General features: G+C 56.3%; 56 protein-coding genes (1 of these 56 cut by a window edge). 27 read left to right on the forward strand and 29 right to left on the reverse strand.

All coding sequences use genetic code 11. The features are described 5' to 3' along the window. The 4 genes from AB2B48_RS01115 to AB2B48_RS01130 form a co-directional block, all read right to left on the reverse strand. Window positions 1-696: the 5' portion of a DUF1479 domain-containing protein gene (locus tag AB2B48_RS01115; protein WP_368300571.1), read on the reverse strand. It extends 570 nt beyond the left edge of the window; the window shows 696 of its 1,266 coding nt (coding positions 1-696); its start codon is at window positions 694-696; its stop codon lies off the left edge, out of view. Between the two features lie 217 nt (window positions 697-913). Beyond that, a complete protein-coding gene (locus AB2B48_RS01120; protein WP_368300572.1) occupies window positions 914-1,729 on the reverse strand; it encodes a Cof-type HAD-IIB family hydrolase in 816 nt (271 codons plus the stop codon). A 222-nt stretch (window positions 1,730-1,951) separates the two neighbouring features. After that, entirely contained in the window at window positions 1,952-4,384 is a 2,433-nt protein-coding gene (locus AB2B48_RS01125; RefSeq protein WP_368300573.1) for a formate C-acetyltransferase/glycerol dehydratase family glycyl radical enzyme, read from the reverse strand. 4 nt (window positions 4,385-4,388) lie between these two features. Next, window positions 4,389-5,291, reverse strand: coding sequence for a glycyl-radical enzyme activating protein (locus AB2B48_RS01130; RefSeq protein ID WP_368300574.1), 903 nt, complete (start codon window positions 5,289-5,291; stop codon window positions 4,389-4,391). Window positions 5,292-5,571: 280 nt separating this feature from the next. Here AB2B48_RS01130 and fsa point away from each other — a divergent pair, with 280 nt between their 5' ends. Next, on the forward strand, window positions 5,572-6,234 hold the full coding sequence (gene fsa / locus AB2B48_RS01135) for a fructose-6-phosphate aldolase (protein ID WP_368300575.1): 663 nt from the start codon (window positions 5,572-5,574) through the stop codon (window positions 6,232-6,234). A 108-nt stretch (window positions 6,235-6,342) separates the two neighbouring features. Here the strand turns inward: fsa and AB2B48_RS01140 are convergent, their stop codons facing one another. From AB2B48_RS01140 to moeA, 3 genes are all read right to left on the reverse strand, one after another. Next, window positions 6,343-7,323 (reverse strand): IS110 family transposase, encoded by a 981-nt coding sequence (locus AB2B48_RS01140; RefSeq protein WP_368301891.1) that lies wholly within the window; start codon window positions 7,321-7,323, stop codon window positions 6,343-6,345. Window positions 7,324-7,613: 290 nt separating this feature from the next. Next, on the reverse strand, window positions 7,614-8,363 hold the full coding sequence (moeB, locus tag AB2B48_RS01145; protein WP_185666669.1) for a molybdopterin-synthase adenylyltransferase MoeB: 750 nt from the start codon (window positions 8,361-8,363) through the stop codon (window positions 7,614-7,616). Beyond that, entirely contained in the window at window positions 8,363-9,598 is a 1,236-nt protein-coding gene (gene moeA / locus AB2B48_RS01150; RefSeq protein ID WP_368300576.1) for a molybdopterin molybdotransferase MoeA, read from the reverse strand. Before moeA ends, moeB begins: the two co-directional genes overlap by 1 nt. Before the next feature lie 178 nt (window positions 9,599-9,776). Here moeA and iaaA point away from each other — a divergent pair, with 178 nt between their 5' ends. From iaaA to gsiD, 5 genes are read left to right on the forward strand one after another with little or no spacing between them, the layout of a single operon-like run. Continuing rightward, entirely contained in the window at window positions 9,777-10,718 is a 942-nt protein-coding gene (iaaA, locus tag AB2B48_RS01155) for a beta-aspartyl-peptidase (RefSeq protein ID WP_368300577.1), read from the forward strand. 11 nt (window positions 10,719-10,729) lie between these two features. Then, window positions 10,730-12,589 carry a glutathione ABC transporter ATP-binding protein GsiA gene (gsiA, locus tag AB2B48_RS01160; protein WP_368300578.1) on the forward strand — a complete coding sequence of 620 codons (1,860 nt, stop codon included), beginning with the start codon at window positions 10,730-10,732 and terminating at the stop codon, window positions 12,587-12,589. Window positions 12,590-12,612: 23 nt separating this feature from the next. Then, window positions 12,613-14,151 carry a glutathione ABC transporter substrate-binding protein GsiB gene (gene gsiB, locus AB2B48_RS01165; protein ID WP_333012060.1) on the forward strand — a complete coding sequence of 513 codons (1,539 nt, stop codon included), beginning with the start codon at window positions 12,613-12,615 and terminating at the stop codon, window positions 14,149-14,151. A gap of 52 nt (window positions 14,152-14,203) precedes the next feature. Next, on the forward strand, window positions 14,204-15,124 hold the full coding sequence (gene gsiC / locus AB2B48_RS01170) for a glutathione ABC transporter permease GsiC (protein WP_368300579.1): 921 nt from the start codon (window positions 14,204-14,206) through the stop codon (window positions 15,122-15,124). A 1-nt stretch (window position 15,125) separates the two neighbouring features. After that, window positions 15,126-16,037: a glutathione ABC transporter permease GsiD gene (gsiD, locus tag AB2B48_RS01175; RefSeq protein WP_185666663.1), complete on the forward strand. Its 912-nt coding sequence runs from the start codon at window positions 15,126-15,128 to the stop codon at window positions 16,035-16,037. A 48-nt stretch (window positions 16,038-16,085) separates the two neighbouring features. Here the strand turns inward: gsiD and AB2B48_RS01180 are convergent, their stop codons facing one another. Then, window positions 16,086-16,415: a helix-turn-helix domain-containing protein gene (locus tag AB2B48_RS01180; RefSeq protein ID WP_185666662.1), complete on the reverse strand. Its 330-nt coding sequence runs from the start codon at window positions 16,413-16,415 to the stop codon at window positions 16,086-16,088. Then, a complete protein-coding gene (locus AB2B48_RS01185) occupies window positions 16,412-16,792 on the reverse strand; it encodes a type II toxin-antitoxin system RelE/ParE family toxin (protein ID WP_368300580.1) in 381 nt (126 codons plus the stop codon). Before AB2B48_RS01185 ends, AB2B48_RS01180 begins: the two co-directional genes overlap by 4 nt. Window positions 16,793-17,076: 284 nt before the next feature. Here AB2B48_RS01185 and AB2B48_RS01190 point away from each other — a divergent pair, with 284 nt between their 5' ends. Further along, window positions 17,077-17,460, forward strand: coding sequence for a biofilm formation regulator BssR (locus AB2B48_RS01190; protein WP_185666660.1), 384 nt, complete (start codon window positions 17,077-17,079; stop codon window positions 17,458-17,460). A 41-nt stretch (window positions 17,461-17,501) separates the two neighbouring features. On the opposite strand, the gene AB2B48_RS01195 is transcribed toward AB2B48_RS01190, so the two are convergent. Beyond that, on the reverse strand, window positions 17,502-18,788 hold the full coding sequence (locus tag AB2B48_RS01195; RefSeq protein ID WP_368300581.1) for an ABC transporter substrate-binding protein: 1,287 nt from the start codon (window positions 18,786-18,788) through the stop codon (window positions 17,502-17,504). Window positions 18,789-18,812: 24 nt separating this feature from the next. Beyond that, a complete protein-coding gene (locus tag AB2B48_RS01200) occupies window positions 18,813-19,892 on the reverse strand; it encodes a cellulase family glycosylhydrolase (protein WP_185666658.1) in 1,080 nt (359 codons plus the stop codon). A gap of 143 nt (window positions 19,893-20,035) precedes the next feature. Between AB2B48_RS01200 and AB2B48_RS01205 the strand changes: the two genes are divergently transcribed. After that, the gene (locus AB2B48_RS01205) at window positions 20,036-21,046 is read left to right on the forward strand and encodes a LacI family DNA-binding transcriptional regulator (protein WP_368300582.1); all 1,011 of its coding nucleotides are present in this window, start codon (window positions 20,036-20,038) and stop codon (window positions 21,044-21,046) included. A 5-nt stretch (window positions 21,047-21,051) separates the two neighbouring features. On the opposite strand, the gene AB2B48_RS01210 is transcribed toward AB2B48_RS01205, so the two are convergent. Next, window positions 21,052-21,672 carry a glutathione S-transferase family protein gene (locus AB2B48_RS01210; protein ID WP_368300583.1) on the reverse strand — a complete coding sequence of 207 codons (621 nt, stop codon included), beginning with the start codon at window positions 21,670-21,672 and terminating at the stop codon, window positions 21,052-21,054. A gap of 232 nt (window positions 21,673-21,904) precedes the next feature. On the opposite strand from AB2B48_RS01210, the gene dacC reads away from it, so the two are divergent. Then, on the forward strand, window positions 21,905-23,107 hold the full coding sequence (dacC, locus tag AB2B48_RS01215) for a serine-type D-Ala-D-Ala carboxypeptidase (RefSeq protein WP_220441043.1): 1,203 nt from the start codon (window positions 21,905-21,907) through the stop codon (window positions 23,105-23,107). A gap of 7 nt (window positions 23,108-23,114) precedes the next feature. Here the strand turns inward: dacC and deoR are convergent, their stop codons facing one another. Then, a complete protein-coding gene (gene deoR, locus AB2B48_RS01220) occupies window positions 23,115-23,873 on the reverse strand; it encodes a DNA-binding transcriptional repressor DeoR (RefSeq protein WP_368300584.1) in 759 nt (252 codons plus the stop codon). 70 nt (window positions 23,874-23,943) lie between these two features. Beyond that, window positions 23,944-24,552: an undecaprenyl-diphosphate phosphatase gene (gene ybjG, locus AB2B48_RS01225; RefSeq protein ID WP_368300585.1), complete on the reverse strand. Its 609-nt coding sequence runs from the start codon at window positions 24,550-24,552 to the stop codon at window positions 23,944-23,946. 272 nt (window positions 24,553-24,824) lie between these two features. On the opposite strand from ybjG, the gene AB2B48_RS01230 reads away from it, so the two are divergent. Then, the gene (locus AB2B48_RS01230) at window positions 24,825-26,060 is read left to right on the forward strand and encodes an MFS transporter (protein ID WP_185666641.1); all 1,236 of its coding nucleotides are present in this window, start codon (window positions 24,825-24,827) and stop codon (window positions 26,058-26,060) included. An 86-nt stretch (window positions 26,061-26,146) separates the two neighbouring features. Here AB2B48_RS01230 and AB2B48_RS01235 read toward each other — a convergent pair whose 3' ends face one another. Both AB2B48_RS01235 and AB2B48_RS01240 read right to left on the reverse strand, forming a co-directional pair. Then, on the reverse strand, window positions 26,147-26,959 hold the full coding sequence (locus AB2B48_RS01235; protein WP_368300586.1) for a Cof-type HAD-IIB family hydrolase: 813 nt from the start codon (window positions 26,957-26,959) through the stop codon (window positions 26,147-26,149). After that, window positions 26,959-28,161 carry an MFS transporter gene (locus tag AB2B48_RS01240; protein ID WP_185666639.1) on the reverse strand — a complete coding sequence of 401 codons (1,203 nt, stop codon included), beginning with the start codon at window positions 28,159-28,161 and terminating at the stop codon, window positions 26,959-26,961. Before AB2B48_RS01240 ends, AB2B48_RS01235 begins: the two co-directional genes overlap by 1 nt. 81 nt (window positions 28,162-28,242) lie before the next feature. On the opposite strand from AB2B48_RS01240, the gene AB2B48_RS01245 reads away from it, so the two are divergent. Next, window positions 28,243-28,791, forward strand: a complete 549-nt coding sequence (locus tag AB2B48_RS01245; protein WP_368300587.1) for a TetR/AcrR family transcriptional regulator — start codon at window positions 28,243-28,245, stop codon at window positions 28,789-28,791. Window positions 28,792-28,834: 43 nt separating this feature from the next. Further along, window positions 28,835-29,227, forward strand: coding sequence for a GFA family protein (locus AB2B48_RS01250; protein ID WP_368300588.1), 393 nt, complete (start codon window positions 28,835-28,837; stop codon window positions 29,225-29,227). On the opposite strand, the gene AB2B48_RS01255 is transcribed toward AB2B48_RS01250, so the two are convergent. Together AB2B48_RS01255 and AB2B48_RS01260 are read right to left on the reverse strand one after the other, a co-directional pair. Continuing rightward, window positions 29,224-30,021, reverse strand: a complete 798-nt coding sequence (locus tag AB2B48_RS01255) for an SDR family NAD(P)-dependent oxidoreductase (RefSeq protein ID WP_368300589.1) — start codon at window positions 30,019-30,021, stop codon at window positions 29,224-29,226. The two genes, AB2B48_RS01250 and AB2B48_RS01255, sit on opposite strands and share 4 nt — an antisense overlap. A gap of 297 nt (window positions 30,022-30,318) precedes the next feature. Then, on the reverse strand, window positions 30,319-32,007 hold the full coding sequence (locus tag AB2B48_RS01260) for an aspartate:alanine antiporter (RefSeq protein WP_368300590.1): 1,689 nt from the start codon (window positions 32,005-32,007) through the stop codon (window positions 30,319-30,321). A 384-nt stretch (window positions 32,008-32,391) separates the two neighbouring features. On the opposite strand from AB2B48_RS01260, the gene AB2B48_RS01265 reads away from it, so the two are divergent. Beyond that, a complete protein-coding gene (locus AB2B48_RS01265) occupies window positions 32,392-32,778 on the forward strand; it encodes an inner membrane protein YbjM (protein ID WP_220441037.1) in 387 nt (128 codons plus the stop codon). Window positions 32,779-32,799: 21 nt separating this feature from the next. Here the strand turns inward: AB2B48_RS01265 and AB2B48_RS01270 are convergent, their stop codons facing one another. Further along, window positions 32,800-33,063: a GrxA family glutaredoxin gene (locus AB2B48_RS01270; protein WP_035894505.1), complete on the reverse strand. Its 264-nt coding sequence runs from the start codon at window positions 33,061-33,063 to the stop codon at window positions 32,800-32,802. 210 nt (window positions 33,064-33,273) lie between these two features. Between AB2B48_RS01270 and AB2B48_RS01275 the strand changes: the two genes are divergently transcribed. The 10 genes from AB2B48_RS01275 to rlmC all read left to right on the forward strand — a co-directional run bounded on the left by AB2B48_RS01275 (window position 33,274) and on the right by rlmC (window position 42,182). After that, window positions 33,274-33,552, forward strand: a complete 279-nt coding sequence (locus tag AB2B48_RS01275) for a YbjC family protein (RefSeq protein ID WP_368300591.1) — start codon at window positions 33,274-33,276, stop codon at window positions 33,550-33,552. After that, complete coding sequence (gene nfsA / locus AB2B48_RS01280; protein ID WP_368300592.1) at window positions 33,536-34,258, forward strand: oxygen-insensitive NADPH nitroreductase; 723 nt, start codon at window positions 33,536-33,538, stop codon at window positions 34,256-34,258. The genes AB2B48_RS01275 and nfsA overlap by 17 nt, the downstream gene beginning before the upstream one ends. 95 nt (window positions 34,259-34,353) lie before the next feature. Further along, the gene (gene rimK / locus AB2B48_RS01285; protein ID WP_185666632.1) at window positions 34,354-35,256 is read left to right on the forward strand and encodes a 30S ribosomal protein S6--L-glutamate ligase; all 903 of its coding nucleotides are present in this window, start codon (window positions 34,354-34,356) and stop codon (window positions 35,254-35,256) included. A 128-nt stretch (window positions 35,257-35,384) separates the two neighbouring features. Beyond that, the gene (locus tag AB2B48_RS01290; protein ID WP_185666630.1) at window positions 35,385-35,864 is read left to right on the forward strand and encodes a YbjN domain-containing protein; all 480 of its coding nucleotides are present in this window, start codon (window positions 35,385-35,387) and stop codon (window positions 35,862-35,864) included. 405 nt (window positions 35,865-36,269) lie between these two features. Continuing rightward, window positions 36,270-37,382, forward strand: a complete 1,113-nt coding sequence (potF, locus tag AB2B48_RS01295; protein ID WP_368300593.1) for a spermidine/putrescine ABC transporter substrate-binding protein PotF — start codon at window positions 36,270-36,272, stop codon at window positions 37,380-37,382. A gap of 141 nt (window positions 37,383-37,523) precedes the next feature. Further along, entirely contained in the window at window positions 37,524-38,657 is a 1,134-nt protein-coding gene (gene potG / locus AB2B48_RS01300; protein WP_220441034.1) for a putrescine ABC transporter ATP-binding subunit PotG, read from the forward strand. A 9-nt stretch (window positions 38,658-38,666) separates the two neighbouring features. After that, on the forward strand, window positions 38,667-39,620 hold the full coding sequence (gene potH / locus AB2B48_RS01305) for a putrescine ABC transporter permease PotH (protein WP_185666625.1): 954 nt from the start codon (window positions 38,667-38,669) through the stop codon (window positions 39,618-39,620). Continuing rightward, window positions 39,617-40,462, forward strand: coding sequence for a putrescine ABC transporter permease PotI (gene potI / locus AB2B48_RS01310; RefSeq protein ID WP_185666623.1), 846 nt, complete (start codon window positions 39,617-39,619; stop codon window positions 40,460-40,462). Before potH ends, potI begins: the two co-directional genes overlap by 4 nt. 40 nt (window positions 40,463-40,502) lie before the next feature. Continuing rightward, complete coding sequence (locus AB2B48_RS01315) at window positions 40,503-41,012, forward strand: YbjO family protein (RefSeq protein WP_185666756.1); 510 nt, start codon at window positions 40,503-40,505, stop codon at window positions 41,010-41,012. A gap of 42 nt (window positions 41,013-41,054) precedes the next feature. Next, a complete protein-coding gene (rlmC, locus tag AB2B48_RS01320; protein ID WP_333012030.1) occupies window positions 41,055-42,182 on the forward strand; it encodes a 23S rRNA (uracil(747)-C(5))-methyltransferase RlmC in 1,128 nt (375 codons plus the stop codon). Window positions 42,183-42,261: 79 nt separating this feature from the next. On the opposite strand, the gene artJ is transcribed toward rlmC, so the two are convergent. From artJ to AB2B48_RS01350, 6 genes are all read right to left on the reverse strand, one after another. Then, window positions 42,262-42,993, reverse strand: coding sequence for an arginine ABC transporter substrate-binding protein ArtJ (artJ, locus tag AB2B48_RS01325; protein WP_123651343.1), 732 nt, complete (start codon window positions 42,991-42,993; stop codon window positions 42,262-42,264). Window positions 42,994-43,167: 174 nt separating this feature from the next. Then, the gene (artM, locus tag AB2B48_RS01330) at window positions 43,168-43,836 is read right to left on the reverse strand and encodes an arginine ABC transporter permease ArtM (protein ID WP_333495823.1); all 669 of its coding nucleotides are present in this window, start codon (window positions 43,834-43,836) and stop codon (window positions 43,168-43,170) included. Continuing rightward, entirely contained in the window at window positions 43,836-44,552 is a 717-nt protein-coding gene (gene artQ / locus AB2B48_RS01335) for an arginine ABC transporter permease ArtQ (protein WP_185666617.1), read from the reverse strand. Before artQ ends, artM begins: the two co-directional genes overlap by 1 nt. Before the next feature lie 6 nt (window positions 44,553-44,558). Then, the gene (gene artI / locus AB2B48_RS01340) at window positions 44,559-45,290 is read right to left on the reverse strand and encodes an arginine ABC transporter substrate-binding protein ArtI (RefSeq protein WP_220441031.1); all 732 of its coding nucleotides are present in this window, start codon (window positions 45,288-45,290) and stop codon (window positions 44,559-44,561) included. A gap of 17 nt (window positions 45,291-45,307) precedes the next feature. Further along, window positions 45,308-46,036, reverse strand: a complete 729-nt coding sequence (gene artP, locus AB2B48_RS01345) for an arginine ABC transporter ATP-binding protein ArtP (protein ID WP_185666614.1) — start codon at window positions 46,034-46,036, stop codon at window positions 45,308-45,310. Between the two features lie 311 nt (window positions 46,037-46,347). Further along, on the reverse strand, window positions 46,348-46,863 hold the full coding sequence (locus tag AB2B48_RS01350) for a lipoprotein (RefSeq protein ID WP_368300594.1): 516 nt from the start codon (window positions 46,861-46,863) through the stop codon (window positions 46,348-46,350). 229 nt (window positions 46,864-47,092) lie between these two features. On the opposite strand from AB2B48_RS01350, the gene AB2B48_RS01355 reads away from it, so the two are divergent. Together AB2B48_RS01355 and AB2B48_RS01360 are read left to right on the forward strand one after the other, a co-directional pair. Continuing rightward, window positions 47,093-47,416, forward strand: coding sequence for a heavy metal-binding domain-containing protein (locus AB2B48_RS01355; protein WP_185666610.1), 324 nt, complete (start codon window positions 47,093-47,095; stop codon window positions 47,414-47,416). Further along, entirely contained in the window at window positions 47,413-48,249 is an 837-nt protein-coding gene (locus tag AB2B48_RS01360; protein WP_368300595.1) for an N-acetylmuramoyl-L-alanine amidase, read from the forward strand. The genes AB2B48_RS01355 and AB2B48_RS01360 overlap by 4 nt, the downstream gene beginning before the upstream one ends. Before the next feature lie 3 nt (window positions 48,250-48,252). Here AB2B48_RS01360 and AB2B48_RS01365 read toward each other — a convergent pair whose 3' ends face one another. From AB2B48_RS01365 to poxB, 4 genes are all read right to left on the reverse strand, one after another. Beyond that, window positions 48,253-49,266 (reverse strand): NAD-dependent epimerase/dehydratase family protein, encoded by a 1,014-nt coding sequence (locus AB2B48_RS01365; protein WP_185666607.1) that lies wholly within the window; start codon window positions 49,264-49,266, stop codon window positions 48,253-48,255. Window positions 49,267-49,353: 87 nt separating this feature from the next. Further along, the gene (locus AB2B48_RS01370; protein ID WP_220441029.1) at window positions 49,354-50,796 is read right to left on the reverse strand and encodes an SDR family oxidoreductase; all 1,443 of its coding nucleotides are present in this window, start codon (window positions 50,794-50,796) and stop codon (window positions 49,354-49,356) included. Window positions 50,797-50,806: 10 nt separating this feature from the next. Then, entirely contained in the window at window positions 50,807-51,808 is a 1,002-nt protein-coding gene (gene ltaE / locus AB2B48_RS01375) for a low-specificity L-threonine aldolase (protein WP_220441028.1), read from the reverse strand. Window positions 51,809-51,844: 36 nt separating this feature from the next. After that, complete coding sequence (poxB, locus tag AB2B48_RS01380) at window positions 51,845-53,563, reverse strand: ubiquinone-dependent pyruvate dehydrogenase (protein WP_368300596.1); 1,719 nt, start codon at window positions 53,561-53,563, stop codon at window positions 51,845-51,847. Window positions 53,564-53,715: 152 nt separating this feature from the next. Here poxB and AB2B48_RS01385 point away from each other — a divergent pair, with 152 nt between their 5' ends. Further along, window positions 53,716-54,150, forward strand: coding sequence for a DoxX family protein (locus AB2B48_RS01385; protein WP_185666602.1), 435 nt, complete (start codon window positions 53,716-53,718; stop codon window positions 54,148-54,150). A gap of 277 nt (window positions 54,151-54,427) precedes the next feature. Then, window positions 54,428-55,768: an ISNCY family transposase gene (locus tag AB2B48_RS01390; protein WP_368300597.1), complete on the forward strand. Its 1,341-nt coding sequence runs from the start codon at window positions 54,428-54,430 to the stop codon at window positions 55,766-55,768. Window positions 55,769-55,871 lie beyond the last annotated feature (103 nt).

Genomic DNA, 55,871 nt, shown 5'->3' on the forward strand with positions numbered 1-55,871 from the left:
GTACTGTTCAATATTGCCGTTAAACACGTTGGCAAACACCTGCTGGTAGGCCGGTAGCAGCCAGCGCTCCAGCGCGCCGGAGTCGGTATGCGCCCCCAGACCTTTGGAGGTGGTGCCCGGCGGGCGGCGGCGAATACGATCCGGGTAGATAACGCTGATATCCGGGTTAAACCACTGCTTACCGTCGCTTTCCACCTGCCACAAACGGTTCAGGAATGACTGCGCTTGCGCCATTTCCGGGCTCTGGCGGGCCTGCATCTGCGCCTGTGACCAGTAGATGGGGTAAATCTCCGGGCGTGAGGCATCAAGCGAACCGAAGAAGGTGTCTCCGGGACCTTTGTAGACATCGTCAAAGCGGTTGAAGTCGAGGTAGTCGAGCATCGAACGATCCCAGGCCAGCGCCTGTTCGCGAGGGAAATGACCTTTGATCACCGCACAGCCGCGACGCTTCACCTCAGCGCGGGTGGCTTCCGTTATCTTTCCGGCCGCGAGTTCGGCATACGGGATCTCCGGCCATACCGGTTGACCCTCAGCCTTCAGCGCGTTAATTTCCGCCACGCGGGCTTCAATGGTGGCGCTCAGGCGGTCGAACACCGCCTGCACATCGCCAATCTGGGCGCGCAGCGCCTGCTTCATCTGGCGAATCGCCGCTTTCGGGTCGGCGGGCAGCGTTTCGTGGGTAAAGGACATCGTCATATCAACCTCGCAATCTTTCGTTCGAAAGTAAAATGCATTACAAGTGACACTTTAAGTTAAAATAAAGTTAATGCAAGTTTAAATTTTTGCGTTCGATCACGAAGGGGAAAAGTAGCGATAAGTAGCCCGGCCGAGCGCAGCGACGCCGGGAAGGCGCAAGACTTAGATGTCGGGAGAATTCCCGGAGTCGGCGCTCTGCGCCTCGTCCGGGCTACCTTCAGGAAGAGAAAGGTGCGGTGCCGTCGAGCACGGCCTGAATCACATTCAGCGCGCCGTCGTGGTTGTTATCGTCGGTCTGATAGTCGGCGATGGCTTTAATGCTCTCGCCCGCGTTGCCCATTGCGAAGGCGTACTTCACAAGCTTAAGCATTTCGGCATCGTTGCCGCTGTCGCCAATCGCCACGCACTGCTGCGGCGAAAGCTGCCAGCGTTTCAGCAATCGACTGATACCGTTGGCTTTGTGCAGACCAGGGATGATGAGATCGACAAAGCCGAAACCGCTGGTAACGGGCTTCATAATGCCGTCAAGGGAGACGTGCAGCTTATCAATTAGATCGGGAATGTCGCTATCCGGCAGGTTCAGCGAGAATTTGAACATCTTGTCATCGACGTCGTGGAAGTTCGCCACGCGCTTTAAGCGGTAGTAGTGTTTGGACATCAGCTCGACCAGCGCATCTGGCGCGCTCTCGCTGATATAAGCGCTTTCCAGACCACAGGCGACGAAGTACATCTGCGGGTCTTTCAGCAGCTCACCAATCACCACCTGGTACTCATGCTTCGTCAGCTCACCGTGGAAAAGGTGCTGCCCGTGTTCGTAAACCAGCGCGCCATTTTCAGCGACAAAAGAGAGGCGATCGCGAATTTCAGGGAAGAAGGTAATCAGTTGGTAGTACTGGTTGCCGCTGGCAACGACGAATTCAATGCCACGCTGTTGAAGCTGTTCAAACTGCGCCAGAAACCGCGAACGGTCGTAGGTCTTGGCGTCATTAAGAAAAGTTCCGTCCATATCAGTGACGATAACTTTAACGGTCATGCGGGATGCTCCTGGAGTAACTTCGGCCAGAAACAATTTAATTACAATGTGAGCTAAAGCACAAATTTATTTCATTCGAAAGAGAAGTGACGGGGGGTTGTGCGTGCTGGACCCTCACCCCGGCCCTCTCCCTGGAAGGGAGAGGGGGAATTCACCAACGGCACCGATCGGTTCCCTCTCCCCTAGGGGGAGAGGGTTAGGGTGAGGGGGAAATGCACCGACCTACAGCGTATGTTCCGTACGCGCAATAATATCGTCCTGCGCATCCGGCGATAGCGCGGTAAAGAACGCCGAATACCCTGCCACGCGCACCACCAGGTCACGATACTGATCCGGATGTTTCTTCGCTTCCAGCAGCGTTTCGCGCGACACGATGTTGTACTGGATATGCCAACCTTTATGCACTTCGAAGAAGGTGCGCAGCAGCGCCATCAGCTTCTGCTTATCACTCTCGTTCTCAAGGGTTGCTGGGTTCAGCTTCTGGTTCAACAGCACACCGCCAAGAATCGCCGAGGTTGGCAACTTCCCAACCGAGCTAATCACCGCCGTTGGCCCAAGATGGTCGGTGCCGGAAGCCGGGCTGGCACCTTCGGCAAGCGGGGTTTTGGCCTTACGGCCGTCCGGCGTTGCCATGGTCTGCGCGCCAAACGGTACGTTCGCAGAGATAGAGGACGTGCCAGCATAGTAGTTGCCGCCAATCGGGCCACGACCGTAGCGCGGGTTGTGATACTGCTTCAGCTCGTCGATATAGGTCTGGTAGGCGCGAGCCAGCAGGGTGTCGACGCTATCATCATCGTTGCCGTACTTCGGCGCGCCGTTGATCAACCGCTGGCGCAGTTGCTCGTGAGTCAGGCCGTCGTAGTCTTCCGCCAGCGCTTTTGCCAGCTCCTGCTGACCAATCAGCCCCTGATCGAAGACCAGCTTTTTCACTGCCGCCAGGCTGTTGCCGAGGTTGGCGATACCGACCTGCAGGCCGGAAACCCAGTCATACTTCGCGCCACCCTGTTTGATACTTTTCGCCCGCTCGATGCAGTCGTCAACCAGCGCCGAGCACAGAATATCATGCACGTTCTCTTCCAGCATGGTGTCGACCACGTACTCAATCTCAATCGATTTGCGGGTGTAGTAGCGAATCTGGGTATCCCAGTCGGCCAGCATTTGATCGAAGTTGGCGAAGTTGCCCTGCGACAGCGCGTGCTCTTGCGGCAAGAATACCTTGCCGCTGGTGGCATCGCGGCCGCCTTCCATCGCCGCGAGCATTACGCGGGCAAAGTTGATAAAGCTCATGCCAGTGCAGCGGTAACCCCACTTGCCGCCGACGGCGGTTTCGATGCAGCCGATGGCCGCATAGTCGTAGGCATCTTCCGGCTCAACGCCGAGCTTAATAAATTCCGGGATAACGATTTCATCGTTGTTGAACGCCGGCATGCCGAAGCCGCAGCGAATTACCTGCACGCAGGCGTCGAGGAAGTCGTTGCTCATGCCCGCGTGGTAGCGCACGCTCAGGTTAGGTTGAGTGGAACGCAAACGGCCGCAGGATTCGAGAATCGCGTAAGAGAGCGGGTTCACCGCGTCCAGCGCTTCACCGTTCACCAGTTTCTGACCGCCGATGGTGACGTTCTGATACAGCGGGCTACCGGCGGACGCTTTAGAGTGCGAGCCGGAGCGAATCTTGTTCACTTCCAGCAGCTTCAGCCAACAGCTGTGCAACAGCTCGATGGCGTGTTCGCGATCCAGCGTCTGTTCCAGCTCAACGTCGCGGCGGTAGTACGGGTAGAGATACTGGTCCATGCGGGCAAACGACACCGAGTGGCCGTTGGACTCAATTTGCAGAATCAGCTGGATGAAGTAGCACAGCTGCAGCGCCTGCCAGAAGGTTTTTGGCGGCTCGTGGGCAATCACATCGCAGTTTTCGGCCATCGCCAGCAGTTCGTCGCGGCGGCTTTCGCGAATCTCTTCGGCGGCCATCCTGCGCGCCAGTTCGGCGAAACGTTCAATATGCAGGCTCACCGCGTCCAGTACGATATCAATCGCTTTCAGGAACTGCTCGCCGTGCAGGTCTTCCAGCACGGTCAGGTTAATGCGGGTGCGGCGCTCGGCTACCTTAGCGCGCATACCGTCGAGGCCTTTTTCCAGCAGCAGCGGGAAGTTCACCGCCAGGTGGGCATCGCCGGAGGTCATGTTGCCTTCGGCTTTGATGATGCCGGTCGCCAGCAGCGCTTTTTGCTCGTCGGTGAACATGCCGTAGCAGCGGTCCTGTACGGTCTGGCCGCGCCACCATGGGCACACTTCGTGCAGCACGCGCTTGTTCTCTTCGCTGACCGCAAAGCCAGCGCCTGGACGATCGGCCAGGTCATCGATCTCTTTTTCAATCCAACTGACGGTGTATTCCGGGAAGATAGGCGCGGCGCGCACTTCGCTTGCCTGGTTGCCGATGATCAGCTCGTCGTGCTTGATCCAGATAGTGCGTTCTGCTAGGTGATGGGCCAGCGCCAGCGCACGGCGTACCGGAATCGGTTTGTCGAGATGCTGCTGATAGGCTTCGGTATAGTGCCGCGCACGTTCGGTGCACACCGGCGGCTTCACGATATGCACCAGCGCGTTTTTATGGGCCTGAATGCGGTCGGTCAGTTTATCGAGTTTCAGAATGGTCATCGTTTTATCCTCGTAGTGTCGCTGTTAACCCTTTTTCACCGGCATACTGTTGAGCAAAATCCAGCAGCTCAGGGTCATTCAGCGGCTTATCGGGTGCGAAGTAGGGAAGGCCGAGCAGGGCATATTTATTGATGCCGAGCGTGTGGTAAGGCAGAAAATGAATCTCGCGCACGCCGGGCATTTCGTCGGCGGCAAAATCGGTAATCGCTTTAATCGAGATTTCGTCGGCGTTAAAGCCTTGAATCAGTGGCACGCGCAGCGTGACCTGTTTACCGGCGGCTGACAGCCGTTTCAGGTTATCCAGCACGCGCTTCGCCGAGCCGTCGGTCCACTGCTTGAAGCGTGCTTCATCGACATGCTTAAGGTCTGCCAGGAACAGGTCGATATAGGGCAGCGCGGGTTCAAGGTAGCGCCACGGCACGTGCAGGCAGGTCTCAACGGCGGTGTGAATTCCCTGGTCGTGCGCGCTTTTTAACAGCGTAAGCGCCAGTTCCGGGTTCATAAACGGCTCGCCACCGGAGAGGGTCATGCCGCCACCGCTGCGGTCATAAAACGGTTTGTCGCGCAGCACGGTGGCCATGATTTCGTCAGCGCTTTTTGCTTCCCCGCAGACGGTTAACGCCTGCGTCGGGCAGCAGGTGGTCAGTGTGGCAAGATGGCTGTCATCCAGCTTTTCCCTATGGATAACCAGCCCGTTCAGCGCACGTTCAATTACCGACGGCGCGGCTTTCTGGCACAGGTCGCAGCCATCCAGGCACAGGCGCGGGTCGAACAGCAAATCCTGCTCGCGGGAGCGGCTTTCGGGGTTCTGGCACCAACGGCAACCGAGCGAACATCCTTTCAGGAAGACGACGGTGCGAATGCCTGGGCCATCGTGGGTGGAATAGCGCTGAATGTTGAAAATCATATGCTGCCCTCTTCTTTCGTATAAAGATTAAAATACTTTCGAATGAAAGTTATCTTGACGTGAGTCAACTTAAGCAGAGGTTTTGCTGTGGTAATGTTATTCCATGCTCAGGGCCTATCCCATTAGGCTATTTTATTCGCCATTTTGGCGCCGGGCAGTGCTCGAAATCCTCACGTACTACGTGTACGTTCCGGTTTCTGCGCGCTGTCCGACGCCAAACTGGCTTCAACAATTACGCCTACTGGGATAGGCCCTAAATATCACGGTTTAAGGACACATCATGGAACTCTATCTCGACACCTCCGACGTCGCAGCAGTGAAGAAGCTGGCGCGTATTTTCCCGCTGGCTGGCGTGACCACTAACCCAAGTATCGTGGCGGCAGGTAAGACGCCGCTGGACGCACTGCTGCCGGAACTGCTGGATGCCATGGGCGGTAAAGGCCGCCTGTTTGCCCAGGTGATGGCGACCACGGCGGATGGCATGGTGGCGGACGCGCGCAAGCTGCGGGCGATTATTCCCGATCTGGTGGTGAAAGTGCCGGTGACGGCGGAAGGTCTGGCGGCGATTAAGCTGCTGAAAGCGGAAGGTATCCCAACGCTCGGTACCGCGGTTTACGGCGCGGCGCAGGGGTTGCTGTCGGCGCTGGCGGGGGCCGATTACGTCGCGCCCTACGTCAACCGCGTAGATGCCCAGGGGGGCAACGGTATTCAGACGGTGTGTGAATTACAGGATCTGCTGACCCTGCATGCGCCGCAGGCAAAAGTGCTGGCCGCAAGCTTTAAAACACCGCGTCAGGCGCTGGACTGCCTGCTGGCGGGTTGCCAGTCAATCACGCTGCCGCTCGATGTGGCGCAGCAGCTGATTAGCTACCCGGCGGTTGATGCGGCGGTGGCGAAGTTTGAACAGGACTGGCAGACGGCGTTCGGACGTACGTCGCTGTAGCGCGTAGATACTGTGAGCGGCAGCAACTCCTTTTCACCGTTGCTTCCCGGATTGCAGGCATAACTTTAACAGCGCCTTCTGGCGCTGTTATCACTTCCCCGTCCGCCTTTATACTACAGGCATCCCATGCTGCAACGCATCGAACGTTTTTCCTGACTTTAATACCCCATAGGCCACCTGCGCCAGCTTACGCATCATTGCACCTATTATCACTTTCGGTCGCTTCCCGTTACCTTCCAGCCTTTCCCTGAACGCTTTTCCCCATGCCGTGTGATACAACGCTGACATCGCCGGCATATATAACGCTCCGCGCAGATGAACCGGTCCTGCTTTGCTCATCCTGCTTGTTCGCATCACGCTGCTCCCCGACTCATGCTGCTTCGGCGTCAGTCCTGCATACGCTGCGAACTGCCGCGCAGTGGCGAACCTCAGCTTCAGTCCCGTGTACGCCAGCAGCACCGCGGCGGTTTTCTCTCCTATCCCCGGGATACTGCTCAGCAGCTTCCGCCGTTGTTTCATATCCGGGTCGTTGTCCGTCAGGTCTTTTATCTGTTTTTCAATGCGCCTCAGCTCTGCTCCCAGACACTGCAGGAGAACATCAATGCTCTCCAGCTGTACTTCCGGTGCAGTTTCCTGGCGGTTTTTCTCCTGAGTCTGCATCTCTGTCAGCGACTGATGTCGTAGCACCAGCGCTTTCAGGGCCCGCTCTGTCGGGTGCGGCGCTTCCCATGCTGGCGGCTTTTTCTCCCGGCAGAAGTGAGCCAGCATACGAGCGTCCACTTTGTCGGTTTTGTTGCGCAGCCCTTCACTGCGGGCAAAGGCAGCGCTCAGGGAAGGGTTGATGATGGAGACGGTATACCCGGCATCGCTCAGATGGGCGGCAGCGTCTTCCATGTAGGTGCTGGTAGACTCCATGCAGACATGAGCATGGCTCACCTCATGGCTACGAAGCCAGCGGACCAGGTCCTCATAGCCCGGGGGAGTATTGGCAAACTTTTTACAGAGATGGCGGCCATCAGGGCGAAGGATATCAACATCAAGTTTAGTTTTAGCGACATCAATGCCGATGAAGTACAGTTCATATTCCATAGTGAAACCCACCTTGCGAATGCGGATTACCGGTAAAAACCGGTCCATGATACTGTCCGGTTTGTCACATGAGAAAGAACGGCGGACCGGTGCAGAATATCTACGGTACAGGCGTGAAAGCCTAAGCCCGGGCACGGCATCCGGACCGCCATCAGAGAGAACTGGCCGGTTCTTTCTGACGAGGTAATCATACAAGCCCGGGCGAGGCATTTATGCCGACCCCGGGGCGGCTCGGAGTTGATTCCCGGCGTCGCATTCGCTCGGCCGGGCTACGATGGATTCGCCGAAGCCTACCCGCACACCTCACACGTCGGGCTACGCATCAGCTTCATCTCTCTGAACTGACAACGCATCGCGTCGTACATCACGATTTTCCCCGCTGCGGGCACCCCGTAATGGGTCAGCACCTTAATCGCTTCCATCGCCTGCATTGCGCCAATCACGCCAACCAGCGGGGACATCACCCCGGCTTCCACGCAGGTTAACGCGTTCTCGCCGAACAGGCGGCTCAGGCAGCGGTAGCACGGCTCGTCCTCCTGGTACGTAAAGACGCTGATCTGACCTTCCATACGAATCGCCGCCCCGGAAACCAGCGGTATTTTGTGCTGGAAACAGCCCGCGTTGAGCTGATTGCGAATGGTCACGTTGTCGGTACAGTCGAGCACCAGGTCGTGTTCGGCAATCTGCGCCCACAGCGCCGCTTCTTCCAGCATCGCATTTAGCGTATTCAGCCTAACGTGCGGGTTAATGCGCGCCAGCGCCTCGCGCGCAGAGTCCACCTTCGGCTGACCGATGGTGGCATCGCTGTGCAGCGTCTGGCGCTGTAGGTTGGAGAGCGAAACGGTATCGAAGTCGAGCAGCGTCAGCTCGCCGACACCTGCGGCCGCCAGATACTGCGTGGCCGCGCAGCCCAGCCCGCCGAGGCCGACGACCAGCACGCGGGCCTCTTTCAGCCGCTCCTGACCGTCAAAATCGAAGTCGCGCAGGATGATTTGCCGGTTATAGCGCATCATCTCCGCATCGCTAAGCTCCGCCGCCATTACAGGCCTCCCAGCAGATGGTTAAACGGCTCTACCTCTACCCATTCGCCCGGCTCAACGTGACCGCGTTCGCGCTCCAGCACGATAAAGCAGTTGCCCTGGCTGAACGAACTGAAGATGTGGGAACCCTGATGGCCGGTGGTGGAAACGGTCAGCTCGCCGTTTTCATTGCGGATCAGCAGGCCGCGCTGGAAGTCGAGGCGGCCCGGTGATTTTTTCAGGCGGTCGGTGGTGCGTACGCGCAGACGTGGTGCCTGGGTGGCTACGCTACCGGCGCTCAGCTTCGCCAGCAGTGGCTGCACCAACTGGTAGAAAGTCAACGCCGCAGAAACCGGGTTGCCCGGCAGGCCGCAGAACCAGCTGTGGTTAAGCTTACCAAAGGCGAACGGTTTGCCCGGTTTGATGGCGAGCTTCCAGAAGCTGATTTCACCGAGCTCATCGAGGATGGTTTTGGTGTAGTCGGCTTCACCGACGGAAACGCCGCCGGAGCTAATTACCACGTCGGCCTGTTGGTCAGCCTGGATAAAGGTCTGGCGCAGTTGCTCCGGATCATCACGGATGATGCCGAGGTTAATCACCTCGCAGCCCAGCTGTTCCAGCATCAGGTGCACCGCCAGACGGTTGGTATCATAGATTTGTCCATCGCCCAGCGGCTGGCCCGGCAGCTGCAGCTCATCGCCGGTGGAGAACAGCGCGACGCGGATTTTACGCACCACGTCCACCTCAGCGATGCCGAGCGATGCCAGCACCGGCAGTTCGGCGACGGTTAAACGGGTTCCGGCAGGGAACACTACCGCGCCGTTGGCGATGTCTTCACCGCGACGGCGAATATTCTGGTTGGCTTTAACGTGGGCGGTAAAACGAATGCCGTCGTCAGTTTGCTCTGTCTCTTCCTGCATCACCACCGCGTCGCAGCCCGCAGGCACCGGCGCGCCGGTCATAATGCGAATACAGGTACCGGCAGGCCATTCACCGTGGAACGGCTGACCGGCAAAAGCTTTACCTGCCACCGTCAGCGGCGTCTGCGCCGTGAGGTCGGCCAGACGCACCGCATAGCCATCCATCGCCGAGTTATCAAAACCCGGTACGTCCAACGGGGAGACGATATCGCTCGCGGTAATGCGACCAAAAGCCTTCAGCAGCGGTACCGACTCGCGCTCGTGCAGCGGGGTAATCTGATCAAGCATTTGGCTCAACGCGGTATCAAGCGACATCAGTCCGGCGGTAAAATCCATGGGTAAACTCCTGCGGGAAACGTTCGAATGCGCACATTATGGCAGAAAAGCCTTACCGACAGTATGCCACCTGTGGTGTACCTCACTATGCGGGATGCTATTTCTATATTCAAAATTGATATAGGAACAGAGGCACTATAATGATATCTATAAAGAAAATGAGGTAAGGGATCGCTTAATGGGCAAGGCAGTCATTGCAATACACGGCGGGGCTGGCGCGATTAGCCGCAGCCAGCTGTCGGCAGAAAAAGAACAACAATACGTCACCGCGCTTTCCGACATCGTCGAAAGCGTACAGGGCATGCTGGAGTCCGGCGCGAGCGCGCTGGATGCGGTCACCGAAGCGGTACGCCAGCTTGAAGAGTGCCCGCTGTTTAACGCCGGGATTGGCGCGGTCTTCACCTCGGCAGAGACGCATGAGCTGGACGCCTGTGTGATGGACGGCTACTCGCTGCAGGCGGGGGCCGTTGCCGGAGTAAAACATCTGCGCAACCCGGTGCTGGCGGCCAGAAGCGTGCTGGAAAATAGCCCGCACGTGATGCTGATTGGCGAGGGGGCGGAAGCCTTTGCGCAGTCGCAGGGAATGGAGTTGGTGAATAATTCGCTGTTCTCCACCGACGAACGCTTCCAGCAACTGCTGGTGGCCCGCAGCAACGGCGACTTTAGTCTCGACCATGACGCGGCTCCGCTGGATGAACAGCAAAAAATGGGCACGGTGGGTGCCGTGGCCCTGGATCTCAATGGCAACCTGGCGGCGGCCACCTCGACCGGCGGGATGACCAACAAACTGCCCGGTCGGGTGGGTGACAGCCCGCTGGTGGGGGCGGGGTGCTATGCCAATAACGCCAGCGTTGCGGTCTCTTGCACCGGCACGGGTGAAGTCTTCATTCGTACGCTGGCAGCGTACGACATCGCCGCGTTGATGGAGTACGGTAACCTCAGCCTTTACGAGGCCTGCGAGCGTGTGGTGATGGAAAAGCTGCCCGCGCTTGGCGGCAGCGGTGGTCTCATCGCCATTGACCGCGAAGGCAACGTGGTGCTGCCGTTTAACAGTGAAGGCATGTACCGCGCCTGGGCCTACGCCGGTGACACACCGACCATTGGTATCTATAAGGAATAGAAGGAGTTACCGTGCCGCATTCCGCTGAGCTTGATAGCGCGCAGGTGCTGAGCGTTGAGAACCTGAACGTGACGTTTCGTCAGGATGGGCAGCCCGTGCGCGCCGTACATCAGCTCTCTTTTCATCTTAATCGCGGTGAAACGCTGGCGATTGTGGGGGAGTCCGGCTCGGGGAAATCGGTCACGGCGCTGGCATTAATGCGCCTGCTGGAGCAGTCCGGCAGCCAGGTGAACATGGATAGCCTGCTGCTGCGCCGACGCAATCGCGAGGTGATTGATCTTCAGGAGCAGACACCTGCGCAAATGCGCAGCGTGCGCGGTGCCGACATCGCCATGATCTTCCAGGAGCCGATGACCTCGCTGAACCCGGTGTTTACCATCGGCGAGCAAATTGCCGAGTCTATTCGTCTGCATCAGGGGCTTGGGCGCGAAGAGGCGCTGGCCGAGGCGAAAAAAATGCTCGATAAGGTGCGCATTCCGGAAGCGCAGGCCATGCTGTCACGCTACCCGCATCAGCTTTCCGGTGGCATGCGCCAGCGGGTGATGATTGCGATGGCGCTGTCGTGCCGCCCGGCGGTGCTGATTGCCGACGAACCCACCACCGCGTTGGACGTTACCATTCAGGCGCAGATCCTGCAGCTTATCGACGTGCTGCAAAAAGAGATGTCGATGGGGGTGATTTTTATCACTCACGATATGGGCGTAGTGGCTGAAATCGCCGACCGGGTGCTGGTGATGCATCAGGGTGAAGTGGTCGAAAGCGGGCTAGTGGACGAGATCTTTACCGCGCCGCAGCACCCGTATACGCGCCGTTTGCTGGCGGCAGTGCCGCGCCTGGGCGCAATGCGCGGCAGCGACTATCCTAAAAGCTTCCCGGATTTCAATGCACCGGAGAGTGAACCGCAGCAGCAAGACACCGTTGTCGAGGGTAAGCCGATCCTCAAGGTGCGCAATCTGGTGGCGCGTTTCCCGCTGCGCGGTGGCATTCTGAACCGCGTCACTCGTGAAGTGCACGCGGTAGAAAACGTCAGTTTTGATTTATGGCCCGGCGAGACGCTGGCGCTGGTGGGCGAATCCGGTTGCGGAAAATCCACCACCGGGCGAGCGCTGCTGCGGCTGGTGGAGTCGCAAAGCGGCACCATTACCTTTAACGGTGAGCGCATTGATACGCTCTCGGCGCATCAGCTTCAGCCGTTGCGCCGCGATATTCAGTTTATCTTCCAGGACCCGTACGCCTCGCTCGACCCGCGCCACACCGTCGGCTTCTCGATTATGGAGCCGCTGCGCATTCATGGCGCGTTGCAGGGTGAGGCCCTACAGCAGCGGGTGGAGTGGCTATTGCAGCGCGTGGGCCTACAGCCGGAGCACGCGTGGCGCTATCCGCATGAGTTTTCCGGCGGTCAGCGACAGCGTATCTGTATTGCCCGCGCGCTGGCGCTGAACCCGAAGGTGGTGATTGCCGATGAATCGGTCTCGGCGCTGGACGTCTCGATTCGTGCGCAGATCATCAATCTGCTGCTGTCGCTACAGCGGGAGATGGGCATCGCATTTCTGTTTATTTCGCATGATATGGCGGTGGTCGAGCGCATCAGCCACCGTGTGGCGGTGATGTACCGTGGGCGCATCGTGGAAATTGGCCCGCGCCGCGCGGTGTTTGAAAACCCGCAGCATCCGTATACCCGTAAGCTGCTCGCCGCCGTACCGGTGGCGGACCCGGCCCATCGGCGGCCGCAGCGCGTGCTGCTGTCGGACGATCTGCCGGGCAATATCTACAAACGGGGTGAAGAAGTCGAACCCATTAATTTGCAACAGGTTTCACCGGGGCACTATGTCGCCAGGGAGCCGGCTAGCAGTGCGCTGATCAATAGATAATAAAACCATAGGCAGGGGACAACATGACACAACGCGTTTCACGTAAATGGCTGGTCGCACTGGGCGTGGCTTCCGCGCTGGCGGCTTCTCCCGCGTTCGCGGCAAAAGATGTGGTCGTGGCGGTAGGCTCCAACTTCACCACGCTTGACCCGTATGATGCCAACGACACGCTGTCGCAGGCGGTGGCGAAATCCTTCTATCAGGGGCTATTTGGTCTTGATAAAGAGATGAAGCTGCAGAACGTACTGGCGGAAAGCTACACCGTTTCTGACGATGGCAAGGTCTACACTCTGAAGCTACGTCAGGGAGTCAAATTCCAGGACGGCACCGATTTTAACGCCGAGGCGGTGAAGGTTAACCTCGATCGCGCCAGCAACCCGGATAGCCACCTCAAGCGCTATAACCTGTATAAAAATATCGATAAAACCGAGGTCGTTGACGACCAGACGGTGAAGATCACCTTGAAGCAGCCGTTCTCGGCGTTTATCAATATTCTGGCCCACCCGGCAACGGCGATGATCTCCCCGGCGGCGCTGAAGAAATACGGCAATGAAATTGGCTTCCATCCGGTGGGTACCGGGCCGTATAAGCTCGATACCTGGAACCAGACTGACTTCGTGAAGGTCAGCAAGTTTGCTGGCTACTGGCAGCAAGGGCTACCGAAGCTGGACTCTATTACCTGGCGTCCGGTGGTTGATAACAACACGCGTGCCGCGATGCTGCAAACCGGCGAGGCGCAGTTTGCCTTCCCCATTCCTTACGAGCAGGCGGCGCTGCTGGCCAAAAACAGCCAGCTTGAACTGGTGGCGAGCCCATCCATCATGCAGCGCTATATCAGCATGAACGTGACGCAAAAGCCGTTTGATAATCCGAAGGTGCGCGAGGCCATTAACTACGCCATCAACCGTCAGGCGCTGGTGAAGGTGGCCTTCGCGGGCTACGCCACTCCGGCTACCGGCGTGGTGCCGCCGTCTATCGCCTACGCTCAGCAGTATCAGCCGTGGCCGTACGACCCGGCAAAAGCTAAAGCGCTGCTGAAAGAGGCGGGCTACCCGAACGGCTTTAGCACCACGCTCTGGTCGTCGCACAACCACAGTACCGCACAGAAGGTGCTGCAGTTTACCCAGCAGCAGCTGGCGCAAATTGGTATTAAGGCACAGGTGACGGCGATGGATGCCGGCCAGCGCGCGGCGGAAGTGGAAGCGAAAGGGCAGAAAGAGAGCGGTGTGAGAATGTTCTACACCGGCTGGTCCGCCTCGACGGGCGAAGCCGATTGGGCGCTGTCGCCGCTGTTTGCCTCGTCTAACTGGCCGCCAACCCAGTTTAATACCGCGTTCTACAGCAACCCGCAGGTGGATAAAGACCTGACGGCGGCGCTGCAAACGACGGATGCGAAAGAAAAAGCACGGCTCTACCAAGAGGCCCAGGATATTATCTGGAAAGAGTCGCCGTGGGTGCCGCTGGTGGTAGAGAAACTGGTTTCGGCGCACAGCAAGTCATTGACCGGGTTCTACATTATGCCGGACACGGGCTTCAGCTTTGACGATGCGGATTTGAAGTAAGCGACGTCTCCCTGCGTCATGATGGCGCAGGGAGCTTACGGCAAGGAGAGTCATGCTTAACTATGTTCTTAAACGCCTGCTCGGCCTGATCCCGACGCTGTTTATCGTGGCGGTGCTGGTGTTTTTATTTGTCCATCTGCTTCCCGGCGACCCGGCGCGACTGATTGCCGGGCCGGAAGCGGACGCGCAGGTTATCGCGATGGTTCGCCAGCAGCTAGGGCTGGATCAGCCGCTGTACGTTCAGTTCTGGCACTACATCACCCACGCCGTGCAGGGCGATTTTGGTATCTCAATGGTGTCACGCCGCCCGGTATCCGAAGAGATTGCCAGCCGCTTTCTGCCAACGCTGTTACTGACCCTCGCCAGCATGGTCTGGGCGGTGATTTTTGGCATGGCTGCGGGGATTGCCGCCGCGGTGTGGCGCAACCGCTGGCCGGATCGTCTCGGCATGGCGCTGGCGATCACCGGGATCTCCTTCCCGGCGTTTGCGCTGGGGATGCTGCTGATGCAAATTTTCTCCGTCGAGCTTGGCTGGCTGCCAACCGTGGGCGCCGACAGCTGGCAGCACTACATTTTGCCGTCCATCACTCTTGGTGCCGCCGTGGCCTCGGTGATGGCGCGCTTTACCCGCGCCTCGTTTGTTGACGTGCTCAATGAAGACTATATGCGTACCGCCCGCGCCAAAGGGGTGAGCGAAAAAGTGGTGGTGCTGAAACACGGGCTGCGTAACGCCATGATCCCGGTGGTGACGATGATGGGGCTGCAGTTTGGCTTCCTGCTCGGCGGCTCGATTGTGGTGGAGAAAGTCTTTAACTGGCCGGGGCTTGGACGCCTGCTGGTGGATTCGGTGGAGATGCGTGATTACCCGGTGATTCAGGCCGAGGTGCTGCTGTTTTCGCTGGAGTTTATTCTTATCAACTTAGTGGTGGATGTGCTCTACGCCGCCATTAACCCGGCTATCAGGTATAAATAACGTGCGATTATTCAATTGGCGTCGGCAGGCGGCGCTTAACGCCATGCCGGTGATGCAAGCGGGGACGCCGCGCACGCCGTGGCGAGAATTCTGGCGGCGCTTTCGCCAGCAACCGGTAGCGATGGCTTCCGGCATTTTCGTACTGCTGCTGATTATCGTGGCGGTGGTGGCGCCGTGGATTGCGCCGTTTGATGCGGAAAACTACTTCGATTACGACCGCCTGAACGACGGCCCATCGCTGATCCACTGGTTCGGCGTAGATTCGCTCGGGCGCGATATTTTCAGCCGAGTGCTGGTGGGCGCGCAAATCTCGCTTACCGCGGGCGTATTTGCGGTATTGATTGGCTCGCTGATTGGCACCGTGCTCGGGCTGTTGGCGGGCTACTACGAAGGCTGGTGGGATCGTATCATCATGCGCGTCTGCGATGTGCTGTTTGCCTTCCCCGGCATCCTGCTGGCGATTGCCGTGGTCGCGATTATGGGCAGCGGCATGACCAACGTGATTATCGCCGTGGCGATTTTCTCGGTTCCGGCCTTTGCTCGCCTGGTGCGCGGCAATACGCTGGTGCTGAAGCAGCAAACCTTTATCGAGTCGGCTCGCAGCATCGGCGCCAGCGACCGGGTTATCCTGTTCCAGCATATTCTGCCCGGCACGGTCTCTTCTATCGTGGTCTATTTCACCATGCGTATCGGGGTCTCGATTATCTCCGCCGCCAGCCTGTCGTTCCTCGGCCTCGGTGCACAGCCGCCGACGCCGGAATGGGGGGCGATGCTCAACGAAGCGCGCGCGGATATGGTGATTGCACCACACGTCGCAGTCTTCCCGGCGCTGGCGATTTTCCTGACGGTGCTGGCATTTAACCTGCTGGGTGACGGCCTGCGCGACGCGCTGGATCCGAAGCTGAAAGGGTAGTCAAACTGAGAGCCCGGCTTTGCAATACCAGGCCGGGCTAGCGCTGGCTTACTTGGTGAACACTTCTGGGCCTTTAGCCGCCAGAGTATTGAGAATGCGCAGCGCTGGGCCGCTGGGTTTTATTTCGTTGCGCTCCCATTTGGACACGCTCTCTTTAGACATTCCCAGCGTGTGCGCCAATATAGACTGAGACATGCCGAAACGGGCACGAACCGCCTTAATCTCTTCACCAGACATCATCTTAACGGCGGCAATACGTGTTTTAAGCTCGCGCGCTTTTAAAAGCTTACTGATTTCAGCAACGTCGCCCTCTGGCATAAGGCCAAGTGCGTTAAGCTCTTTAGCGTCATCAAGCATTGCTTTGAGTTTGTTAGTCATTTATCTACCTCAACTAAAAAACCGGTGGCCAGGAGTTTTGCGATATCCGTATCAGTGAAGGCTAAAAACGCGCTAGCCAATTTTCGATAAGCAATAAGTTCGTCATCTTCTATTTCTTTACCATTTCCACTGCTGACACTATTTTTCGCCCAACCATCGTAGAAAAAAATATGTCGATCGTATTTGAAAAAGATGACGGTTCTTGCGCCACCACTTTTGCCTTGCTGCAGAGGCAGGCGTTTTTTGATTACCCCTCCGCCTAAATTCGCTTCCCAAACACCCTGTTTGATATCTTCGGCAGCTTTCAATAGCACGTCGTCCGTGATGCCAAGCTTTTTGGTGTTTTGGTTGAATCGTTTTGCCTTATAGATAGCCATGATTCACCTCAACCTGGTAACTGTTACTATAGTAAAGATTACGGTGTTTTCATACAAGAAGAGGAGGCGGCTAAGGGGGACATTCAGAATATGACCGGGTTACTGTAACAGGTAGTCCGGTTACGTGAGTGCTCTACTGCTCGTTTGCCCTCTCAGTGCGCCTTAAAATGATTGCTATTTTGTTAAAAGTGTTATGAATGATGAATTGTTGATATCGCGCAGCATTCCTTTCGTTAAGCAATCTCATAATGAAAGGGCCAATGGGTGGCAAGGGAGGTAAATGCATGACGGATAGCAAACTGAAACGCCAGATGATGAGGCGACTCATCAATGCGCGAATTGACCTTGATGCCTATTTGCAGCTTCGAAAGGCAAAGGGGTATATGTCAGTCGGTGATAACGATCATCTGCGTACTAACCTGCTCGAACTGTGTGGCGAACTACGGGGTAACGCTGTGCCGCTTAAGCGGTGTAGTTCGTTGAACGAACTGGAAATGATGCGGCAGGCGGGTGAGGCCTTAGCGTCCGCTGCCGTATGCTTGATGACGGGGCGCTACGACTGCCCGTCCTATATTGCGGTTAACGTGGAAACGCTTGAGCGCTGCCTGACGGCGTTGACGACCAGCATTCGTAAGCTGGATGCTGAATCACCAATGACTCACGCTTGAAATCAGGGGGACAGCCGTCCCCCTGTCTATGATCTTCTCCCTTAGCGCATGATTCGCCGTAGAATACGGTTCGCTTGCTCTTCAAAGTGGGTGGCGGCCTGGTCTACCGTGGCTTTGCCGTAGTCGATGCTTTGCAGCGCCGCGAGGAAAAGGGCGGTGAACTGCGGATCTTCAAGATAGGGCATCGCCTTCGCGTGGTTTGGCAACGCGGCGGACTGCGTCAGCCCGGTCAGCACCGGATCGTCCTCTTTCAGTAACCCGGCATCGCGCAGGATCTGCGCCCCGGCCTTACTCAGCGGCACGCCGCGCTCTAACCCCACCGGCACCACGCCCTCTTTTTCACTCATCAGGAAGTTGATCAGCAGCGCCGCTTCCTGCGGGTGACGGGTGTTTTTACTGATAGAGAGCATCAGCGCGGTCTTGTTAAACTGCCCGGCATCTTTGGCACCTTCGCGCATTGGATAATCGCCCATCACCAGGTCGGTCGGGTTACTCAGGTTCTGCGACTCGGCGGTGTACATCACGTTCCAGTTGTAGATACCGCCCCATTCGCCGTTAATCCACGGCTTCATTTCATAGGCAATGCCTTTGCCGAATGAGGCCATCGTGCGGGAGTCCGGCACGGTATGCGCCGCCACCAGTTGACGATAGAAGGTGAAGGCTTGTACCAGATCGTCATGGTTCCAGCCGAGTTTACGGGTCTTCTCATCCACCATCGGCTTCTGATTCCCCTGATAGACCCAGGAGTTCAGGAGCAGCAGCGAATCCTGCTCGGTCAGGATCAGCGGATAGTAGTTATCCCCGAGCTTCTCTTTAAACACCGGCCCGGCTTTGAGCAGGTCTTCCCAGCTTTTCGGCAGCGGCACGCCGGCTTTTTTCCAGGTGGCGGCATTGTAGTAAAACAGCATCACGTTGGCGGAAACCGGGATGGCGTTGACCTTGCCATTCACCGTCGTGCTGGCGAGTGAGGCGGGGGAGAACTGATCGAGGCCGATGGGCTGGCTCAGTTGGTTGAGATCGTAAAAACCGTCGCCGGTTTTGGACAGCAGCGTCAGCCAGTTCCAGTTGGTCTGGATAACGTCGGCTTCGGTGTTGCTGTTAATCTGCGTGGTCAGGCGCGAGTAGAACCCGTCCCAGCCGGTGTACTCCGCCTTCACTTTAATATTGGGGTATTTGGCCTCAAAGGCGTCCAGCGCCTTTAGGGTAGCCTGATTTCGGGCTTTACCGCCCCACCAGGCAAAACGGAGTTCCACCTGATCGGCGCTGTGCGCGACAGGCATCGCACCGAAACCGCAGCAGGCAAGCAGGAACAAGGCTGACTTTTTCATGGATGAATCCTCCGTGTATCACAATTAACGATGCGTCTGGCGATAGCCGGTCAGCGCTTTCACCAGCTGCATTTCTTCTTCACACCACGGTTTGCCGTCGGGTGTCAGCACGTCGTGGAACCACAGCGATTGGGGATCGGGATGATCTCTGTTGACGCTGGTCCACGGGATCCAGGTCTGCGTTTTGCCCTGCACCAGTCCCCATTGATAGCAGCCAGTATCGAAAGCGCAGAACAGCGGCAGTTGCTCGCTGAACGTGCAGTCCATGTGCCGCGCCAGCCATTCGGTGCACAGTATCGGGCGCTGATAGGCCATCAGGCTTTCCAGCACGCCGAGCTGACGGGCGGCGTTGTTGTAGTTGTGGTAGCTGATGATGTCGGATAACCGCAGCGCGGCAATATCAATGGGGTGCTGTAGCGTGCCGTACTGGGGGTGATCAATGTGCCACGCGCCCACGGTGAGCGGCTGGCTTGGGCCCACTTCACGCGCCCAGCCGAAGGTCGCGGTCATCAGCTCCAGTGCGAAGGTCTCCAACGCTTGGTCATACTCTGCCGATTCGGTCGCTGACAGGTTAATGCCACGGTTGCCCGGTTCGTTGTAGAGATCCCAGATGGTGATACGCTCATCATCCTTAAAACGGCTGAGTACGTCGCGGACGTAGGCTTCAATGCGTGGCCACTGGCTTGGGTCCATCACGATGGCCCGACCGGGGCTTGCCGCCGCTTGGCTGTTGTGCACGCCCTCGCGCGGTGGCTTTTGCGGGCCGAGGTACGGCTCATCGCCGGAGAAACCACAGTCGTCCATCAGGGTGAGCATCACCTGAATCTGGTGTTTTTTCGCCAGTGCTAAAAAGGCGTCGATGCGTGCCAGCAGGCCGTCACGGTCGGCTTCCCAGACGATAAACGGCAGGTTAGTGCGCAGCGCGTTATAGCCGTAGCCGTGCGCCCAGCCCAGCTCCTGGTCGATGGTCTGCACATCGAAAGTCTCCGCCTGCCACATTTCGGTCCAGTTGACCGCGCTGCGCGGCAGATAGTTAAAGCCGCATGCCCAACCATGCTGTTGATACCAGGCCTGCGCCTGTGATTCGCGCCATTGCGAGTGCATATTTTTTCTCCTTGCTAATAATTATTAGCTAATATTTATTAACTCAGGCGCAAGGCGCAATCCTGACGCGGTTGAACTGTCGGGTTGTTCACAAAAAAAGCGTGGGATAACTGTGCTATAGTCGGCGGCGACAAGGAGTGAACATGGCGAAGAAAAACAAAATAACGATGAGTGATATTGCCAGGGAAGCGGGCGTTTCGCAGGCAACGGTCTCTCTGGTGCTCAACAATAGCCGGGCTATTCGCCTGAGTGAAGCCACCCGCGACCGCGTCTATGCGGCAGCGGCGGCGCTTGGCTATCAAAAGATTATCGTGCCTCATCGTCAGGAAGGGCAGGAGGAAATTGCCCTGCTGCTGTGCGGAATGCCGAACTATGACCCCTTCGTCGAGGCCATTAGCGATGCTGTCTCCGCCGCCTGGCAGCGGGATACTCTGCTGACCGTTTATGACTATGGCGACGATCTGGAGATGGCGGCGCATATTCTGCGTCAGCTGGATCAGCGTGCTTGCGCGGGGGTGATTCTGGCAAGCCCGGTGACCCGCGCCTTTGATTTCTCGCCGTTCGACGCGCTTATCCATAAACCGGTGGTGCTGTTAAACCAGTACGACCCGCAGCGCCCGCTGCTGCCGACCTTTCTGCCTGATGACCGCGCCAACGCCTGCCAGATAGTCAGCCATCTGCTGTCGCAGGGCATCACGCGTATTGCGCATATCATGGGCGATGATTGGATGGATGCCAGCGTGCTGCGCCTCGAAGGGTATCGCCAGACGCTGGAGCAGGCCGGGATCGCGGTGGACGACACGCTGATTAAACCGACTGACTGGTCGTTGAATGCCACCTTTAACGCCACACTTGAGCTGATGCGCTTGCCGGAACCGCCGCAGGCCATTTTCTGCGCCAGCGACTGGATGACCCTTGGCTGCTATCAGGCGCTCGCCACGCTCAATATTGCTATTCCGCGCGACGTGCTGGTGTGTGGTTATGACGATCAGCGTATTGCGCACCAACTGACTCCGGCGCTGACCAGCGTGCAGCTAGCCTATAGCGAGCTGGGAAGAATGGCGGTGAATTACCTGTGTGAGGGGGATGATACGGCGGCGCATGTCCGGCTGGTGGGGAAACTGCAGGTGCGCGGGAGCAGCCAGCGCACCTGAGTGGCTTAACTCACCGGAATCATCACCACGTCGCGGAACGCCGGACGCTGTGCGAGCTGCTGATACCAGCGCTCAAGATGTGGCAGCGACGGCCAGGTTTTGACGGTTTCCAGCACGTTATAGACAAATGGCGCCACGGCGATATCGCCCACGCCAAACTGCTCGCCGGAAAGCCAGGTTTGATTCGCCAGCGTATTGTCGAGGATCGCCAGCAGCGGTTTGCAGGCTTCAATCGCCGCATTGATTTCGGCCATGTTACGCTGCTCTACCGGCGTTCTCACCAGCCCGAAGAGGATTTTACGGTGCACCGGCGAGAGGGTTTCGTTGGCCCAGTCCATCCACTTTTCGCTTTTCGCCCGCTGAACCGGCGACGCCTGCCACAGGCTCTCGGCGCCGTACTGCGCCGCCAGATAACGCACGATGGAGTTTGATTCCCACAGCACGTCATCGCCGTCTTTTAGCATCGGTACCAGGCCGTTAGGGTTAAGTGCCAGATAGGCCGCGTCGCGGTTCACGCCAAATCCCTGGCCCGCCATAATTTGCTCATACGGCAGGCCAAGCTCTGCCAGCGTCCAGCGCACTTTTTTCACGTTCGTTGAGTTATTTCTTCCCCACAGCGTTAGCATATCCACTCCCGTTTATTTAGCAGAGATTAAATGTGGGCCAAAGTAAACGCTTACGCAATCTCGATCAAAAAAAATGTCAGGTTTTCAGCACAATCAGGGGATCTTGCGTAAACTTAAAAAACTTTACCAACTCACTGTTTCTTTAAGAGAGTTTCTACGTTATTACTCACGGCCTGGTGCAGCACGGTACTGTCGTGGCGTGTTTTTGGGAATGGATACTTGGGTGGCTTTTATGATGTGTAACGCTAACTCCTTCAAGAGTCTGATGGCAGGCTCAGCGCTTTTACTTTTAGTGGCACCGGCGGTGCAGGCGGCGGAACAACTTCCGGACGCGCCAGCAATCGACGCCCGTGCTTTTATATTAATGGATTACGCCAGCGGTAAGGTCCTGACAGAGGGCAATGCCGATGAGAAGCTCGACCCGGCCAGCCTGACAAAAATCATGACCAGCTACGTGGTCGGTCAGGCGCTGAAGGCGAATAAAATCAAGCTCACCGATATGGTGACCATCGGACGTGACGCGTGGGCCACCGGTAACCCGGCGCTGCGCGGCTCATCGGTGATGTTCCTCAAGCCCGGCGAGCAGGTTTCCGTTGAGAACCTCAATAAAGGGGTGATAATCCAGTCGGGCAACGATGCCAGCATCGCCATTGCCGACTACGTTGCCGGCAGCCAGGACTCCTTCGTTAGCCTGATGAACGGCTACGCGCAGAAAATCGGCCTCACCAATACCACCTTCAAAACCGTTCACGGCCTGGATGCGCCTGGGCAGTACAGCACCGCGCGCGATATGGCGTTGCTGACCAGAGCGATGATTCACGATGTGCCGGAAGAGTATGCGGTACATAAAGAGAAAGAGTTCACCTTCAACAACATCCGCCAGCCAAACCGCAACCGTCTGCTGTGGAGTTCGAACCTCAACGTTGATGGCGTGAAAACCGGTACTACGGCGGGTGCAGGTTATAACCTGGTGTCCTCGGCCACTCAGGGCGATATGCGCCTGATTGCGGTGGTGCTGGGTACCAAGAGCGACCGCGTGCGTTTTAACGAGTCGGAGAAGCTGCTGACCTGGGGCTTCCGTTTCTATGAAACCGTTACGCCAATCAAGCCGGATGCCACCTTTATCAGCCAGCGCGTCTGGTTTGGTGATAAGAGTGAAGTGAACCTTGGGGCAGGGGAAGCCGGTTCGGTGACCATCCCGAAAGGCCAGCTGAAAAACCTGAAGGCCAGCTATACCTTAAGCCAGCCGCAGCTGACCGCGCCGTTAACTAAAGGCCAGGTGGTCGGCACCATCGACTTCAAGCTTAACGACAAAACCATTGAGCAGCGTCCGCTGATCGTGATGGAAGCGGTCGAAGAGGGCGGCTTCTTCAGCCGCATGATGGACTTCGTGCTGATGAAATTCCACGAGTGGTTCGGCAGCTGGTTCTCGTAATATCCCGCTAATACAGTAGCGAAATTTGCTGCTGTTTTGCCAGCGCCACCAGCTCATCATCCGGGCAGATGTCGCTGGCAATCACATCAAAGCGCGTCAGGTCACCCATGCGGGCCGGGCGCACTTTGCCAAACTTGCTGTGATCCGCCACCAGCACATGGTAGCGCGCCTGGCGCATCGCCCAGTGCTTCACCGGCAGCTCTTCAAGATTAAAACAGGTTGCCCCCATTTCAATATCGATACCGGCTGCGGAATAGAAGGCGATGTCCGGGCAGAGGTGTGAAAGCGTGTCCTGCTCGCTCAGCGGTTTGAAAATAGCGTTGCTGGCGTGGAATTCGCCGCCGCAGAGAATGGGCCGACAGTTGGGTTTATCCTGCAGCGCTAAAAAAGTGTTTAGCGAGTAACAGACGGCGGTAAACGGCAGGTCGTTATCAATGGCGTCGATAATCCACGGCGTGGTGGTGCCGCAGTCGAAAAAGGCCATCTGGTGCGGTTTCAGCAGCGCCGCCGCGTGGCGAGCCGCTCGTTTTTTCTCGTCAACCAGACGAGTTTTCTGGTCGCTTAGCAGATAATGAGGAACGCTACGTGGCTCTAGTACGACGTAACCGCCGAGCAGTACGACAGGCCCGCTCTCGCTGTTAAGATCGCGACGAATCGTCATTTCAGAAACGCCAAGCAGTGCTGCCGCTTCTTTGAGATGCAGCTTATCGCTACGTTTCAGTGCCTGAATCAGTTGACCCATTCGCTCGTCGCGTCGTGTTTCCATAGTTCCTCTAGCGGAAATGCCCCGGCAAGGATGCCGGGGTCAACGCGTTATTTTACCTGCGAGCGCAGGTCTAGTCACGCACCCAGCCTTTACGAATTGGCACCGAGAAGATCATGCGGTACAGCTGCTGTAATCGCGGGTAGACGGTGGCGCCGATAAACTGCCACAGCATTTGCGACACCATGCAGCCGACAAGGCCGCTCAGGAAGCCGCCGAGCATATCCATCGGCCAGTGCACGCCGAGGTAGACGCGGGACCACGCGATCGCGACGCCGACCACCATCAGCACCAGACCGGACCACAGGCGATGCCAGAACAAAAACGCCAGCGCAAAGGTGAAGATCACCGTGCCGTGGTCGCTTGGGAAGGAGTTATCCGGCGCGTGGTGCAGGAAGGTGTGGCCGATGTTCTCCACAAACGGGCGTTCATGCGGGAACAGTTGACCAATCATCCACGACAGCGAGAGGCTAACGGCGATGGCTAATGCGACTTTAATCACCAGATGGCGCTGTGCCTGAACCTGCTTACGTTCCCCCCACAGCCACATGGCCGCGGCGAGCAGGGGAACGATCAGGATCAGATCCTGAGCAATAAAAGTGGCGAATGAAATTGCCCAGGGGGCGGACGCTGGGGTTGCGTTAATCAGCAAAAACAGCGAGTGGTTAAGGTTTTCCAGCATAACGTTCCGGTTTCGCAAATGACGGTTTTATGACAGCTACCTTAAAAAGCCAATCCTGGACCGTAAAGCGGTATTGTCTGAATCACGCTATCGGCGTACAAGTGTCTGAAATTAAGGTCCTGCACTCAGTGGCGTAGAGTATAACGCTTGCTACCTTAAGCGAATCTTAACAGCGTCAATTTGTGCGAAATCGTTAAGCTGCGTGATAATTAACTATCACCACTACTGCGCATTGATTAAACTTGCGCGTTTTTATGATAGATGCGAGCCACATGGATACTTCCTCTTCTTCCCGGAAACGCTTAGGGCGTAAGGCAATTTTGTTCCCGCTTTGCCTCGTGCTCTACGAATTTTCCACCTATATCGGCAACGATATGATCCAGCCGGGCATGCTTGCTGTCGTCAAAGAATTTAACGCGGGTAACGAGTGGGTACCGACCTCGATGACCGCGTATCTGGCCGGTGGCATGTTCCTGCAATGGCTGCTTGGGCCGCTATCGGACCGTATCGGCCGCCGCCCGGTGATGTTAACCGGCGTTATCTGGTTTATCGTCACCTGTCTTGCCACGTTGCTGGTGAGCAATATTGAGCAGTTTACCTTCCTGCGTTTCTTGCAGGGGGTGAGCCTGTGCTTTATTGGCGCGGTGGGCTATGCGGCAATCCAGGAGTCGTTCGACGAGGCGACCTGTATCAAGATTACGGCGCTGATGGCGAACGTCGCGCTGATTGCGCCGCTGTTGGGGCCGCTGGTGGGCGCGGCGTGGATCCACGTGGCGCGCTGGGAAGGGATGTTTGTGCTCTTCGCCGCGCTGTCGGCTATTGCCTTCGTCGGCCTGTTTAAATCAATGCCGGAAACGGCGACCCGGATCGGTGAAACGCTGTCGCTGAAAACGCTGGGCCGTGATTACCGCGAAGTGCTGAAAAACGGGCGTTTCGTTGCGGGTGCGCTGGCAACGGGTTTTGTCAGCCTGCCGCTGCTGGCGTGGATTGCTCAGTCACCGGTGATTATCATCAGCGGCGAGCATGCCAGCAGCTATGAGTACGGCCTGCTGCAGGTGCCTATTTTCGGCGCGCTGATCCTCGGTAACCTGGTGCTGGCGCGTCTGACCTCGCGCCGTACGGTGCGTGCGCTGATTATCGCCGGGGGTTATCCGATTATGTTTGGTCTGGTGCTGGCTGCGGCGGCGACGGTGGTGTCATCCCATGCCTATTTATGGATGACCGCTGGTTTAAGCTTCTACGCCTTCGGGATTGGCCTTGCCAACGCCGGGCTGGTGCGTCTGACGCTGTTTGCCAGCGATATGAGTAAAGGCACGGTCTCTGCGGCGATGGGGATGCTGCAAATGCTGATCTTCACGGTGGGGATTGAGCTCAGTAAGCATTGCTATGAGCTGGGCGGAATTGGTCTGTTCAGCCTGTTTAACCTGGCGGGCGGCCTGCTGTGGCTGGGGTTGATGACGATGTTCCTGCGGGATAAAGCGGTAGGTAGCGGGTTGCAACCGCAGTAAATAACCCCGGCGGCGCTTCGCTTGGACGGGCTACTGGTGTGGTAGCCCGGACGAGGTGCGGAGCACCGACTCCGGGGTTGGCACTATCAAGCAAACGGCGCTTCGCCCTTCAACGCCTTATCAATGATCTCCAGCACGCCTTCTTCATTGTTGTGCGGCGCATGATAGCCCGCCACGGCTTTCACCGCGTCGTTGGCGTTAGCCATCGCAAAACCGTAGCCTGCCTGCTTCACCATCTCAATATCGTTGCCGCTGTCGCCAAAGGCCACGACTTCATCATCGCTCACGCCCCAGCGATCCTGCAATAACCGCAGGCCGTTGGCCTTGTGGACGCCTGGAATAATCAGGTCGATACTGCCGTGACCGGTGGTCACTGCGGTCAGCATATGGCCGAGTTTCTCATCGAGCAGCGCCTGCATCTGCGGCACTTTCTCGTCCGGGATATTGAGCGCGAACTTCAGAATGGTGTCATCGAGATTATCGAAATTGTCCACCAGTTCCAGACGGTGATAGTAGCGTACGGCAATATCGTGGAAGCTTTGGTCGTAGTTTTTCAGCGTGTAGGCGCTCTTTTTGCCGCAGACGATAATCTCAATTTCCGGACGAGTGTGCAGGAAAGCGGCGATTTTATCGACGTGGTCGCGCGGCATGGCACAGTTGTAGACGTCTTCGCCGGCATCGCGCACCCAGCCGCCGTTTTCGGCGACGAAGGCAATTTCATCCACAATCTCCGGGAAGAACGAGGCCAGCTGGTAATACTGGTTGCCGCTGGCGACCACAAAGTGGATCTGCTGCGCTTTCATCTGCTGATATTGCTGCTGAAAGCGCTCGCGGTTATAGGTTTTTTTATCGTTCAGGAACGTGCCATCCATGTCGACAGCGATCAGTTTAACGCTCATCAATGACTCTCCATTACAACGCGGGGCTCAGGTTTTGCCACCGCTTTCGCCACCAGAGCGGCAATAAGAACCAGCGCCAGTACGGCCAGCATCGCGCTACGCAGGCCGTAATGTTCGCCGAGGAAGCCGAGCAGCGGCGGGCCAACCAGGAAGGCCAGATACCCGGTGGTGGCGACAACGCTCACGCGGGTAGGGGCGTCCGGGCCGGTGTCGCTGGCGGCGGAAATAGTCAGCGGGAAGCCAAGCGATGCGCCAAGGCCCCACAGAATAACCGACACGCCCGCAACCCAGGCGCTGTCGACAAAGATAATCAGGGCAATGCCCAGCGCACCCATCAGCGCGCTGGCGCGTACTACGGTAACACGGCTGTAGCGGTCGATAAACCAGCCGCCGGTAAAGCGCCCGACCGTCATGCCCAGCGTGAAGCCAGCGTAAATCAGCGAGCCGGAGGTTGGGCTAAAGCCGTGGCCGTCAACCATCAGCAGCGGCAGCCAGTCGTTGGCGGAGCCTTCGGCAAAGGCCATCGCCAGCACCACCACGCCAATCAGCATCAGCTGCATGTCGCGCCAGAACGGCACGCCTTTTTCCTGATGGTGCGCATCTTCCGCCGCGTTTTTGCCAGTGCCTTCCGGAATGGCTTTAATGGCGATAGCGATTGGCGCAATGCCTATCAGCGCCGCCACGAAGATGTGCCACATCGCCGGTAAGCCAAACGCGGTGACCGCCATACCAACGCCCGCGCCCACTAACGTTCCGAAGCTATAAAAGCCGTGCATCATCGGCAGCACGGTTTTTTTCATCTCACGCTCAACTGCTGCGCCTTCGACGTTGATGGCCACTTCGGCGGAACCGAAGCTAGCACCGAAAATAGCCAACCCGAAGGCGAAAATCCACGCGGAGCCGAAGTGCAGCGCGAGGCTTAAAATCATCATGCCAAAGACGGCGCACGACATGGTGGTACGGATGACCTTACGGGTCCCGAATCGTTTCACCAGAAACGCGGAACAAAGGATGCCGCTCATCGAACCAATCGACAGGCCAAACAGCACGATGCCCATCTCAGCCGTTGAAACCGATAAAATATCGCGGATTGCCGGGGTTCGCGTAGCCCAGGAGGCCATGAGTAAACCGGGTAAAAAGAAGAACATAAAGAGCGCCCACATGCGTAACTGCAGGGCTTTACGGGAGGTTAACGTTGTCATCCATTCGCGTCAGGTCGGAAAGTGTGCAGACAACACTAACAAGCTTGTGTACATTTGTACATAACCAGAAAGAGGATAATTATGGCTCGCCGACCGAATGACCCGCAGCGCCGGGAGCGCATCCTGGATGCGACGCTCGAAACTATCGCCACGCACGGGATTAGCGCGGTAACGCACCGTAAAATCGCCAGCTGCGCCGACGTGCCGCTTGGTTCGATGACCTATTATTTTGACGGTATTGAAGCTCTGCTCGGGGAAGCGTTTAGCGCCTTTACCGAACGGATGTCGCTGGAGTACACCGCCTTTTTTGATGATGTAGGGACGCCGCGCGATGCCTGTGATGCGGTGGCGGAGCTCATCTTCAGCAGTCAGGTCACCACGCCAAAAAATATGACCCTGATGTACCAGTTCTATGCGCTGGCGAGCAGTTCACCTGCCATGAAGGCGGTAATGCAACGCTGGATGCAACGCAGCCAGCAGACGCTGGAGCAGTGGTTCGATCCGGCAACCGCCCGCGCGCTGGATGCCTTTATTGAAGGGATGACGCTGCATTTCGTAACCGACCGCCAGCCGCTCGACCGCGACGCCATCCGAAAAATGGTAGGGCGGATCGCCGGGGAGAGCGCCTGAAAAGCGTGTACGCTTAGCGAGAACGCAAAACGGAGATCTCGCGATGACAACCCTGCTTTCCGGCGGCTGCCTGTGCGGCCATATTACCTTCACCGCCGCTAACCCCGGCGCTTCCCACAGCTGCTCCTGCGATCTCTGCCAGAAGCATACCGGCGCCCAGTCGGTTATCTGGCTGGAGTTTGACGCCGACGATGTGCAATGGACCGGCGAGGGCGGAAAGCCCGCGACCTGGCGCTCTTCCGAGGCATCCAGCCGCGCCTTCTGCCCGCGCTGCGGCAGCTCGCTGGGGGCGATTGATGATGGCCCGGTTATTGCGCTGCTGAGCGGTGTTTTTGACCAGAACCAGGATGCGCGATTTGCACCCGCCTCCCACTCGTTTGAAGATATGAAGCCGCAGTGGTGGCAGGTGCTGTTTGCTGATGGACATAAGAACTAGCTAAGCGTAGCTCCGGCGGTCACGTTAACCACCGTGGCCGTCATTGCTCCTGCGCTGCTGGAGGCGAGAAAGGTCATCACCCCGGCGATTTGCTCAAGCGTTGGCAGGCGTTTCAGCATCGTGCCCTGTGCCGCGCCTCCTAACCATTCATCGACCGTTAGCGACATCGCCTGTGCTTTTTCAGCAAACAGTTCACCGGTATAAGACCCTGCCTCGACCGCCCCCTCGATAGCATGCGACCGCACGCCTAGCACCCGAATATTACGCGGCCCCAGTTCGCCTGCCAGCGCTCTGACCATCGCCTCCATTCCTGCACAGCCAACGATATGTCCCAGATGCCCCGGCATCGCCATGGTCGCTGCCGGGGCGACGACGTTCAGCATCACGCTATCGTGCTTGCCGCCCATATAGGGTGCCGTTGATTTGGCAATGATGAACTGCGCGGTGAGGAAAGGATCAATACCTTGCTTAAACTCTGCCAGCGACAGACGTTCCAGGTGTTTGCCCTGCTGATGCATAAACCCGGTAGCGTTGACCACGATATCGATGCCCAGCGTTTGTTCCGCAAGCTGTGCCACGCGTCGCTGGGTCGCCTGTTCATCAAGCACATCAACGGTAAAGGTGCTGACGGTGCCACCTTCTGAACGTATACGCTCTGCGGTAGCGTCGAGCTTCTGCTGGTTACGCGCTGCCAGATGCACCAGCGCCCCTTCCCGCGCCATGGCAAGCGCCACCGCGCCCCCAATCGCGCCGCTGCCGCCGAAGATGACGGCGACTTTGCCTGCAAGCAACATGAGTCACCTCGAATGTTGAGTGGGTGTCATAGAAGTATGGGACAGGGGGAGGGGGATGCAAGCGAAGGGGCAACGTGGTGATGGTTTCGGGGAGTGTAGTGGATTGATTTTTAAAGGGGATGCGAAATTCAGGCAACAAAAAACCCATCAACCTTGAACCAAAGATGGCGGGGTTGATGGGCTCCACAAAATGGGGACATCAAAGAAAAGCAGTGGCACTAATTAAGACTCGCACCCTGATAAAAAGTTCTGCGTTGCGCAAAAATTTTTTTCTTTTCTTTGTTCCCCTGGCCAGCGCTAGCCGCCTAGCCCTGGCCAGATGATGATAATCAGCGTACCGGCAAGGGTTAGCAGCACGTTGGCGATGGCGTAGGTGCCCGCATAGCCCAGCGCAGGAATGTTGCTGCGTGCGGTGTCGCTGATAATTTCCATCGCCGGAGCGCAGGTGCGTGCGCCCATGATGGCACCGAACAGCAGCGCGCGGTTCATGCGCAGCACGTAGGCGCCGAACAGGAAGCAAATCACTACCGGGATCAGGCTGACCAGCAGACCGGCTACCAGCATTTGACCGCCGACCACGCCGAGGCTCTTACCGATGCCGCCACCCGCGCTTAAGCCGACGCCTGCCATAAAGACCATCAGGCCAAACTCTTTCACCATGTTCAGCGCCCCCTGAGGGATATAGCCGAAGGTCGGGTGGTTGGCACGCAGGAAGCCCAGCATGATACCGGCGAACAGCAGACCGGCGGCGTTACCGATACCGAAGTTAAAGTTGCTGAACTGGAAGGTGATCATGCCGATCATCAGGCCGACGATAAAGAAGGCGCAGAAGGCTAGCAGGTCAGTGACCTGGCTGTGAATGGAAACGAAGCCGATGCGGTCGGCGACGGTTTTCACGCGGCGGGCATCGCCGCTGACCTGCAACACGTCGCCCTTGTTGAGCACGATGTTGTCGTCGATCGGCATTTCAATCTGGCTGCGGATCACGCGGTTAAGGAAGCAGCCGTGGTCGGTTAGCTTCAGCTGCGCCAGGCGGCGACCTACCACATTGTGGTTTTTAACCACGATCTCTTCGGTGACGATGCGCATGTCCAGCAGGTCGCGGTCGAACACCTCTTTGCCGTTACGGAAGCTTGGGTCAAGGCGTGCGTGCGCGTCCGGGTAGCCGACCAGCGAAATTTCATCGCCCATCTGCAGTACGGCATCACCGTCAGGGTTGGCCAGAATACCGTTACGGCGGATACGCTCGATGTAGCAGCCGGTCTGGCGATAAATGCCAAGCTCGCGCAGATTTTTGCCGTCGGCCCACGCCACCAGTTCCGGGCCTACGCGATAGGCGCGGATAACCGGCAGATAGACTTTACGGTTGGAGTCGGTGTCCAGACCGCGCTCGCGGGCGATTTGCTGGGCGCTGGTTTGAAGATCCTGATGCTGGAATTTTGGCAGGTAGCGGGCGGCGACAATCAAACTCACGAGACCAATCAGATAGGTCAGCGCATAGCCGAGGCTCAGGTGATCCTGTGCCTGCGCGAGCAGATTCGCTTCCATGCCGGAGTGGCGTAGCGTATCGCCAGCGCCCACCAGTACCGGGGTGGAGGTCATTGATCCGGCGAGCATCCCGGCCGTCAGGCCGATGTCCCAGCCAAAAAGCTTGCCGAGGCCTAATGCAATTAGCAGCGCGCTACCGACCATCACCAGGCCGAGCATCAGGTAATTTTTGCCGTCGCGGAAGAAAATTGAAAAAAAGTTCGGCCCGGCTTCTACACCGACGCAGAAAATAAACAGCATAAAGCCCAGATTCAGCGCTTCGGTGTTAATACTGAAGTGTTGCTGTCCTAATAGGAGAGAAACCACTAAAACGCCAATGGAATTACCGAGTTGGATGGAGCCAAGACGTAATTTGCCAAGACAAAGCCCCAGCGCTAATACCACGAATAATAACAGGATGTAATTCCCGTTTAACAAATCTGCGACGTTTATATTCACGGAGTCTAACTTATCGTTTACCAGTAACGTGTTGAAAGGAATGGTTATTTGGTCTACTGTTTACCACGGGCTAAGGTCTGCATTTTGCTATCCAGAACCCGAATAATAACCAGAAAATAGCGGTCAGTAGTTTAATCGTTCCTGATAGCTACGGCTAGCAACAATCGCTTTTAATACACATTACATATGATCAATCAGTCTGCATCGCGACGGTCAGAGAGTGAATCATCGGGCGCACGATATTTTAGCTCGGGAGAACGCTCCGAAAGTACTGATAGATAAAATGTAGCGAAGTTTTGGCAGGGAAGGCCAACAACTTTATCTGACTGGGTGTCCGTAAGGACGAAGTCTGGGGTTTGATAGAGATATTTTCAGGAGATGCGTGTGAAATCTGAACGCGGTTGGGCAGGAGTTATTTGCTGCTTCTTACTCTTTATTGTGGTCTTTTTTTCACTGATTCTGAACGTGAAGGGCGCGTTTCGTGCCAGCGGAAGTCCCGAACTGGGGCTGCTGTTTTTTATCGTCCCCGGTATTGTCTCGAGCTTTATCTCATCGCGTCGTCGAGTGCTGCGCCCGCTGGTTGGCGCTATTCTTGCGGCACCGCTTTGTCTTGTCCTGATGCGTCTCTTCTTCAGCAGCGATCGTTCGTTCTGGCAGGAACTGGCCTGGCTCTTCAGCGCCGTATTCTGGTGCGCGCTCGGTGCATTATGCTATCTGTTTATCAGCTCGCTCCTGCACGATAAGCGGCGAGAAAACAAACGCCCGCTTTAAGGGCGGGCGTTGATGGTGCTATCAGGCAAACAGGCCGAGATTCTCTTTCGCCCAGGCTTCAAAGTCTGTGCACCCGCCAATGTGTTTCTGATCGACAAAAATCTGCGGTACGGTTTCAACCGGCTTACCGACGGTTTTTTCCAGATCGGCTTTCGTGATGCCTTCCGCGTGGATGTCTACGTAGCGGTAGTTGAAATCATCACGCTCCTGGGTCAGCTTTTCCGCCAGCTCTTTTGCACGTACACAGTAAGGGCAGCCTGGACGACCAAAAATTACGGTAAACATAGTGTTTCTCCTCAAACGAGCGGAATAATCAACGTGCCTGTCGGCGAATGGCGCTTATCATGCCGCGCGAAGCGATGCGGGGAAAGAAGGTTCTACCTGTTACTCTGATTCATTCTGGCTATGTCTCGCTAATTATTTTTCATCCGCATACCGTTATAATCGTCATCAATTGGCTATCAAAATGCGCTAAGGGTTCACAGGAGGAGAAGCATGCGTTCGCTCGGAGCACTACCGAAAAGCGTTTTAATTCTGGAGACGGTCGGCATGATCCTGCTGGCGGTGGCGTGGCTATCGCTCAATCAGTACATCACGCTGCCCGCGCCGTTTGCCAGCCAACTGGCAGCGGTAGTGATGATTTTTCTCGGTATTGCGCTGATGCTTCCCGCCGCGGGCGTCCTCTTTTGGGGAATTGCCCGCGCCGTTGCTCCACAGCTGATGAACCCTAACCTGCCGCGAGACAAGGAAAAAAAAGATGACTCCGACCATTGAGGTTCTGCTTAACCATCGCTCTATTCGTCACTTTACCGGCGAGCCGATAAGCGACGAACAGCGCAGCGTGATTATCGCCAGCGCCCAGGCCACTTCCAGCTCCAGCTTTTTACAGTGCAGCTCGATTATTCGCATCACCGATAGCGACATGCGCGAACAGCTGGTCAAGCTGACCGGCGGCCAGGAGCACGTTGCTCAGGCGGCGGAGTTCTGGGTATTTTGCGCCGACTTTAACCGCCATCTGCAGATTTGCCCTGAGGCGCAGCTGGGTCTGGCGGAACAGCTGTTGCTTGGCGTGGTGGATACTTCGCTGATGGCGCAAAACGCGCTGACTGCCGCTGAATCTCTGGGATTGGGTGGCGTCTATATCGGCGGCTTGCGCAATAATATTGCTCAGGTGACCGAACTGCTGAAGCTACCAAAGCACGTGCTGCCGCTGTTTGGTCTGTGCCTTGGTTGGCCTGCCAGCCATCCGGATCTCAAACCGCGCCTGCCGGCCGCGCTGGTGGTGCATGAAAATCACTATCAGCCGATGGACCCCGAAGTACTGGCGCAGTACGACGAAGAACTTGCCCAGTACTATTTATCGCGCAGCACCAACGCGCGCCGCGATACCTGGAGCGACCATATTCGCCGCACGCTCATCAAAGAGAGCCGCCCGTTTATTCTTGATTATCTACATCAGCAGGGGTTTGCTACGCGCTGATTCATTAACGAATTTGTGCCAGGGCTCAAGCCTCTGCGGATGCGAAAAACGTATGATATGCCGGTTTTTTTGCGGCTTTTTTGGAGAGGTAAAGGGTGAAAATCGCCATATTGTCCCGGGATGGAACGCTCTTTTCGTGTAAGCGTCTGCGCGAAGCCGCCCAGCGCCGCGGCCATATTGTTGAAGTACTCGATCCGCTGTCTTGCTATATGAACGTCGACCCGGCGGCCTCGTCGATACACTATAAAGGTCGACAGTTGCCGCACTATGACGCGGTGATCCCACGTATTGGCTCGGCGATCACCTACTACGGTATGGCGACACTGCGTCAGTTTGAGATGCTGGGCAGCTACCCGCTCAACGAATCGGTGGCGATTACCCGCGCCCGCGACAAGCTGCGATCGCTACAGCTGCTGGCGCGTCAGGGAATCGATCTACCGGTTACCGGCATCGCCCATTCACCGGACGATACCAGCGATCTTATCGACATGGTCGGCGGCGCGCCGCTGGTGGTTAAACTGGTGGAAGGTACGCAGGGAATCGGCGTGGTGCTCGCCGAAACACGCCAGGCGGCGGAAAGCGTGATTGATGCGTTTCGCGGTCTGAACGCGCATATCCTGGTGCAGGAGTATATCGAAGAGGCGAAAGGGTGCGACATTCGCTGTTTGGTAGTCGGCAATGAAGTGGTGGCATCGATTGAACGCCGGGCAAAATCAGGCGATTTTCGTTCTAACCTGCACCGCGGTGGCGTGGCGACGGTGGCTGAGATCACCCCCGCTGAACGGGCGATTGCCATTAAGGCCGCGCAAACCCTCGGCCTGGATGTCGCGGGCGTAGATATTCTGCGTGCCAATCGCGGTCCGCTGGTGATGGAAGTCAATGCCTCGCCGGGGCTGGAAGGGGTGGAGACCACTACCGGCATCGATATTGCGGGAAAAATGATCGAATGGATCGAGCGTCAGGCTCACCCCGGATTTTGTCTGAAAATCGGCGGATAGTGCGCTTTCATGGTATACGACGCCTTTTTTGCGTAAGCTATGCGCTACTCTCGTACTTATACCGGGCTGCTGCCCGGTAATTTGTTGGTCTGGAATGTTTTACTTTACCGCATGAGGTCATAGGCAATATGGATTCTCTCGTCGTCCCGAGTCTGGATACGTTACGTCAGTGGCTCGACGAAATGGGCATGAACTTTTTTGAGTGCGACACCTGCCAGGCGCTGCACCTGCCGCATATGCAAAATTTTGAAGGCGTCTTCGATGCCAAAATTGATCTCATCGATAACGTCGTGCTGTTCTCGGCGCTGGCCGAGGTCAAGCCATCTGCGCTGCTGGCGCTGGGCGCCGATCTCTCCGCCATTAACGCCAGTTCGCTGACGGTTAAGGCGTTTCTCGACATGCAGGATGATAATCTGCCAAAGCTGGTGGTTTGCCAGTCTTTATCCGCAGGCGTTGGGGTAACCTTCGAACAGTTCGCCGCTTTTGTAACCCAGAGCGAAGAGCAGGTCTCGATGGTTATCCTCGAGGCCAACGCGCATCAACTGCTCTATAAGCCAGAAGACGAAGAGCAGCCGCCGGAAGATATCCAATACCATTTTCTTCACTGATCATCCCCGTCAAATAGCGCAGTCACTGCCATAGTGGCTGCGTATTACCTGCTTTTATTCTGCATTTAACCTATTTTTAAAGATTCATTCACTACCTGATTGCCCGTTTTGGCTTATCAGATAGAGTGATCTTGCATAAAAAATTGATAAAAGGCGTTTTTTACACTGACCTATAGCCTCCAGTCCGGGCTACAGTTATTCTTGCGACATATCAATGCCCCCCTATTTATTGCTGACAATACCCTATGTTGGCGAGGTTCTTGCATTGATAAAGCGAGCAATGACTGCAGGGGAGCCCGTTCTCTTCTCTTTCATGCAGTACGAAAAAATATGCATGATTTTTGCATACTCTAAATTGCGTATATTTCGTCCGTTTGTTAACGGATGACGAGAAGGATAAGAGATATGGCCGCCTTAAATAAAAAATGGTTAACAGGTCTGGTGACGAGTGTGCTGATGGCCGCCTCGGCAAGCGTGCTCGCTGCGGAACAAAAAACGCTGCATATCTATAACTGGTCTGACTATATCGCGCCGGACACCGTGGCGAATTTTGAGAAAGAGACCGGAATTAAAGTCGTCTATGACGTGTTTGACTCCAACGAAGTGCTGGAAGGCAAACTGATGGCGGGCAGCACCGGTTTTGACCTGGTGGTGCCGTCGGCAAGCTTCCTGGAGCGTCAGCTCACCGCCGGTGTGTTCCAGCCGCTCGATAAGAGCAAGCTACCAAATTGGAAAAACCTCGACCCGGACGTGCTCAAGCTGGTGGCTAAACACGACCCGGACAACAAGTACGCGATGCCTTATCTGTGGGCGACGACCGGTATCGGCTACAACGTTGACAAAGTCAAAGCCGTGCTGGGCAAAGATGTACCGCTGAACAGCTGGGATCTGGTGATGAAGCCGGAAAACCTGGAGAAACTGAAAAGCTGCGGCGTCTCCTTCCTTGATGCGCCAGAAGAAATCTTTGCCACTGTGCTTAACTACTTAGGCAAAGATCCCAACAGCACCAAGGCCGATGACTACACCGGCCCGGCGACCGATCTGCTGCTGAAACTGCGTCCTAACATTCGCTACTTCCACTCTTCTCAGTACATTAACGACCTGGCAAACGGTGATATCTGTGTGGCCATCGGCTGGGCGGGTGATGTGTGGCAGGCGGCAAACCGTGCCAAAGAAGCGAAAAACGGCGTGAATGTTTCTTACTTTATTCCGAAAGAGGGCGCACTGGCCTTCTTTGATGTCTTCGCCATGCCAGCCGATGCGAAGAATAAAGATGAAGCCTATCAGTTCCTTAACTATCTGATGCGCCCGGACGTGATTGCGCACATCAGTGACCATGTGTTCTACGCGAATGGCAACAAGGCTTCCACGCCTCTGGTCAGCGCCGAAATTCGCGATAATCCGGCGATTTACCCGCCGGCAGATGTTTTCGCTAAGCTGTTTACGCTGAAAGTTCAGGATCCAAAAATTGACCGTGTGAGAACGCGCGCATGGACCAAAGTGAAAAGCGGTAAATAAATCAATCACCCATAACGTGATAAGCCTGCACCGGGGCAGTGCATCTGCCCCAATCTGGACACCGGCCGGGTGGTCGGTGTCCAGGGGTTGATATGACAACCGGGTCATATCGATATTTGTATTTTGCCGGAGAGCACCAGATTGAACGACGCTATTCCCCGCCCACAGGCGAAAATCCGCAAAGCGCTCACACCGCTGCTGGAAATCCGTAATCTGACCAAATCCTTCGACGGCCAGCACGCCGTAGACGACGTTAACCTCACCATCTATAAAGGCGAAATCTTTGCGCTGCTGGGTGCTTCCGGCTGCGGAAAGTCGACCCTGCTGCGTATGCTGGCGGGCTTTGAACAACCGACCGCTGGGCAGATTATGCTGGACGGCGTTGACCTGGCGCACGTGCCGCCTTATCTGCGCCCGATTAACATGATGTTCCAGTCCTACGCGCTGTTCCCGCACATGACCGTGGAGCAGAACATCGCTTTCGGCCTCAAGCAGGACAAGCTGCCGAAAGCGGAAATTACCGCTCGCGTTGCCGAGATGCTGGCGCTGGTGCACATGCAGGAGTTTGCCAAGCGCAAACCGCACCAGCTTTCCGGCGGTCAGCGTCAGCGTGTGGCGCTGGCGCGTAGCCTGGCGAAGCGCCCGAAGCTGCTGTTGCTGGATGAACCCATGGGCGCACTGGATAAAAAGCTGCGTGACCGTATGCAGCTGGAAGTGGTCGATATTCTGGAACGCGTTGGCGTCACCTGCGTCATGGTGACCCACGACCAGGAAGAGGCGATGACCATGGCCGGGCGCATTGCCATTATGAACCGCGGCAAGTTCGTGCAAATTGGCGAGCCGGAAGAGATTTACGAGCACCCGACTACCCGTTATAGCGCTGAGTTTATTGGCTCGGTTAACGTATTCGAGGGGCTGCTGAAGTCGCGTGAGGACGACGGCCTGGTGATTGATTCACCGGGGCTGGTGCACCCGCTGAAGGTCGATCCGGATGCCTCAGTCGTCGATAACGTTCCGGTGTACGTCGCGCTGCGCCCGGAAAAAATCATGCTTTGCGAAGAGCCACCTGCGGACGGCTATAACTTTGCCGTCGGCGAAGTGGTGCATATCGCCTATCTGGGCGATCTCTCCATTTACCACGTGCGGCTCAAAAGCGGGCAGATGATCAGCGCCCAGTTGCAGAATGCCCATCGCTACCAGAAAGGGTTACCAACCTGGGGCGATGAGGTACGTCTGTGCTGGGATGCCGATAGCTGCGTGGTGTTGACGGTTTAAGGAGGGGCTATGAGTACGTTTGAACCACCAGCCCGTTCGCGCAAACCGGGCGGCTTCGTCCTGTGGCTAGCGCGCATCAATATGAAGCACGGGCGCAAGCTGGTCATTGCCATGCCGTACGTGTGGCTGATCCTGCTGTTTCTGCTGCCGTTCCTGATTGTTTTCAAAATCAGCCTGGCGGAGATGGCGCGCGCGATCCCGCCGTATACCGATCTCATGGAGTGGGCCGACGGTCAGCTCACACTTGCGTTGAACTTCGGCAACTTCCTGCAGCTTACCGACGATCCGCTCTACTTTGAGGCCTATTTGCAATCATTGCAGGTGGCGGGGATCTCGACGATCTGTTGTCTGCTGCTTGGCTACCCATTGGCGTGGGCGGTGGCGCACAGCAAACCATCAACGCGTAATATTCTGCTGCTGTTGGTGATTCTGCCGTCGTGGACCTCGTTCTTGATCCGCGTTTATGCGTGGATGGGGATCCTGAAAAACAACGGCATTCTGAATAACTTCTTGATGTGGTTAGGCGTCATCGATCAGCCACTGACGATTCTGCACACCAACCTGGCGGTCTATATCGGCATTGTCTACGCCTATCTGCCGTTTATGGTGTTGCCTATCTATACCGCGCTGACCCGCATCGACTATTCGCTGGTGGAAGCCTCACTGGATCTGGGCGCTCGCCCGCTGAAAACCTTCTTCAGCGTGATTGTGCCGCTCACCAAAGGTGGGATTATTGCTGGTTCGATGCTGGTGTTTATCCCAGCGGTCGGGGAGTTTGTGATCCCGGAACTGCTCGGCGGCCCGGACAGCATTATGATTGGCCGCGTGCTGTGGCAGGAGTTCTTTAACAACCGCGACTGGCCGGTGGCCTCGGCGGTGGCGATTGTGATGCTGTTGCTGCTGATCGTGCCGATCATGTGGTTCCATAAGTATCAGCAAAAACAGATGGGAGACCACGGATGAACAACCTGCCTGTCGTAAGATCGCCGTGGCGCATTCTGATTCTGGTGATTGGCTTTACCTTCCTCTATGCGCCGATGCTGATGCTGGTGGTCTACTCGTTTAACAGCTCGAAGCTGGTCACCGTCTGGGCGGGCTGGTCGACGCGCTGGTACGGCGAACTGTTCCGCGACGATGCGATGATGAGCGCCGTAGGGCTAAGCCTGACGATTGCGGCCTGCGCGGCAACCATGGCGGCTATCCTCGGCACCATTGCCGCCGTAGTGATGGTGCGCTTTGGTCGTTTCCGCGGGTCCAACGGCTTTGCCTTTATGATAACGGCACCGCTGGTTATGCCGGATGTCATTACCGGGCTGTCGCTGCTGCTGCTCTTTGTGGCATTGGGCCACGCGATTGGCTGGCCTGCCGACCGTGGCATGCTGACCATCTGGCTGGCGCACGTTACCTTCTGTACGGCGTATGTGGCGGTGGTTATCTCTTCGCGGTTGCGTGAACTTGACCGTTCGATTGAAGAGGCCGCGATGGATCTCGGAGCGACGCCGCTGAAGGTCTTTTTCATTATTACGCTGCCGATGATCATGCCTGCCGTGGTCTCCGGCTGGCTACTGGCTTTCACGCTGTCGCTCGACGATCTGGTGATTGCCAGCTTCGTCTCGGGTCCAGGTGCGACCACGCTGCCGATGCTGGTCTTCTCCAGCGTACGCATGGGGGTGAATCCGGAGATTAACGCCCTGGCGACGCTTATCCTCGGCGTGGTCGGAATTGTCGGATTTATCGCCTGGTATCTGATGGCGCGAGCAGAAAAACAGCGGGTGCGCGATATCCAGCGTGCAAGACGCGGATAATCCTCTTAAAATCAGTAGGGATGTGCAGTCGATGCCGCGAATGTTCGCGGCATCGTTTTCATGGAAGGCAACAACATTGGAACTGTTTACTCGAAGCCGTCAGTCGCATGCTCGTCTGAATGTCCCTGCTTTGGTGCAGGTGGCGGCGCTCGCCATTATTTTAATCCGCTGTCTCGATCTGATTATGATAATCAACCTGCTCGGGCTGCATGGCATTGGCGAGTTTATTCACCGTAGCGTACAGACCTGGACGCTGACGCTGGTTTTCCTCAGTAGTCTGGTGCTGGTTTTTGTCGAAATAGGCTGCGCATTTTCGCTGGTAAAAGGGCGTAACTGGGCACGCTGGGTCTACCTGCTGACGCAGGTAATTGCTGCCAGCTATCTGTGGGCGGCATCGCTGGGCTATGGCTATCCTGAGCTGTTCAGCATTGCGGGCGAGTCGAAGCGGGAGATCTTCCGCTCGCTGGTAATGCAAAAAATGCCGGATCTGCTGGTTTTATGCCTGCTTTTTCTGCCCGCGGCCTCCCGGCGATTTTTCCGCTTACAATAACGGTGATACAATCCACGCCCCCGATTTTCTCAAGGTCTTTTTATGCAGTGCGCACTTTATGATGCCCATCGTTGCCGTTCCTGTCAGTGGATTGAGCAGCCGATAGCCGAGCAACTGGCGGCCAAAATGGCCGATCTCCAGACGTTGTTGGCGGATTTTTCCGTTAACGCCTGGTGCGCACCGGTATCTGGTCCGGAACAGGGCTTTCGTAATAAAGCCAAAATGGTGGTCAGCGGCAGCGTTGAGCGTCCGCTGCTCGGCATGCTGCACCGTGACGGTACGCCGGAAGACTTAACCGACTGTCCGCTTTATCCCGATTCGTTTGCTCCGGTCTTTGCCGCACTGAAGCCGTTTATCGCCCGTGCGGGTTTGACGCCCTACAACGTAGCGCGTAAGCGCGGCGAGCTGAAGTATCTGCTGCTCACCGAAAGCCAGCTGGACGGCGGCATGATGCTGCGTTTCGTACTGCGCTCAGAAGCCAAGCTGGCCCAACTTCGCGCAGCGCTGCCGTCGCTACAGGCACAGCTGCCGCAGCTGAAGGTCATCACCGCCAATATCCAGCCGGTGCATATGGCGATTATGGAAGGCGAGCAGGAAATCTTTTTTACCGAGCAGCAGGCGCTGGCAGAAAGCTTTAACGACGTGCCGCTGTGGATCCGCCCGCAGAGCTTCTTCCAGACCAACCCGACGGTGGCGAGCGCGCTGTACGCCACCGCGCGCGACTGGGTGAGGGCGCTGCCGGTTAACCATATGTGGGATCTGTTCTGCGGCGTCGGCGGTTTTGGTCTGCACTGTGCTACGCCGGAGATGACGTTGACCGGCATCGAAATTGCGCCAGAAGCTATCGCCTGTGCTAAGCAGTCGGCGGCGGCGCTGGGTCTGGATAAGCTCCATTTCCAGGCGCTGGATTCGACGCAGTTTGCTACCGCTCAGGCCGATATTCCGCAGCTGGTGCTGGTTAATCCACCGCGTCGCGGCATTGGTAAGGCGCTGTGTGACTATTTAAGTGAGATGGCGCCGGAATTTATTATCTATTCCAGCTGTAATGCACAGACCATGGCGAAGGATTTTGCGCATCTGGCAGGGTATCGCGTGGAGAAGGTGCAGCTGTTTGATATGTTCCCGCATACGGCGCATTACGAGGTGTTGACGCTGTTGGTGCGGCGATAGTCCCGGCGGCGCTTCGCTTGGCCGGGCTACGTGTTTCGGGTAGCCCGGGCGTACAGTTAGCGACCCCGGGAACGGCTGATTACTCAGCAAACCACTTATCGTTAATCTTCTGGTAGGTCCCGTCAGCTTTAATCGCCTTCAGCGCGCCGTTTAGTTTTTCCAGCAGCGCTTTGTTATCCGGACGTACCGCAATGCCCAGGCCGATACCGAAGTATTGAGGGTCGGTCACTTTCTCGGTGGCTGCGCCCAGTTGCGGGTTGGTTTTCAGCCATTCATTCACCACCGCGGTATCACCGAACACACCGTCGATACGGCCATTTTTCAGGTCGATAATCGCGTTCTGGTAGCTGTCATAAGCCACGGTTTTCACTTCCGGATGCTTATCCATCAGGTATTTCTGGTGGGTGGTGCCGTTTTCCATCCCGATACGTTTGCCTTTCAGGTCATCAAAGGTTTTGAACTCACCTTTTTTGGCAATCACCAGCGCCGAGTTGGCATAGTAGGCATCGGTAAAGGCAACTTGCTTGCTACGCTCTGGGGTGATGTCCATGCCGGAAATGACCGCATCGTATTTCTTAAACTTCAGCGCCGGAATCAGGCTATCGAACGCATGGTTGGTGAACGTACACTCAGCCTGCATCTGCTTACAGAGCGCGTTAGCCAGATCGATATCAAAGCCGACAATCTGGTTGCTGGCATCCATGGATTCAAACGGCGGGTAGGTGGCGGAAACGCCAAAGCTGATTTTATCTGCGGCCTGAGCGCCTGCGGCGACGGTGGCAAGTAAGGCGGCCAATACTAATTTTTTCATGGATGAGCTCCTGTCTGTCTCGCTTATTGGGTGCTGCCCTGCGTGTGGCATGGAGCTACAATGCCACCAAGTGAATTTGTATGCAATATATTTGATTAAATATTTTATGCGTAGCAAAAAAAAACGGACAGGCCAATGGCTTATCCATTTTTATAAACGTAGTTTATGCAGAAGTTAGTCGCGATGTTCGAAGGCCAGCGCCTTGCGCTCGATTAAACGCATCATCAGCGTCAGCAGGCCGTTTACGACCAGATAAACCAGCCCGGCAGCGCCAAAGACCATCACGTCATAGGTGCGCCCGTAGAGCAACTGACCGTGGCCCATCACTTCCATCAGCGTGATGGTGTAGGCGAGAGACGTACTCTTGAACACCAGCACCACTTCGTTGGAGTAGGACGAGAGCGCGCGTTTAAACGCATACGGCAGCAAAATAGCCAGCGTATCTTTCTTACTCATCCCCAGCGCATTACAGGACTGCCACTGGCCTTCCGGAATGGCGCGAATCGCCCCGAAGAACAGTTGTGTGGTGTAAGCGGCGCTGTTCAGCGACAGCGCAATCAGCGCACACAGCCACGGCTCAGAGAGCAGGTGCCACAGCACCGGGTAGTTCTGCAGCGTCGGGAACTGGCCTGGGCCGTAGTAGATGAGGAAGATCTGCACTAGCAGCGGCGTACCGGTGAACAGCGTAATGTAGCCGCGAACCAGCCACACCAGCACCGGCGTTTTCAGCGTCAGGATGATGGTGAAAATCAGCGCCAGCACCAGCGCCACCACGATGGAGGCAACGGTCAACGTCAGGCTGGTGTGCAGCCCTTTCATCAGTTCCGGTAAATACTCGAGCATCAGCCTGGTCTCCGTTCAAAGCGAGTGGTACGCAGGTCAATGCGTTTGAGGATGTACTGGCTGAGCAGGGTAATCACCAGGTAAATAGCCGCCGCCACGATATACCAGGTAAACGGCTCCTGGGTGCGAGTGGCGATACTCTTGGTTTGCAGCATCAGATCGTTCACGCTAATCAGCGACACCAGCGCGGTATCTTTCAGCAGCACCAGCCACTGGTTCCCGAGACCCGGCAACGCGTGACGCCACATCTGCGGCATCACCAGCCGGAAGAAGATGGCGCTTTTCGACATACCCAATGCCTGACCGGACTCCCACTGACCTGCCGGTACCGCTTTTAACGCGCCGCGCAGAGTCTGTGAAGCGTAGGCTGCGTAGAGCAGGGAGAGGGCAATCACGCCGCACAGGAACGGGCTGACGTCGAAGTTTTCGATCTGCATCTGTACCGGAATCTGTACGAAGCCGAGGTTGATGTTAAAACCGTCGGACAGCGTCAGCAGCAGCTGTGAAGAGCCGAAGTAGATAAACAGCACCACCAGAATTTCCGGCAGGCCGCGCAGCACGGTAACCACCGCGGAGCCGAGCCATGCTATAGGGCGCCATTTAACTGACTCCCACACCGCAAAGAACATCGCCAGCGCGAGGCCGATTATCAGTGCACAAACGGCAAGGCCGACGGTCATGCCGGCGGCGCTTGCTAAAGGAAACATTTCGTTCATCAAGTCTTACTTCTGGAACCATTTAGCGTAGATGGTTTGGTAGGTACCGTCTTTCTTCACTTTTTCCAGCGCAGCGTTGAATTTCTGCTGCAGCTCGGTGTTGCCCTGACGGACAGCAATACCCAGGCCGGTACCAAAGTAGTCTTTATCGGTCACTTTATCGCCGACGGCCGCCAGCTTATCGTTGGCTTTCAGCCATTCGGTCACCACGGCGGTATCACCGAAGACCGCGTCGATACGACCGTTCTGCAGATCCAGCTTGGCGTTCTGATAGCTGTCGTAAGGCACAGTCGTGATTTCCGGATGTTTATCCATGATGAATTTCTGGTGCGTGGTGCCGTTCTGCACGCCCACTTTTTTGCCTTTCAGCTGATCAACGCCGGTGAACTTGCCTTTCACGCCGATAAACAGGGCGGAGTTGTCGTAGTACGGGGTGGTGAACAGCACCTGTTTTTCACGTTCTGGGGTGATATCCATACCGGCCATCACCGCATCGATACGGCGGAATTTCAGGCTAGGAATCAGGCTATCGAAAGACTGGTTGCTGAAGGTACAGGTCGCATCGATCTCTTTACACAGGGCGTTCGCCAGATCCACGTCGAAGCCGACGATCTTATTGTTGGCGTCCATGGATTCAAACGGAGGGTAAGAAGCTTCGGTCGCGAAACGGATAGTTTGAGCGGCGGCAGCGGAGAGGCTGACGCTAGCAAGCAGCGCGGCAATCAGTACTTTTTTCATCGTCATTGTCCTGAATCTCAGTGAGAAAGATAACTTCTAAATTCATCAGTCTGTGGGCTGTTAAAGCAGCTTGCATCGCCTTGTTCGACGATATAACCGTTTTCCATGTACACCACACGGCTGGCCGTTTTACGCGCCACTTCCACTTCGTGGGTGACGATAACCTGGGTAATGTTGGTTTCAGCCAGTTCGTGAATAATGCTGACGATCTGGGCGGTGATTTCCGGGTCAAGCGCAGCGGTCGGTTCATCAAACAGCAGAACCTGCGGCTCCATCATCAGCGCACGGGCAATCGCCACGCGCTGCTGCTGACCACCGGAAAGGTGCAGCGGATAGCGATCGCTAAACGGCTTGAGACGTAAACGCTCCAGCAGTTTTTCCGCCCGTGCCATCGCTTGATCTTTGCTTAAGCCCAGCACGCGGCATGGCGCTTCAATCAGGTTTTGCACCACCGTCAGGTGAGGCCAGAGATTGTATTGCTGGAAGACCATGCCGACGTTTTGACGCAGTTCGCGAATCGCTTTGTCTGACGGGGTCTTAGCAAAATCGAAATGGTTACCCGCAATCGCCAGGGTGCCGGATTTCGGCATTTCCAGCAGATTCAGCACGCGCAGGAGTGAGCTTTTACCTGCGCCACTTGGGCCAAGCAGTACCAGCGTTTCGCCCTCGGGGCATTGCAGCGTGATGTCGAACAGCGCCTGATGCGCGCCATAAAAGCAGTTAATGCCGTCTAATTTAATGCTCATTGATACCCGTCACGAATGTGTTGTTCTCGCCCTGGAAAGGCCAGGTGCATGCTCTGCTGTCGTTTTTGGATTTCTCCGCTGAAGGTATCAGCCCATAGAGAATTATCAGCAATTGAGGCCGCAAATAGTACCTTTGACAGAATAGTTATGCAATATTTGTGCGTTAAAACTTAAATATAAACCAACTTTTCTTTTAAAGTTAGCACAAAATAACGGACGGGGTGGGCGAGGGGTATAAATGTCGGCATTCCACGGGGAATGCCAGACATTTTGCCGGGATAAGGCATTTGACAGAATTACGTTACAATTTATTAACGTTTCTCAAGAGATTGACGCAATGTGCCTGCTGGAGCATGGGTGTTGTTGCCGAGATAGCGAACGTCATCAACGGCCCAGCAGTTGCCTTCGCGAACCATCAGCACTTCATCTTTCCAGCTCTGGGTTCCCTGTTTTAACTCCACGCGCAGCGGAATATTGCGGGCGTCGGTATTCGGGATGGTGGAAGCGCTAGCAACATCGGCACTGTCAGGCGCGCCCGCGCTGCTGGAGAACAGGTTAGATTGCAGCAGCGCACGTTTGTCTGGATCCTGACTGCTATCGCTCAGCAGCTTCGCCAGACCATCGCTCAGGTAAGGGCGAAGTGCGGTAAAGTCGGTGCTACGTTGCTGTTTTTGTGCGTCGTAAAACTTCTGCGCCACGGCGTCCGGGCCGCCTTCTACGCACTGTCCTACACGGGTTCCGGTATCTTTATAGGCCGGTGTTACGGTGGTACAAGCGCTTAGCAGAAGTGCTGCGGGAAGAAGAAGTGCAAGGTTGGTGTAACGCATAGTGATTCCTTGTTAGCTGTCTCAACATTCATCGCCCATATGCCGCCATGCAGCGGGCGCGATTTATGTATACCCGTCATACTTCAAGTTGCATGTGCGTTGGCTGCAACTCGAATTATTTAGGGTATATACAATAATGAAGTAATCCCTTTTCAAGCATAGCGTATCGGTCCGATAATGCGTTTAGCGCAGAGAGCTAAGGCATTGAACGTTAACGAAGGAGTAGTCCATGCAATTTTCTACGACCCCCACCCTCGAAGGGCAGTCCATTACTGAATACTGCGGCGTAGTGACGGGAGAGGCGATTCTCGGGGCCAATATTTTCCGCGATTTTTTTGCCGGTATTCGTGACATCGTTGGCGGTCGCTCTGGCGCCTATGAAAAAGAGCTGCGCAAGGCGCGTGAGATTGCTTTTAAGGAGTTGGGCGAGCAGGCCAAAGCGCTGGGCGCGGATGCGGTCGTCGGGATTGATATTGATTATGAAACCGTGGGCAAAGACAGCAGCATGTTGATGGTCAGCGTGAGCGGTACGGCGGTCAAAACGCGCCGATGAAACGTTTACTCACCGTGGTGATGCTGGCGATGGTGCTGGCGGGGTGTGCCGGGGAAGATAAAAAGGCCGTAGTTGAAAAGCAAAACTATGTGCTGGATACCAGCCAGGCGTCGCCGCAGGCCTATCCCCGCATCAAGGAACTGGTGATCCACTATACGGCAGATGATTTTGACGTCTCGCTGGCGACGCTACTCGGTCAGCAGGTAAGCGTGCATTACCTGATTCCAGCGGTGCCGCCGCTGCTGCACGGCAAGCCAAAAATCTGGCAGTTGGTGCCGGAGTCTAAGCTTGCCTGGCATGCGGGCATCAGCTTCTGGCGCGGCGCAACGCGCATCAACGATACCTCTATTGGCATTGAACTGGAGAACCGCGGCTGGCAGAAAGCCGACGGTGCGAAGTTCTTTACGCCGTTTGAACCGGCACAGATTCAGGCGCTGGTGCCGCTGGCGAAAGATATCATTAAGCGCTACAACATTGAGCCGCAAAACGTGGTTGCCCACTCGGACATTGCGCCACAGCGTAAAGACGATCCAGGGCCTCTGTTTCCGTGGAAGTCGCTGGCGCAGCAGGGTATTGGCGCATGGCCTGATGAAAATCGGGTGGCGTTCTACCTGAACGGGCGTGCACCTAACGCACCGGTAGCGACCAATAATCTGCTCGATCTGTTGGGGCGCTATGGCTATGAAGTGAAGCCTGGGATGACCAGAATGCAGCAAATCAGGGTTATTGCCGCCTTCCAGATGCACTTCCGCCCGACACGCTATGATGGCGTTGCCGATGCGGAAAGTCTGGCGATTGTCGAGGCGCTGTTGGAGAAATACGGGCAGGGCTAAGCCCTAGCGGGGCAGCTTACCGTGATCTTCCAGCCAGGCGGCGGTACGAATAATACCGTCGTCGAGCGAGACGATGGGCTCATAGCCCAGCTCTTCGCGAGCGCGGCTGATATCCAGCGTAAAATCGAAGTTCAGCTTTGAGACGCCGTAGTGAGTGAGCGAAGGCTCTTTCGCTTTTTTATCACCAAAACGCTCCATGCTGCGGGCGATCATGTCCAGCATTGGATAAGGCACCGAACGGATCCGGCAGGGGATATCCAGTTCGTCAATCAAACGCTCTACGATGCTACGCAGGGTGCGTGGTTCACCGTTAGTGATGTTGTAGGCGCGGCCGGAAGGCAGGTCGTCACAGCGTGGTTGGCTGGCAAGCCACATCGCGTGAACCGCATTTTCGTAGTAGGTCATATCGACCATCGCATGGCCGCCGCGCGGTAATAATACGCTGCCGTAATGGTGCATCATCTGCGCCAGACGCGGAATAAACACTTTATCGTGCGGCCCAAAGACGCTCTGCGGACGCAGAATCGTGAAGCGGGTATTGGGGTTGGCCTGCGCCAGCAGTTGGATCACCTCTTCGCTGGCCGCTTTGCTGCGGGCAAACTCGTTGGCGAAACGGTGCGGGCGGAAATCTTCGGTGATATCGCGATGATGATGGTAATCAAAGTACAGCGACGGCGAAGAGATATGGATGAAGTTGCGAACGCCCCACGCGACGGCCCACTCACCCAGACGGCGGGTGGCGCGAACGTTGGCTAAGTCGAAAGCGGCCTGCGTGCCCCACGGCGAGGTAAAACTGGAGCAGTGCCACAGCGTGTCGACGCCGGCCAGCATCACTTTGGCCTGGGAGGAAACCAGCTCGGTCAGGTCAGCATGGACGAATTCCGCGCCCATTTTTTCCAGCAGTTTGCCCATCGCTTCGTTGCGACCGCTCGCTCTGACGCTGATGCCTCTGCTACGCAGATATTCAACCGCGTTTCTGCCTAACCCGCTGGTGGCGCCGGTGACCAGTACCTTCATAATCATCCACAGTGTTAAAAAAGTTTTTCGTGCGCATTCTTCCGTTTATTTCACTCGTATGCAATGGGAAACTAAGACGAAAAAGGGTTATTGCGCACTTTTTCCTGTCGCTTCTTCTGCCAGACGGGTGATACGCCGCGCCATTCCCCGGAAGATAAACAGATGTGCCGGGATCATCAACAGCCAGTACAGTAATCCTGGCATACCGTGTGGATGCCACCAGGCGCGAACGTCCAGTTCCCGATGCGTGCCTTTATCGACCATGGTAAAGCTCAGACGACCAAGGCCCGGCGCCTTCATGCCGAACAGTAAGGTTAGCGCTTTTTCCGGCTCAACGATAATCACCTTCCAGCTGTCGACGGTATCACCTACCTGTAGCATATCTCGCGGCGGGCGGCCTTTGGCGAGCCGATGGCCGACCAGCAAATCCATCGCTGCGCGCGTTTTCCACAGTACGTTACCGAAGAAATAGCCCTCTTTACCGCCCAGACGATTAACTACCTGCCACAGGGCGGGGAGGCTCGCGGAAGTCTGTACGGTAAAGCCAGCTTGCTTGGCAAAAAAGCCGTACTCGGGTCGCCAGCGGGCAAAGGCCTGCGCGTCGTAGCCCCAGTCGCTGGAGTTGGCGAGCTTTTTTTCCTCTTCCAGCGTGCGGCGCACCGCTTCGTCGAAAGGGATCAACTGCTGCGGGATCAGCGCCCGCAGCGTGCGATCGTCCGCCAGCAGATCGTGCTTTAATCCCTGGATCAGCGCTTTGGCGATCGTCGGCGGCACGGAGGTAATTACGTTTAAGAACCACACCGAGATCCAGCTGGTGGGAAGTGGGATCGGGATAAGCGGCCGATGGCGACCGCTGACCGCCATAAAATGTTCAAACTGCTGCTGGTAGGTCAACTCCTCCGGGCCCGCCGCTTCGAACACGCGGTGCTCCGTTGACGGATGGTTTAAGAGCTCGACCAGGTAGACCAGCAGATTTTCCAGCGCGATAGGGGTGGTACGCGAACGTACCCAGCGCGGCGGGGTAAGTACCGGCAGGTTGTACACCATGTCGCGCATCACCTCAAAAGCGGCTGAACCCGCGCCGACAATGATGCCGGCACGCAGTTCGCTCACCGGTACGCCCGCGCTGCGCAAAATATCGGCGGTGAGCTGGCGGGCGCGCAGATGCGGGGACTGTTCATGTTCCGGAGCCTGGAGCGAGCTTAAGAAGATCAGCTGCTTAACCGGGGTTATCAGTAGCGCGTCGCGCACGTTTTCCGCCACCCGACGTTCGTGCTTAATAAAATCTTTACTCTCACCCATACCGTGTACCAGGTAGTAGACGGTATCGACGCCGTTAAGCAGCCTGGCGACATCGGTGGTTTTTTCCAGATCGACCGAATAACAGGTCACGCCCGGAAGCTGAAGTTTTTGCAGCCGCTCAATACGACGCGCCACGGCCCGCACGGTATATCCGCGCTGGCTTAATTCAGACACCAGGTGCTGGCCGATATAGCCGCTGGCACCAAAAACCAGAATAGTACGTGGCACGTCAGGCTCCTTAGCGGGCTAAAAAGGCTTTCCAGTGTGAGACGACTTCCGTGAGCTGCTGGCGATTAACGTCCAGATGGGTTACCAGGCGCACGACAGGGGAGGCGTTAATCAATACCCCACGTTCCTTCATGTACTCACCCAACTGGGCAGCGTGAGCGTCGCCGACGCGGACAAACAGCATATTGGTATCATGGCGCATCACATCTGCACCAATCTCACGCAGCTGCCCGGCAAGCCATGCGGCGTTGTTGTGGTCATCCTGCAGGCGGGCAACGTTGTTTTTCAGCGCATACAGCCCGGCTGCCGCCAGAATGCCCGCCTGGCGCATTCCGCCGCCGGTCATTTTACGCCAGCGGTTTGCGCGCTTGATGTAGTCGTGGCTGCCGACCAGCAGTGAACCAACCGGTGTGCCGAGGCCTTTAGAGAGGCAGATGGTGAACGAGTCGCAGTACTGGGCGATATCTTTAAGCTCGCAGCCATAGCTGACCAGGGCGTTGAAGATGCGTGCGCCGTCTACGTGAAGCGCCAGGCCGCGCTCGCGGGTAAATTCCCACGCGTCTTTCAGGTACGCTTGCGGCAGCACTTTGCCGTTGTGGGTGTTTTCGATGCTCAGCAGCTTAGTGCGCGCGAAGTGGATATCGTCAGCTTTGATTTTCGCTGCCACTTTATCGAGCGGCAGCGTGCCGTCCGAGGCGGCATCAATAGGTTGTGGCTGGATACTGCCCAGCACCGCTGCGCCACCCGCTTCATACAGATAGTTATGTGCGCCCTGGCCGACAATATACTCTTCACCGCGTTCGCAGTGGCTCAGCAGGGCTACCAGGTTGGCCTGGGTACCGGTAGGTAAGAAAAGCGCCGCCTCTTTACCAGACAGTTCAGCGGCGTATTGCTGGAGGGCGTTAACGGTAGGGTCGTCGCCATAAACATCATCACCGACCGGCGCGGCCATCATCTCTTCCAGCATGGCGCGCGTCGGGCGGGTTACGGTATCACTGCGTAGGTCGATCACGGCATTTCCTTTTAACTCAGAATAATGCCTCCATTTTTACCTGAGCCAGTTGGTTTTCGCCAGTTCAATGACTTCATCACCGCGGCCGCTGATAATCGCGCGCAGCATATACAGACTGAAACCTTTGGCCTGCTCAAGCTTAACCTGTGGCGGGATCGCCAGCTCCTCTTTCGCCACCACTACGTCGACCAGCACTGGGCCGTCGATGCTGAAGGCGCGTTGCAGGGCGTCATCGACGTCAGCGGATTTCTCGACGCGGATGCCGGTTATTCCGCAGGCTTCTGCGATGCGCGCAAAGTTAGTGTCGCCAAGCTCCGTGCCGTCGGTCAGATAGCCCCCGGCTTTCATTTCCATCGCCACAAAGCCCAGTATGCTGTTGTTAAAGACCACGATTTTCACCGGCAGCTTCATTTGCACGACCGAGAGGAAATCGCCCATCAGCATGCTGAAGCCACCGTCGCCGCACATCGCCACCACCTGGCGTCCGGGTTCCGTGGCCTGCGCACCCAGCGCCTGCGGCATCGCGTTCGCCATGGAACCGTGGTTAAACGAACCCAGAAGACGGCGCTTACCGTTCATTTGCAGATAGCGTGCGGCCCACACGGTTGGGGTGCCCACATCGCAGGTGAAGATGGCATCTTCGCTGGCGAAACGGCTGATTTGCTGCGCCAGATACTGCGGGTGGATGACCTTATCGCTTGGCTTGGCTAAATCGTCTAGCCCTTTGCGTGCGCTGCGATAGTGTTCCAGCGCTTTATCGAGGAAGCTTCGATCGCTTTTTTCTTCTAACAGCGGCAGCAGCGCCGCCAGCGTTGCTTTCACATCACCGACCAGCGCCATATCCACTTTGCTGTACGCGCCAATGCTTCCAGGGTTAATGTCTATCTGGATGATGGTGCTTTCAGTTGGGTAGAACGGGCGGTAGGGGAACTGCGTGCCGAGCAGGATAAGCGTGTCGGCGTTCATCATGGCGTGGAAACCGGAGGAGAAACCGATAAGCCCGGTCATGCCGACGTCATATGGGTTTTCGTATTCCACGTGTTCTTTGCCACGCAGCGCATGAACGATAGGGGATTTAAGCTTGCCGGCAAATGCGGTCAGTTCTTCATGTGCCCCGGCGCATCCGCTGCCACACAGCAGGGTAATATTACGCGCTGACTTGAGCTTCTCGGCCAGCTTTTCCAGCTCGCTCAGTGGTGGTGTGACAATGGGATGCGGCGCAGGGTACCAGTTGGTGCTGGCGCTCTCTGGCGCGGCCTTCAGCGCGACATCGCCCGGCAGAACCACCACGGACACGCCGCGGTTGAGCACCGCTTTACGCATGGCAATCGCCAGCACCTGTGGGATCTGCTCCGGCGTAGATACCAGCTCACAGTAGTGGCTGCATTCACGGAACAGCTCCTGTGGATGAGTCTCCTGAAAATAGCCGCTGCCGATTTCACTCGACGGGATATGTGCGACAATGGCAAGCACCGGGACGTGGTTGCGGTGGCAGTCAAAAAGCCCGTTAATTAAGTGTAGATTTCCCGGCCCGCAGGAACCGGCGCATACTGCAAGTTCGCCGGTGAGCTGTGCCTCTGCGCCCGCTGCAAAAGCGGCCACTTCTTCATGCCGCGTCGGCATCCACGCAATGGTGCCCATTCGGTTCAGGCTATCGCTAAGGCCGTTGAGCGAATCGCCCGTCACGCCCCAGATTCGTTTCACTCCTGCCTGCTCTAGCGTTTTGGCAATGTAGTTGGCCACGGTCTGTTTCATGGTTTTCCATCTCCTGAATTGTGATACCGGTTACAAGTTTAGATGAAACTCGTCGTTTCGCTGGAAAAATACCCTTATTTTCAGCGGGTATATTTAGTAAATGAGAAGCAGTACCGTAGAAGTTCTACAGGGATAAACAGGGAAAAATTTAAATGATTATAAAGTTGCTCCAGGCTGTGAACCGCACGTTGTCGCACGAAGATTTCGGCAAATTATTACTGCGTCTTGTCGTCGGCGGCCTGATGCTGTTCCATGGGCTGCACAAGCTGTTTGATGGGGTTGACGGGATTAGTGCGATGCTGGTGGCAAAAGGGCTGCCGGGCTTTATCGCCTATGGTGTGCTGGTGGGTGAGGTGGTTGCGCCTATCCTGCTGATCCTCGGGGTACTGACCCGCCCGGCGGCGCTGGTGTTAGCGTTTACGATGGTTGTGGCATGGCTGATGGTTGGGCTGGATAAAACCGTCGCGCTGGATAAAACCGGGGCATGGGCGATTGAAAGCCTGGTGTACTTCTTTGTGGCGGCGCTGGCGATTGCGTTTCTCGGTGCTGGCAAATATGCGCTGGGCGGGAAATCAGCCTGGCAATAGTCTGTATTCGGACTGACATCTTAGCAGACGGTGATGCAGGAAAGGGTGAAAATGCGCTCGGGTGCTTGAGGCTATCTGCTTCAGGTGCTCTGCGGTAGATAGAGAAAAGCCCCACTCGACTCTAAATCGAATGAGGCCCCTATATGCCAGACACATACAGGCTAGCCTCTTACCCGCCGAAAGGCAAGGAGATGTTAGCCATTTGTTAACGCCAAGCTGTAATGTCCCCTTTGAACCATTCTAAAATGTCCCCAGGCGATTTCTGGGGGATTTTTTCATGATCAAAGAGACAGTTACGATGAGCCATAAGGAACTCGACAGGCTTCAGATTATTCAGGAGTCAGTCAACCGTCATATTACCCAGAAGCAAGCCGCGGTACGTATTGGCATCTCTGTCCGTCAGGTTAAACGTCTGGTACATCGATACAGAAATGAAGGGCCAGTTGGACTTGTATCCCGCAGACGTGGGAAGCGGCCTAATAATGCTTTTGGCCCCGAATTCAGAAAGACCGTAATTTCATTTCTCAGAGAGCGCTACGCTGATTTTGGACCAACACTTGCCAGTGAGAAATTGCGCGAAATACACGGCTTGTGTTTATCCGCTGAAACTCTCAGGAAGTGGATGGTGGAGGAGGGGATATGGCGCGAACGCCGTCGTAAACTTGCCCGAATATATCAGCGCCGCATGCGACGTCCATCCTACGGTGAACTGATCCAGATTGATGGCTCGCCTCATGACTGGTTTGAGGGCAGGGGCCCCAAGTGCACACTGATAGTCTTTATCGATGATGCTACCAGTGCTCTGATGGCACTGCGATTCGCTCCTGCAGAAACTACCCGGGCTTACATGGAAACCCTTCGTGGTTACCTTAATGATCATGGCGTACCACTGGCTCTCTACTCTGACAGACACAGTATATTCAGAGTAAATAACCCGGAGCGGGAAGGGGAGTTGACTCAGTTTACTCGTGCGATAAAGACACTGGGCATCGAGCCCATCCATGCCAACAGCCCACAGGCAAAAGGGCGGGTAGAACGCGCTAATCAGACGTTACAGGACAGACTGGTTAAGGAGCTGCGTCTTCAGGATATCAGCGATATTGAAACAGCAAACGCATGGTTGCCGACATTTATTGATGCGTATAACAACCGGTTTGCTACGCCGCCTCGTATTGCTGATAATGCCCACCTTGATATACACCATTCTGAAGAAGAACTGGGTTATATCTTCAGTCTTCAGGCGAGGCGCGTTCTCTCCAAAAATCTCACTTTCCAGTACAAAAGCAGTGTGTTTCAGATACGCAGTGAAGGCCGGGGATACCGGCTTCGACATTCGGTTGTCACGGTATGCGAGAGCTTTGACGGTGAAATCAATGTTCTGTATGACGGGAAAGCATTGGGATGGGAAAAGTACGTTGATGGCCCGGAGCCTATACCACTGGATGATGAAAAAAGTGTCCATGACCGTGTGGATAATGCCCGCATTGATTTACGCTCAAAATTCTACGTAAAACCTAAAGCTGACCATCCCTGGCTCACACGCCGCACGCAAAGTAATCAGCAAGTTAAGCCCCCGAAATTACCCAGAAAGAAGGTTGATCCCGATAAAACGGACTGAAACCAAGCGTTATTCAGTTTAGTGCATATCCACTCACTGGACAGATTCTGACGTTGCGTTTCTGACGTGCATTTTCAGGTGGTTTGTTGCCTGTTTTACCCGT

Source organism: Kluyvera sichuanensis (assembly GCF_040930405.1).
GTDB classification, from domain to species: domain Bacteria; phylum Pseudomonadota; class Gammaproteobacteria; order Enterobacterales; family Enterobacteriaceae; genus Kluyvera; species Kluyvera sichuanensis.

Excerpts from the sequence above, each read along its gene's own strand:
- gsiC (WP_368300579.1), top strand. The coding sequence starts at position 14,204 with ATGCTTAACTATGTTCTTAAACGCCTGCTCGGCCTGATCCCGACGCTG.
- moeB (WP_185666669.1), bottom strand. The coding sequence starts at position 8,363 with ATGGCGGCGGAGCTTAGCGATGCGGAGATGATGCGCTATAACCGGCAA.
- AB2B48_RS01275 (WP_368300591.1), top strand. The coding sequence starts at position 33,274 with ATGCGTTCGCTCGGAGCACTACCGAAAAGCGTTTTAATTCTGGAGACG.
- fsa (WP_368300575.1), top strand. The coding sequence starts at position 5,572 with ATGGAACTCTATCTCGACACCTCCGACGTCGCAGCAGTGAAGAAGCTG.
- AB2B48_RS01125 (WP_368300573.1), bottom strand. The coding sequence starts at position 4,384 with ATGACCATTCTGAAACTCGATAAACTGACCGACCGCATTCAGGCCCAT.
- gsiB (WP_333012060.1), top strand. The coding sequence starts at position 12,613 with ATGACACAACGCGTTTCACGTAAATGGCTGGTCGCACTGGGCGTGGCT.
- AB2B48_RS01390 (WP_368300597.1), top strand. The coding sequence starts at position 54,428 with ATGATCAAAGAGACAGTTACGATGAGCCATAAGGAACTCGACAGGCTT.
- AB2B48_RS01245 (WP_368300587.1), top strand. The coding sequence starts at position 28,243 with ATGGCTCGCCGACCGAATGACCCGCAGCGCCGGGAGCGCATCCTGGAT.
- AB2B48_RS01185 (WP_368300580.1), bottom strand. The coding sequence starts at position 16,792 with ATGGCTATCTATAAGGCAAAACGATTCAACCAAAACACCAAAAAGCTT.
- poxB (WP_368300596.1), bottom strand. The coding sequence starts at position 53,563 with ATGAAACAGACCGTGGCCAACTACATTGCCAAAACGCTAGAGCAGGCA.
- artQ (WP_185666617.1), bottom strand. The coding sequence starts at position 44,552 with ATGAACGAAATGTTTCCTTTAGCAAGCGCCGCCGGCATGACCGTCGGC.
- AB2B48_RS01255 (WP_368300589.1), bottom strand. The coding sequence starts at position 30,021 with ATGTTGCTTGCAGGCAAAGTCGCCGTCATCTTCGGCGGCAGCGGCGCG.
- AB2B48_RS01240 (WP_185666639.1), bottom strand. The coding sequence starts at position 28,161 with ATGACAACGTTAACCTCCCGTAAAGCCCTGCAGTTACGCATGTGGGCG.
- moeA (WP_368300576.1), bottom strand. The coding sequence starts at position 9,598 with ATGGATTTTACCGCCGGACTGATGTCGCTTGATACCGCGTTGAGCCAA.
- iaaA (WP_368300577.1), top strand. The coding sequence starts at position 9,777 with ATGGGCAAGGCAGTCATTGCAATACACGGCGGGGCTGGCGCGATTAGC.
- rlmC (WP_333012030.1), top strand. The coding sequence starts at position 41,055 with ATGCAGTGCGCACTTTATGATGCCCATCGTTGCCGTTCCTGTCAGTGG.
- AB2B48_RS01130 (WP_368300574.1), bottom strand. The coding sequence starts at position 5,291 with ATGATTTTCAACATTCAGCGCTATTCCACCCACGATGGCCCAGGCATT.
- AB2B48_RS01200 (WP_185666658.1), bottom strand. The coding sequence starts at position 19,892 with ATGCACTCGCAATGGCGCGAATCACAGGCGCAGGCCTGGTATCAACAG.
- potH (WP_185666625.1), top strand. The coding sequence starts at position 38,667 with ATGAGTACGTTTGAACCACCAGCCCGTTCGCGCAAACCGGGCGGCTTC.
- AB2B48_RS01235 (WP_368300586.1), bottom strand. The coding sequence starts at position 26,959 with ATGAGCGTTAAACTGATCGCTGTCGACATGGATGGCACGTTCCTGAAC.
- artI (WP_220441031.1), bottom strand. The coding sequence starts at position 45,290 with ATGAAAAAAGTACTGATTGCCGCGCTGCTTGCTAGCGTCAGCCTCTCC.
- AB2B48_RS01350 (WP_368300594.1), bottom strand. The coding sequence starts at position 46,863 with ATGCGTTACACCAACCTTGCACTTCTTCTTCCCGCAGCACTTCTGCTA.
- AB2B48_RS01360 (WP_368300595.1), top strand. The coding sequence starts at position 47,413 with ATGAAACGTTTACTCACCGTGGTGATGCTGGCGATGGTGCTGGCGGGG.
- artP (WP_185666614.1), bottom strand. The coding sequence starts at position 46,036 with ATGAGCATTAAATTAGACGGCATTAACTGCTTTTATGGCGCGCATCAG.
- AB2B48_RS01355 (WP_185666610.1), top strand. The coding sequence starts at position 47,093 with ATGCAATTTTCTACGACCCCCACCCTCGAAGGGCAGTCCATTACTGAA.
- AB2B48_RS01140 (WP_368301891.1), bottom strand. The coding sequence starts at position 7,323 with ATGGAATATGAACTGTACTTCATCGGCATTGATGTCGCTAAAACTAAA.
- artM (WP_333495823.1), bottom strand. The coding sequence starts at position 43,836 with ATGCTCGAGTATTTACCGGAACTGATGAAAGGGCTGCACACCAGCCTG.
- AB2B48_RS01250 (WP_368300588.1), top strand. The coding sequence starts at position 28,835 with ATGACAACCCTGCTTTCCGGCGGCTGCCTGTGCGGCCATATTACCTTC.
- AB2B48_RS01190 (WP_185666660.1), top strand. The coding sequence starts at position 17,077 with ATGACGGATAGCAAACTGAAACGCCAGATGATGAGGCGACTCATCAAT.
- potI (WP_185666623.1), top strand. The coding sequence starts at position 39,617 with ATGAACAACCTGCCTGTCGTAAGATCGCCGTGGCGCATTCTGATTCTG.
- dacC (WP_220441043.1), top strand. The coding sequence starts at position 21,905 with ATGATGTGTAACGCTAACTCCTTCAAGAGTCTGATGGCAGGCTCAGCG.
- ybjG (WP_368300585.1), bottom strand. The coding sequence starts at position 24,552 with ATGCTGGAAAACCTTAACCACTCGCTGTTTTTGCTGATTAACGCAACC.
- AB2B48_RS01180 (WP_185666662.1), bottom strand. The coding sequence starts at position 16,415 with ATGACTAACAAACTCAAAGCAATGCTTGATGACGCTAAAGAGCTTAAC.
- AB2B48_RS01205 (WP_368300582.1), top strand. The coding sequence starts at position 20,036 with ATGGCGAAGAAAAACAAAATAACGATGAGTGATATTGCCAGGGAAGCG.
- deoR (WP_368300584.1), bottom strand. The coding sequence starts at position 23,873 with ATGGAAACACGACGCGACGAGCGAATGGGTCAACTGATTCAGGCACTG.
- AB2B48_RS01120 (WP_368300572.1), bottom strand. The coding sequence starts at position 1,729 with ATGACCGTTAAAGTTATCGTCACTGATATGGACGGAACTTTTCTTAAT.
- AB2B48_RS01365 (WP_185666607.1), bottom strand. The coding sequence starts at position 49,266 with ATGAAGGTACTGGTCACCGGCGCCACCAGCGGGTTAGGCAGAAACGCG.
- AB2B48_RS01290 (WP_185666630.1), top strand. The coding sequence starts at position 35,385 with ATGGATTCTCTCGTCGTCCCGAGTCTGGATACGTTACGTCAGTGGCTC.
- AB2B48_RS01195 (WP_368300581.1), bottom strand. The coding sequence starts at position 18,788 with ATGAAAAAGTCAGCCTTGTTCCTGCTTGCCTGCTGCGGTTTCGGTGCG.
- artJ (WP_123651343.1), bottom strand. The coding sequence starts at position 42,993 with ATGAAAAAATTAGTATTGGCCGCCTTACTTGCCACCGTCGCCGCAGGC.
- nfsA (WP_368300592.1), top strand. The coding sequence starts at position 33,536 with ATGACTCCGACCATTGAGGTTCTGCTTAACCATCGCTCTATTCGTCAC.
- potF (WP_368300593.1), top strand. The coding sequence starts at position 36,270 with ATGGCCGCCTTAAATAAAAAATGGTTAACAGGTCTGGTGACGAGTGTG.
- AB2B48_RS01210 (WP_368300583.1), bottom strand. The coding sequence starts at position 21,672 with ATGCTAACGCTGTGGGGAAGAAATAACTCAACGAACGTGAAAAAAGTG.
- AB2B48_RS01230 (WP_185666641.1), top strand. The coding sequence starts at position 24,825 with ATGGATACTTCCTCTTCTTCCCGGAAACGCTTAGGGCGTAAGGCAATT.
- AB2B48_RS01270 (WP_035894505.1), bottom strand. The coding sequence starts at position 33,063 with ATGTTTACCGTAATTTTTGGTCGTCCAGGCTGCCCTTACTGTGTACGT.
- AB2B48_RS01315 (WP_185666756.1), top strand. The coding sequence starts at position 40,503 with ATGTTCGCGGCATCGTTTTCATGGAAGGCAACAACATTGGAACTGTTT.
- AB2B48_RS01385 (WP_185666602.1), top strand. The coding sequence starts at position 53,716 with ATGATTATAAAGTTGCTCCAGGCTGTGAACCGCACGTTGTCGCACGAA.